Source organism: Lysobacter sp., assembly GCF_035655815.1.
In the GTDB taxonomy this organism is placed as follows: Bacteria; Pseudomonadota; Gammaproteobacteria; order Xanthomonadales; family Xanthomonadaceae; genus Lysobacter_J.
Genome location: NZ_DASRTS010000070.1, coordinates 1 through 55,233, shown reverse-complemented (window position 1 = coordinate 55,233; position 55,233 = coordinate 1). Strand labels below are relative to the sequence as shown.

Genomic DNA, 55,233 nt, shown 5'->3' with positions numbered 1-55,233 from the left:
TACGCCTTGAACTCACCGCCGAAACGCTCGGCGCCCACCTTCGTCAGCGCTGCCGTCAGCGTGGTCTTGCCGTGGTCGACGTGACCGATCGTGCCCACGTTCACGTGCGGCTTGGTGCGCTCAAACTTACCCTTGGCCATGACAGTCGACTCTCGCTTTAGGACGGAATTGCTGGGGTGGATCACTACAGGATGGTGCTCACGACTGGAATCGAACCAGCGACCTCCTCCTTACCAAGGAGGTGCTCTACCGACTGAGCTACGTGAGCGGATTGTTCAAGCAGTTGTCTGTCGCGGCATCAATGGAGCGGGAGACGGGAATCGAACCCGCACCATCAGCTTGGAAGGCTGAGGTTCTACCATTGAACTACTCCCGCGCCGGACTGACCTGCTTGGGTACTGCACCGGTGGTTGGTAATGCCGCCGGTTTGTTGCTGCTGCCACCAGTCTCGCGACCGGGTTGGAACTGGTGGAGGGAGGTGGATTCGAACCACCGAAGGCGTAAGCCAGCAGATTTACAGTCTGCCCCCGTTGGCCGCTTGGGTATCCCTCCAAAAGAGCCCGCAATTTTGAGACCGGCCGCGAAGGTTGTCAACGCGGTTTGAACATCTATTTTCGCACCCGGGCACGATCCATGCAGTCCGGGCCCCGGACGGGGGGCTCCCGGCTCAGACGTTGAAGCGGAAATGCAGGACGTCGCCTTCCTGGACGCGGTATTCCTTGCCTTCCAGACGCAGGCGGCCGGCATCGCGGGCGCCGGATTCGCCCCGGTACTTGATGAAGTCGTCGTACGAGATGGTTTCGGCGCGGATGAAGCCCTTCTCGAAATCGCTGTGGATGACACCGGCGGCCTGGGGCGCCGTCGAGCCGGACTTCACGGTCCAGGCGCGCACTTCCTTCACGCCCGCAGTGAAGTAGGTCTGCAGGCCCAGCAGCTTGTAGGCCGCGCGGATCACCCGGTTCAGGCCGGGCTCGTCCAGCCCCAGGTCGGCCAGGAACGCGTCGCGGTCGGCGTCGTCGAGCTGGCTCAGCTCTTCCTCGATGGCCGCGCACACCGGCACCACCTCGGCACCCTCCGTCACCGCACGCGCGCGCACCGCGTCCAGGTGCGGATTGTTCTCGAAGCCGTCCTCGAGCACGTTGGCCACGTACATCACCGGCTTGAGCGTCAGCAGGAACAGGTCGCGCAGCAACAGCCGGTCGTCGTCCGACAGGCCCAGCGCGCGCGCGGGCTTGCCCGCGTCCAGGCCCTGGCGCACGCGCCCCAGCACCTCCACGCGCGCCTTGGCTTCCTTGTCGCCGGTCTTGGCCGAACGCTCCGCGCGTTGCAGCGCCTTCTCGACGGACTCCAGGTCGGCCAGCGCGAGTTCGGTGTCGATGGTATCGATGTCCGCGATCGGGTCGATGCGGTTGCTGACGTGGATGACGTCGTCGTTCTCGAAGCAACGCACGACGTGGGTGATCGCATCGACTTCGCGGATGTGCGCGAGGAACTTGTTGCCCAAGCCTTCACCGCTGGCTGCGCCGGCGACGAGGCCGGCGATGTCGACGAACTCCACGGCGGTGGGGATCACCTTCTGCGGCTTGACGATGTCCGACAGCGCATTGAGGCGCGGGTCCGGCACCGGCACGACGCCGACGTTCGGCTCGATCGTGCAGAAGGGGAAATTGGCCGCAGCGATGCCGGCCTTGGTCAGGGCGTTGAAAAGGGTCGATTTGCCGACGTTCGGCAGACCGACGATGCCGCATTTGATGCCCATAGGAATACTCCCGGGATTCGAGATTCGGGATTCGCGATTCACAGGCGCCGCCTGGCGAATCGGGAATCCCCAATCCCTAACCCTTGCTGGTGTGAAGCCGCTTCATGGCTTCGTTGAAGTCGCCTTCGACCGCTAGCGGCAGTACGTCGTTGGCATCTTCGAGGGATCGCAGGATGGACGCTTCGTCGTCCTGGCCGGGACGCCCCAGCACCCACGATGTGACGCGGTCCTTGTGGCCCGGATGGCCGATGCCGACGCGCAGACGGTGGTATTTGCCGTGGCCGAGCAAACGCGTGATGTCGCGCAGCCCGTTCTGCCCACCATGCCCGCCATCGAACTTGAGGCGCGCGGTGCCGGGCGGCAGGTCGAGTTCGTCGTGAACGACGAGCATTTCTTCCGGCTCGATCTTCCAGTAGCGCAGCGCCGCCGCCACCGACTTGCCCGACAGGTTCATGAAGGTGGCCGGCTTGAGCAGCCATACCGGCCGGCCGGCGATCTCGACCTTGCAGGTCTCGCCGAACAGCTTGGATTCAAGGCCGAAGCGGACGCCCTGGCTCAGCGCGAGGGCGTCAACAAACCAGAACCCGGCGTTGTGCCGGGTCCGGAGATGCTCGGCACCGGGATTACCCAGTCCGACGATGAGGCGCAAACCAGCCATCGTGCATTCACGCAGCGACCCGCCCGCGGATGCGGGCGGGTCGGCAGGACGCGATTACTTCTCGTCCTTCTTGGCGGCCTTGGTGGCCGGCACGTCCGCGGCCGGAGCCTCGGAGGTTTCCTCGGCTTCGACACGACCGTGCTTGGCGATCACGACGGCGACGTCGTGCTCCTTGCCCAGCTTCAGTTCCGGCAGCTCGACGCCCTTGGGCAGCTTGATGTCGGACAGGTGGACGATGTCGCCAACCTTCAGGCTCGACAGGTCGATCTCGATGAACTCCGGCAGGTCCTTCGGCAGGCAGCTGACGGTGACTTCGTTGAGCTCGTGGGTGATGACCACGTCGGCGGACTTGCCGGCCGGCGAGGTTTCCTGGCCGATGAAGTGCAGCGGCACGGATGCCTTCAGCGCGGCGTTGAGGTCAACGCGCTGGAAGTCCAGGTGCATGATCAGCTGCTTGAACGGATGGCGCTGGATGTCGCGCAGCAGCACGGCTTCGACCTTGCCGTCGATGTCGAGGTTGAGGATCGACGAGTAGAACCACTCGTTCTGGCTGGCCAGCCAGGTCTTCTCGTGCTCGAGCTGGATCGGCTGCGGCGCGGACTTGCCGCCGTACACGATGGCCGGGATGCTGGCGGCGCGACGAAGGCGGCGGCTCGCACCCTTCCCTTCGACGTTGCGGCCAGTGGCCTTGAGGGTATGTTCGGACATTTCGTTTACTCACTTTCACTGCGTTGGATCGCCTCGCGGCGATGGTGTGACTCTTCCGCGACCAGAAGAGCCCCTGTTCCCGGGAATCGGGAATCGGGAATGGAGAATCGTCAAGAGCGCAAACTACGTGCTTCTACGAATCCCTATTCCCAATTCCCCACTCCCGGCGTTCGATCAATCCACGTACAGCGAACTGACCGATTCGCCGAAGGCGACGCGGCGGATCGTTTCGGCCAGCAGCTCGGCGACGCTGAGCTGGCGGATCTTGCCGCAGGCCTTCGCCGCGTCGGACAACTTGATGGTGTCGGTGACCACCAGCTCGTCCAGCTGCGATTTGGTGACATTGTCCAGCGCCGCACCCGACAGCACCGGATGCGTGCAGTACGCGACCACCTTGGTCGCGCCCTGCGCCTTCAGCGCGTTCGCCGCGGCGCACAGGGTGCCGGCGGTGTCCACGATGTCGTCGACCAGCACGCAGGTCTTGCCCGCGACGTCGCCGATGATGTTCATCACCGTGGCGACGTTGGCGCGCGGGCGGCGCTTGTCGATGATCGCCAGGTCCGCGTCGTCGAGGCGCTTGGCGATCGCGCGCGCGCGCACCACGCCGCCGACGTCCGGCGAGACCACCACCATGTTGTCCGTGCCGTGTGCGCGCCAGATGTCGGCGAGCAGCAGCGGCGAGGCGTACACGTTGTCGACCGGAATGTCGAAGAAACCCTGGATCTGGTCGGCGTGCAGGTCGACCGTCAGCACGCGGTCCGTACCCACGGCCCCGAACATCTTCGCCGCAACCTTCGCCGTGATCGGCACGCGCGAGGAACGCGGGCGGCGATCCTGGCGGGCGTAGCCGAAGTACGGCACCACCGCGGTCACGTTGGCGGCCGAGGCGCGCTTGAGCGCGTCCACCAGCACCAGCAGTTCCATGAAGTTCTCCGCCGTCGGCGCGTTCGTCGGCTGGATGACGAACACTTCCTGGCGGCGGACGTTCTCCTCGATCTCGACCTGCACTTCGCCGTCGGAGAAGGTGCCCACCAGCGCCTTGCCCAGGCGGATGCCGAGCTCCTTGCACACCGCTTCGGCCAGCGGGCGGTTGGCGTTGCCGCTGAAAATCAGCAGGTTGCGGTCGTTCTGCATGGTGGTCGCCGGGTTCGGGAGTCAGGGATTCGGGATTGGAAACTCGACGGCCAGCAGAGTCTCCAATCCCGAATTCCCAATCCCGGATGAAGTTGGCAGGGGCGGTAGGATTCGAACCTACGGATGCCGGGATCAAAACCCGGTGCCTTGGGCCACTTGGCGACGCCCCTGGATGACTCCCTCAGGGAGCCGCTACAGCGTTCTTCGTCCAGTCCGCCAGTGCGCGGTGCAGCGGGGAGGCCTGCGCCCCTTCCGCCACCCAGGCCCGAAGGCCCGGAGGCAATGTCGCCAGCGCCGCTTCGGCCTGTCCGCGCGTGGCGAACTCGACGAAACACCCGCTGCCGGAACCGGTCAGTCGCGGCGATCCGACCTGCGACAGCGCCGCGAACACCGCCTCGACGGCTGGTTCGCGGGCGCGCAGTACCGGCTCGAACGCATTCCCGAGCGGTGCACCTGAAACGAAGTCCGACATTGTCGCGGGAGGGGCATCCCGCGTCAATTCAGGCGCACGGAACAAAGCCGCGGTCGGCGCGTGGACGCCAGGGTCGGCCAGGAGGTACCAGGCTGGCGGAAGGTCCACCGGGCGGAGCTGTTCGCCGACGCCTTCCGCCCAGGCGTTCGAGCCGCGGACGAACACGGGCACGTCGGCCCCCAAGCGCAGCGCAATGGCGGCGAGCTCCTCAACCTCCAGCCCGGCACCCCAGAGGGCGTTCAGGGCCACCAGCACGGTCGCAGCGTCCGAGGACCCTCCGCCAAAGCCGCCGCCGGCGGGAATGCTCTTGTCAATGATGATATCGGCGCCGGCCAAGACGTTTGCCGAAGATCGGAGCATGTTCGCCGCACGAACCGTCAGGTCGTCCGCTTCGTCGACGCCAGGCACGGACGGCCCATGACGGTGGATGGCACCATCCTGTCGCACCCGCAGGCGTATGGAATCCCCCCACTCCAGCAGCCTGAACACGGTCTGCAACAGGTGGTAGCCGTCGTCGCGGCGTCCCGTGATCCGCAGGAACAGGTTCAGCTTGGCCGGGGCGGGCCAGATCGACCAGCCGGCACCGGCCAGGGTTTCCGAACTCACGGGGCTGGGGCCAGCGACCACTGGTCCACGATCAGACGGACCTTCGCCTGCCCGCGGGTGGCGACCAGACGAGCAGGCAGCAGCGGCTGGCCGGTTTCCTGCCACTGCGTGTAGTCGATGATCCAGCCCGCCTGCTCCAGGCGCGCCGGACGCCCGCCTTCCCCGTAGAGGACACGGGCCTCGCCGAACTCGGCGGGAGCCGCGCCGACGCCGCGCACCCAGTCCGCCATCGCACGCACCGGGATCTCCCAGCCGGTGGTCTCGTGGAGCATGGCTTCGACGTTGTCACTCTGCCGCGGACCGCCCTCCACGCCTTCCAGACGCGCGCCCTCGGCGTCGCCGCTCAGTCGCCAGCTCTGCCGCGTGACCGGCGCGCTCAGCGACACCGTGTAGCGCTCGCCGGCCTGCTGCCAGTCGATGCGGCCGCTGCCGCCCTGGCTGCCATTGGAGACGGCGATGCGTCCGGACAGCGACCACTGCGTGAGTTGCGCACGCTCGCGATCGGCCGCCTCCGCCTGCGCCCGGTCGACCGGGACCGCAGGCGGACGCGCAGGCTGCGACACGCAGCCGGCAAGCGCGAGGGCCAGCGCCATGGGCGCGAGGAACGTGCGGATGCGGCTCATGCGCCGGTCTTCTCCAGCGCGCGCTTGAGCGAGCGGTTTTCGGGGTCGATCTTGCGGGCCTGCTCGAAGTACTTGCGCGCCTCGTCCTTGCGGCCCAGTTCCCACAGCACTTCGGCCAGGTGCGCGGCGATCTCGGCGTCCTTCTGCAGGGTCAGGGCACGGCGCAGTTCGACCAGCGCCTCTTCCTTGCGGCCCAGGCGGTAGAGCACCCAGCCGTAGCTGTCGATGATCGCGGCGTTGTCGGGCTCGGCGGTGCGCGCGCGCTCGATCAGCTGCAGCGCCTCTCGATAACGCGTGGTGCGGTCGGCCAGCGTGTAGCCCAGTGCGTTGAGCGCGGCGACGTTGTCGGGCTCGGTGACGAGGATCTTGCGCAGGTCGGCCTCGGCACGCGGGATGTCGTCACGGCGCTCCCAGCTCAGCGCGCGGGCGTAGAGGACTTCCGGGTCGTCGGGGAAAGCCGCCAGGCCGCGCGCGTAGGCGTCCATCTCGCCGCTTGCGTCCTTGTCCTTCTGCCGCAGCGAAGCCTCCAGCAGGTAGGCATCACGACGCGCCTCATCGTCGACCGACGCGTCGGCCTGCAGGTCGCGAAGCGACTTGTACGCTTCGTCGCCTCGCTCGAGTTCGTGCAGCACGTTGGCACTGCGCAGGCGCGCGGGCCAGCGTTGCGGACCGCCCGGCACGCCGCGGTACCACTCGAGCGCTTCGTCGAAGCGGTCGAGGAATTCGGCCATCTGACCCAGCAGCAGGCGCCGCTGCGGATCGGGCTCGCTCGCCCTGGTGCGAAGTTCCTCGTACAGGCGGGTCAGTGCCGCCTTGTCCTCGGCCTGCGCCAGCAGCGCGGCACGCATTGCATAGGTCTGATCATCCTGCGGGCCCTTGGCGACCACGGCTTCGGCGGCGTGGTAGTCGCCCAGGCGGTGGTATTCGTCGGCGATGGCGCGGCGCAGGTCGGCATCGTCGCCAGCCTGGGTCGCCAACGACGACAGCAATTCGCGCGCCTCGTCGGTCTTGCCGGACTCGCGCAACTGGTTGGCGCGTAGCAGGCCGACGCGGGCCTCGCCGGGGAACCGCTCCACCACCTCCTCGACGATGCGCTCGACGAGTGCGGGCTGTTCCAGCCCTTGCGCCAACCCGCCGAAGGCCAGCCAGGCCGGCAGCTTGTTGGGGATCTGGTCGTCGGAAATCAGGCGTTCCAGCAGGCGCGCAGCCTGTTTCGGATCGCGCGCGCCACCGCTGAGCACGCCCAGCGCCTGCCGCCAGCCGGAGTCGCCGGGCGACTTCAGCAGCTGGGACAGGTGCTTGCGCGCGGCGCGCTCGTCGCCACGACGGATCGCGAGCACGGCCTCGGCCGCGGACAGGTTGAGCCCTTCCCCGCCCTGCTTGCGCCACAGGTCCAGCGCCTGCGCGGCGCGCTTGTCGTCCTTGGCCAGTAGCGCGATGCGGGTGGCGCGTTCGGCCAGGGCGACGTCGTCGGCGTCGCGGGCAGCCTGCAGGTAGGCCTGCGCCGCGTCGTCCAGGCGGCCGGACTGCAGGGCGAACTCGCCAACCAGCAGCGATTCGAGCGACGCGCCGGTCGGATCGGGCGCAACCGCCGGCTCCTTCTCCGCGGCGAACGCCGGTGAAGCGAGGAGCATGGCGACGAGGATGGAACGGATCGTGCGCGAGGCAACGGGCATCGATGAAGCCTGCAGACAGCCGGGACGGGACGGGGCCGGTAGAATGTCGGCCTCCGGGTAGCCAGCAGCTTATCGCAAGCACCTGAACGGAAGAGTCGGGCGTCAAATGAGTTTGTTCGTACTGGGCATCAACCACCAGACCGCGCCGGTCAGCCTGCGCGAGCGGGTCGCGTTTTCCGGCGACACGGTTCCGGCTGCGCTGGGTGCCCTGAAGACGCTGCCGCAGGTGCACGAGGTGGCACTGCTGTCCACCTGCAACCGGACCGAGCTGTACGCCGTGGCCAACGACGACGGGCAGGCGCTGGCGGACTGGCTGGCAACGCACCCGGACGATGTCGGCGACCTGCACGCCTACCTGTACCGCCACCGCGACGCCGACGCCGTGCGCCACCTGTTCCGCGTGGCGACAGGACTGGATTCGCTGGTGCTGGGCGAGCCGCAGATCCTGGGCCAGGTGAAGGACGCCTGGGCGACCGCGCGCAGCGCGGGCACGCTCGGCAACCAGCTCGACCGCCTCTTCCAGCATGCCTTCACCACCGCCAAGCGCGCCCGCACCGACACCCGCATCGGCGCCAATCCGGTGTCGGTGGCATCGGCAGCTGTGCGCCTGGCGCAGGAGTCGTTCGCGCGCCTGGACGATTCGACCGTGCTGATGATCGGCGCGGGCGAAACCATCGAACTGGCCGCACGCCACCTGGTGCAGGCCAAGGCCAAGCGGCTGCTCATCGCCAACCGCACCCTCGCGCATGCGCAAGACCTCGCCAGCCGCCACGGCGGCTTCGCGCTGCCGCTGAGCGAACTGGACAAGCACTTGGGCGAGGCCGACGTGGTGATCTCCGCCACAGCCAGCCGCGACCCGATCCTGCATCGGCCGCAGCTCGCCGCGGCGCTGGCCACGCGCAAGCATCGGCCGATGCTGCTGCTCGATATGGCCGTGCCGCGCGACATCGCGCCGGACGTGGCCGAGCTGAAGGACGTCTTCCTGTACACGGTGGACGATCTGGAGCGCGCCATCGAGGACAACCGCCGCAGCCGCCGCGAAGCGGCCATCGAGGCTGAGGCCATTGTCGAGCTGCAGGTCGCGCGTTTCACCGAAACGCTGGCCGCCAGCACGCGCACCGAGCCGCTCAAGCGTCTGCGCGCCCACGGGGAGGCCGCGCGCGCCGACGTGCTGGCGAAGGCACAGCAGCAACTGGCTGCCGGGCAGGACCCGCAGGAAGTCCTGAACTTCCTGGCGCACACGCTCACCAACCGCCTTTTGCACGCGCCGACCATCGCGCTGCGCGAGGCCGCACTGACCGGCAACGGCGACCTGGCTCGCGCCGCCGAAAAGCTGTTCCCCGTCAGCGAGGAACGAGTGGAGAGGAACGAGGAACGGGAGAATTAGCTCGCAGCGGGCTTTTTACTCGTTTCCCAATCCTCTCCACTCGCTCCTGGCCCCATGACCCCAACGCTGCGCCGCAAGCTCGAAGCCCTCGCCGAACGGCGCGAAGAACTCGAACGACTGCTCTCCGATGCCGGCGTCATCGCCGATGCCGACCGCTTTCGCCGGTTCTCGCGCGAGTTCGCGCAGCTCGAACCCGTCGCCACTGCGCTGAAGGCGGAAACACAGGCGCGCCAGGACCTGGCTGCCGCCGAGGCGATGCGTGCCGATCCGGAACTGGCCGAACTGGCCGAGGAGGAGATCGCCACCGCACAGCACCGCCTCGAACAGCTCGACGCGGAGCTGCTCGCGCATCTGATTCCGAAGGATCCGCGCGACGAAGGCGACCTGTACCTGGAAGTGCGCGCCGGTACCGGCGGCGACGAGGCGGCGATTTTCGCCGGCGACCTGTTCCGCATGTATGCGCGCTACGCCGAACGGCAGGGCTGGAAGGTCGAAATCGAATCCAGCAGCCCGGGCGAACACGGCGGCTTCAAGGAAGTCATCGCGCGCGTGGAAGGCCGCGGTGCGTATTCGCGGCTCAAGTTCGAATCCGGCACGCACCGCGTGCAGCGCGTGCCCGAGACCGAATCGCAGGGGCGCATCCACACCTCGGCCGCGACGGTGGCGATCATCCCGGTGGAAGCCGAGGGCGAGCCGATCGAGATCAATCCCGCCGACCTGAAGACCGACACCTTCCGCTCCAGCGGCGCGGGCGGCCAGCACGTCAACAAGACCGAGTCGGCGATCCGCATCACCCACGTGCCCAGCGGCATCGTGGTCGAAAGCCAGACCGAGCGCAGCCAGCACGCCAACCGCGACAAGGCGATGAAGCGGCTGGCGGCGATGCTGTCCGAAGCCCAGGCCGCGAAGGCCGCCGCGGCGCAGGCCGCCACGCGCAAGCTGCAGGTGGGTAGCGGCGACCGCAGCCAGCGCATCCGCACCTACAACTTCCCGCAGGGCCGCATCACCGATCATCGCGTTGAAGGCCTGACCCTGTACGACCTGCCCAACGTCATCGAAGGCGGGCTGGACGAACTGGTCGGCCGGCTGCAGCACGAGCACCAGGCCGACGAACTCGCACGGCTGACGCAGGAAGGCTGAGCGGCCAGACAGCGCGACTTGAACCGTCATCCCCGCGTCGGCGGGATCCAACGTTCCGGCGACGCTGCCTTGCCGAAACATGCCGACTCTGCCGCCTGGATTCCCCGCCTTCGCGGGAATGACAGCAAATCAGCGGGCTCACTAGAATCGACGTCACCCCCGAGCCCGGACGTTCCCGATGCCCCTTGCGATCCAGCGCGTCACCGCCGCCGAGCTCGACGCCGTTGTCCCGCTGTTCGATGCGTACCGGCAGTTCTATTCGCAGCCATCCGACCTGCCGCGCGCACGCGCGTTCCTGCAGGAGCGGCTGCAGCGCGGCGAGTCGGTGATCTTCCTTGCCATGCGCGACGGCGAAGCGGTGGGCTTCACCCAGCTCTATCCGATGTTCTCGTCCGTGCGCACCGCACGGATGTACATCCTCAACGACCTGTACGTGGCCGCGCATGCGCGCCGCGGCGGCGTGGCGCGCGCACTGCTGGACGCAGCCGAGGCGTTCGCGCGCGACGATGGTGCGGCCGGCATCGTGCTGGAGACCACGCGCGACAACGACACCGCACGCGCCGTGTATCGCGACGCCGGCTGGCACGAGGATCAGACGCAGTGGTACAGCCGTTCGTTTCCGCCGGCGGACGAGGCGCTGTTCTCCTACGGCACGCTGCAGGACGAAGCCGTGCAGCGCCGGTTGTTCGATCGCCGGCTCGACGGCTCGGCGGACGCACTGGTCGGTTTCCGCATGGACTGGCTGGAAGAACGCGACCCCGACGCGGTGGCGACCAGCGGCGTGGTGAAGCACCCGGTCGTCCATGAAACGGGGTCCGATGGCGATCGCGTCCCCGGCCAGTTGCTGCGCATCACGCAGGCGGAGCTGCAGCGCGCCGACGAGTACGAACAGGGCGACTACCGCCGCGTGCGGGTGACGCTCGCGTCCGGCCGCAGCGCGTGGCTGTACGTGGCGGCGCAGTGAGCGCACTGGGCGCACGCGATCAGGCCCGCATGGCGGTGCAGCGCGCGCCGCACGATGCGATCGCGTGGATCCTGCTGTCCGAGGCCGAACTGGATGCAGGCGATGCGCGCGCTGGTGAAGCCGCCGCACAGCGCGCGCTAGGTCTGCGACCCGGGCATCCCGAAGCGCTGGCACGCCTGGGACGCGCGCAGTGGATGCAGGGGCGCCGCGAAGACGCCGTCGCGAGCCTGCGGGCAGCCGCGGAGAATGCGCCCGGGCACGCCGGCATCGCGGTGTGGCTGGGACATGCGCTGGAAGACGTGGGCGAAGCGGAAGCGGCCGCCGACGCGTATTCGCGTGCCCACGCACTGGCTCCGGCGGAACCGCAGATCGCCGCCTACCTGCTCGCGTGGCGGCGCAAGCTGTGCGACTGGCGCGAACTTGATGTGCTGGCGACGCAGGTGCGCGCGGCCGTGCGCAACGCGACCGCATCGGTCGAGCCCTTCGCATTCCTGAGCGAGGACGCGACCGCGGCGGAACAGCTGCAATGCGCTCGCCTGCGTGCGTCGATGGTCGCGCGCGGAGTGCGTCCGCTCCCGCCCGCACCGGCCGCGTCCCGCGAGCGACTGCGTGTCGGCTTCCTGTCCAACGGCTTCGGGGCCCATCCGACCGGTCTGCTCACGGTTGCGATGTTCGAGCAATTGCGCCGGCTGGATCCTTTCGACATCCACCTCTTCGCGTTGAACCGCGACGATGGCAGTCCGATCCGCGGCCGACTCCGCGAAGCTGCGGACGTGCTGCACGACGTGGCCCAGCAGCCGCATGTGCACGTGGCGCAGCGTATTCGCGACGCCGGCATCGACGTGCTGTTCGACCTGCGCGGCTGGGGCGGTGGGGGCGCGCCGGAAGTGCTGGCGATGCGGCCGGCGCGCGTGCAGGTCAACTGGCTGGCGTACCCCGGCACGTCGGGCGCGCCGTGGATCGACAACGTGCTCGCCGACGGATTCGTGTTGCCCGCGTCGATGGAGCACGCCTTCAGCGAGAGCGTGGTGCGCCTGCCCCGCTGCTTCCAGCCGTCTGACGTGCAGCGCGAACTGCTGCCGCCGCCTTCGCGCGCGGAGTGCGGACTGCCCGAAGACGGCGTCGTGTTCTGCTGCTTCAACAACAGCTACAAGCTCAACCCGCGCAGCATGGCACGCGCGCTCGCGGTGTTGCGCCAGGTACCCGGCAGCGTGCTGTGGCTGCTCTCCGGCCCCGGACAAGCCGACGCGCGGCTGCGCGATGCCGCACGCGTACACGACGTGGACCCGTCGCGGCTGGTGTTCATGGCCAAGCAGCCGCATGCGTTGTACATGGCGCGCCTGCAGCATGCGGACCTGTTCCTCGACACCGAACCGTACAACGCGCACACCACAGCTTCCGATGCCCTGTGGGCAGGTTGCCCGGTACTCACGCGACCTGGCGATACCTTCGCCGCACGCGTCGCGGGCAGCATCAACCATCACCTGGGCATGGACGCGATGAACGTGGACAGCGATGAGGCGTTCATCGCCCGCGCCGTCGCGTTGGCAACGACGCCCGGCGCGCTGGCGCAACTGAAGCGCGAACTCGCGGAACACCGCCGCAGGGCCGGCCTGTTCGACATGGGCGGTTTCGCGCGGGATTTCAGCAGCGCCGTGGAGCACATGGCTCGCGGCGACGTGGCGCGCCTTGACCCTGCCGCCGGGTGAGTCCAACCATTTACGAATAACCCACTGCCGGCAAAGCCATGACCGCCACCGACGACTTCATTCCGCTCAACCTGTGCGTGCTGACCGTTTCGGACACGCGCACGCTCGCGCAGGACAGCTCCGGCGATTACCTCGTGCAGGCGCTTGGAGACGCAGGCCACCAGTTGGTCGAACGCGAGCTGCTGCGCGACGACATCTACCTGATGCGCGCGCTCGTTTCGCGCTGGATCGCCGACGAACGCGTCGACGGCATTCTGGTGACCGGCGGCACCGGCTTCACCGGCCGCGACTCCACGCCCGAGGCGCTGCTGCCGCTGCTGGACAAGCAGATGCCCGGCTTCGGCGAGTTGTTCCGCGCGATCAGCCTGGACGAGATCGGCACTTCGTCGCTGCAGTCGCGCGCATTCGCCGGGCTGGCCAACGGGACGTTCCTGTTCGCGCTGCCGGGTTCGACCTCGGCCTGTCGTACCGCGTGGGAGAAGATCATCCGTTCGCAGCTGGACTCGCGTACTCGCCCGTGCAACCTGGCGACGCTGCGTCCCCGCCTGCGCGAACGCTGACACGCCGCCGTCACCGGCGGTTCCCCATCGTCGTTGGACCATCGCGCCTGCACGCCAGGCGCTACCGGAGCGAGGCCATGCCGCTGGACACCACCCTGCAGTTGCTCGCCAAGGCACGAGGCCTCAGCGCCGCCGACCTGGCCACCGCTATACCGCGCGCCGGTGCCGCCACGGTCAGCGCCTGGCTGAAGGGCGAAAAGCTTCCCGCGCGTGAACAACTCGACGCCCTCGCCCGCGCCTTCGGCGTGCCGGCCGGCGCATTGCTGGCGGAACTGGCGAGCACGCTCGACCCCGCCCGCACCAAGGGCGAACACGACCTGCTCGCCGCCTATCGCGCGCTCGACACGCGCCAGCAGGGCGCGCTGCTCGAAGTGGCGCGCAGCATGGCCGGCACCCGCACGCGCCGCCGCAGGAGAGCGTGATGGCCAAGCTGAAGCGCAAGGACTACAAGTCGCGGCTGGAGCCATTGCAGGTAGAACTGGTGCAGATGGCGCGCTGGCTCAGCGACAGTGGAAGGCGGCTGGTGGTGCTGTTCGAAGGCCGCGACACCGCCGGCAAGGGCGGCGCCATCGAAGCGATCGCCGAGCATCTCAACCCGCGCCAGTGCCGCATCGTCGCGCTGCCCAGGCCGAGCGAGCGCGAAATGGGGCAATGGTATTTCCAGCGCTACATTCCGCATCTGCCGGCCGCCGGCGAAATCGCGCTGTTCGATCGCAGCTGGTACAACCGCGCGGGCGTCGAGAAGGTGATGGGCTTCGCCGATGACGTGCAGGTGGCGACGTTCCTGCGCCAGGCCCCGACCTTCGAGCAACTGCTGGTCGACGACGGCATCCTGCTGTTCAAGTACTGGCTGTGCTGCGACCAGTCCAAGCAGGAAGAGCGCTTCGCCGAACGGCTGGAGGATCCACTCAAGCGCTGGAAGCTGTCGTCGCTGGACGTCGAATCGCGCGAACGCTACGACGACTACACGCGGGCGCGTGAGGAGATGCTCCGCGCCACGCATACCGCGCATGCGCCGTGGACACTGGTGGATTTCAACGACCAGAAGCGCGGGCGACTCGCGCTGATCCGCGACCTGCTCGACCGCCTCCCGGACAAGCGCGTGCCGGAGCACTGCGTCGAGTTCCCGCCGCTCAAGCACAAGCTGAGGCAGGAGCGCTACACGGTGATCGACCCGATCGTGCCCGGGAAGGATTGACCGGTCGCACGCGCGCGTTGACGCGGTCTTCATGCATAAGTTGCCGAAAGCAAAGGCATTCGCGCGGCGTGACGCGTCATTCAGCCGCCGCGGATAACTTAAGGAGATGCTGCTCAGGTCGCTACTCCTCCGGGTCGTACTGTGCCTGCTCCTCGTCTTTGACGGGATCTCGGTGGCAATGGCATCGACGCAGATGGCCACGGCGCGCATGGAAGCTCCGCGTTCGCCTGCCGAACCCGAGCGCACCGCCTCTGTGCCGCCGTGCCATGAGAGCGCTGTATCGGCACCACAGGTCACGACGTCGCAATCCGGAGGCGATGCAGATCGTTCCGGTCGAGGCGGGACGACGGACTGTTGCGCATCCGGGTCCTGCCCGTGCACATGCGTGCAACACGCGTTTGCCGCGATACCTGCGGGATGGCGGGTGGAATCGTTCGCCTCACACATGCACCACCCCGGTGCGCCTGACCCGGGCCATGCGGATGCTTTCCTTCCGCAACTGATCCGACCTCCGATCGGATAGCGCGCGAACGTCGGCGCCAGCAGGCGCGTGACGTGCGCGAACGACGGGCTTCTGAGCCAGAACGCGGACGTGGCCCATCGCCGCGCCTTTCACCTCGTTGCCCGACCGCGGCCGATGCACCGTGGTCGTGCTCACACGCCGCCAGATATTCAGGGGTCATCCCGTGAGCATCCCGCTCGACACTTCCGTATCCATGGCGTGGAAGGCCGCGCCGGTCCGGCTGCTGCGATGGCTTCGGGGCGACGATCGGCCACTGTCGGACCTGCAGGTCTCCCATGCCATCGGCCTGGCCCGGATCGCGTTGATCGTGGGATTGGTGTTCCTGCACTACCACGCGTACCCCAATTCCACCGCCACGCCCTTCGATGGACTCGACCCCGCCCATCATCCGGTCGCGACCTTCGTCAACAGCTTCGTGCTGTTCTTCTTCTTCAGCGCGGTGCCACTGCTCAGCATGATCTCGGGCTGGCTGTTCTTCTCCTTCCCTGCGCAACAGGCATCACAGGCCTTGCCCAGGCGCATCCGCGGGCGGTTTCGCTCCCTCTACGTGCCGCTGGTGTTCTGGAATGCCGTCTTCATGGCGCTGCTGTGGACGCTGTACCGTCTTAGCCCCGGATCGGAGCTTCTGGGCGAACTCGATTTCCGCTTCGGGCAGGCCTCGATCCTCGATTACGCCAATGCGGTGTTCGGCATCACGCATCGGCCGGTCGGGTTCCAGTTCTGGTTCGTGCGAGACCTGTTCGTCTCGATCCTCGTCAGTCCGCTGCTCTGGTGGTCGCTGCGCCGGTCGCCGTACGTCGGCGTGGCGGTGCTGGGCGCCGCGTGGCTGGTCGGCAGCGGCCTGCTGATCTTCTTCCGCACGGACGTCGTGTTCTTCTTCTACCTGGGCGGTTTCCTGCGCATGCGCCAAGTCCGGCTGGAAATCGGGCCCGGGGCGACGCTGGTCCTGCTGGGGCTGTACCTGGCGCTGGTCACCCTGCGCGCGCTGGCACCACTGTGGATCGAGTGGGAGGGAAGCCGGCCCGAATGGCTGACGGGCGCGACGCGGGCGATGCGCCTGGTGGGCGTGCTGGCTTGCTGGGGACTGATACAGCACGTCGCCTCCACGCGTGCCGGCATGGCACTGGCGCGCCAAGGCGGTCTCGCGTTCTTCCTCTTCGCGCTGCACTTCCCGCTCATCGCGCAGATCAAGCTGCTGTTGTGGCGGTGGGTGCCCGCCGAAACCGACGTCTGGATGGTCGCGCACTACGCGTCGAGTGTCGTGCTCACCGTGGCGATCGGCATGCTGGCGGGGTCGCTGCTGGCGCGCCATGCACCCGGGGCCTTCGCCCTCATGAATGGCGGGCGGGCGCTGGAAGGATCGTCGTCACGTGCCGTGACAGCTTCGGCGGCGTCGACTGATCGTCCGCACCAAGGCACAGGGGCCGGGAGTCCGTGAGGGCTTCGGCAATGCGCGTGCCGATCAGGCGGTGATGAAGCCCTCGCCCACCTCGTCGTCACTGGCCGGCAGGCGTTCCAGGTCGTCCACGCGGGCCTGTGGCGGGCCTTGCCGCAGCCATGCAGCCAGTGCGTCCAGCGCCGCGTCGCTGCCGGCCGCCAGCACTTCGACGCGCCCGTCGGGCAGGTTCTTCGCGTAGCCGCGCAGGTCCAGTTCAAGGGCCTGTTCGCGCGTGGAAGCGCGGAAGAACACGCCCTGGACCTTGCCGCTGACGACGAACCGCGCGGCGCTCATGACTGCCCGGCCTTCGGCCCGCCGGCCTTGGCGATGGCGGCCTCGATGTCCTTGGCGGTAACCGGGCCGAGGAACTTGTCGGCCACCTTGCCATCCGGCGCGATGAGGTAGGTCATCGGCAGGCCGCGCGGCGTGGCGAAATCCGCCGGCGGGTTGTAGGTGTCGACCACCGCGATGGGATACACCACCGGATGCAGCTTGAGAAACACCTTCATGTCCTCAGGCTCGATTTCCTCGTAGGCCAGGCCGATGACCTCGATGTGTTCGCGCATGGCATCCAGCGCGGACAGTTCGGGCATCTCCTTCAGGCACGGCTTGCACCACGTCGCCCAGAAGTTGACCACCACCCACTTGCCGCGACGCGCGGCCAGATCGTATGGCTTGCCGTCGATGGTGGCGATCTTCAGTCCAGGCACTTCGACGTCGCGCTCGGTGCGCGGCTGCTCGGCCGGCTGCGGCAGCGTCAGGGCGCCGGTGTCGCCCGGCGTCTGCGGCGTGGCGATGTCGGTGTCCGGCTCCTTCTTCTTGCAGGCGCCCAGAAGCAGCATGGCGACGAGCGCGGCGGCCAGCAGGGACACGGGTAACGGATGGCGGGACATGGGTCAGCTCTCGTCGGCGTGGATGGTGGACGCGCGGCGCTTGAGCAGCTCGCGCAGGGGCAGTCGCAGCTCGTCCAGTGCGGCGATGGCGGAACGTCCGAGCGAATCGTCGCGGCACGGCAACACCGCTTCGACCACGGGAATGCGCAACTGGCACGCCTCGTAGAGTTCGGCCAGCGAGAGTTCGTCCAGATCCCGCGTGAGCAGCCATTCGCCGGTCTCCGCGCGACGCACCACGCGGATCTCGTGCAGCTGCGCGAGCATCTGCTGCACCAGCGCGTCGGTGAGCATCGGCTCCAGCGTTTCGATCTCGTCGCTGTGCAGGCCGCGCCCTTCCGCACGCGCTTCGTTGAAGCGTGCGAGCAGGCGCAACAGTCCGTAGATCTCGAAGCCCAGCGGCAGGCGCATGCCGACTGGCTGGTAGCGGAACGCCGACATCGACGATGCCAGCGATGCGCCAAGCAGCACCGCGACCCAGCTCATGTAGATCCACAGCAGGAAGATAGGCACGAAGGCGAGCGTGCCGTACAGCTTCGAATACGAGGTGAAGTTGCCCAGGTACAGCCCGATGCCCCACTTCACGACTTCGAATCCGATGGTGGCGAGCAATGCCCCGGCCAGCGCGTGGCGCCAGTGGATCGTGCGGTGCGGCACCACGCGGTAGATGGCGGCGAAGGCCAGCAGCTCGATGCCCATCGGCGCCAGGCGCAGCATCATGGCCTGCAGCACGTGGCCGGCTTCGGTCTCGAAGATCGACATGGCGAAGAACCGCGCCGACATCGCCAGGCTGGCGGCAGCCATCAGTGCGCCCAGCGTCAGCACCGTCCAGTACACCAGGAAGCGGCCGATGCGCGGGCGCGCGGATTTCACCCGCCAGATGCGGTTGAACGTGGTCTCCACGCCGTTGAGCGTGATCAGCAGCGACACCACCAGTGCGATCACGCCGGCGGTGGTGAGCTGGCCCACGTTAGCCGAGAACTGCTTGAGATAGGCCTCGACCGAACGCGCGGCGCTCGGCACGAAGTTCGAGAAGATGTAGTCACTGAGCCGGTCGCTCCATTCGCTGAAGACCGGGAAGGCCGACAGCACGCCGAACACGACCATCGACAGCGGCACCAGCGCGAACACCGTCGTGTACGACAGCGCACCGGCCGCCTGGAACAAGTTGTCCTCGAGGAAGCGCCGCGCCAGGAAGCGGAAGAACGTGCCTACCCGGGCGCGGTCGCGTGCGCGCTCGCTCCAGCGATACAAGGTGTCCAGTGGCTCCATCGCGCGGAGGGTAACCGATGCACGCCGGTCGCGGGGTCACGAAGCCGCTATCCTGTGCCGCCTGAAGGAGGACGCGATGCCCGAGATCCTGGTGCTCTACTACAGCCGCGGCGGTTCGGTGGCGCGGCTGGCGCGGCACATCGCGCGCGGGATCGGCGAGGTGGATGGCATGACGGCGCGGCTGCGCACGGTGCCGCCCGTGGCTGCCGTCACCCAGTCCGCGGCGCCGCCGGTGCCCGAGGACGGTGCGCCGTACGTGGAGCCGCGCGACCTGGTCGAATGCGCCGGGCTGGCATTGGGCAGCCCCACCCGCTTCGGCAACATGGCCGCGCCGGTGAAGCACTGGCTGGACGGCCTCGTGGCCGAGTGGGCCAGCGGCACGCTGGTCGGCAAGCCCGCGGCGGTGTTCACTTCCACCGCCACCATGCACGGCGGCCAGGAATCTACCCTGCTGACGATGATGGTTCCACTGCTGCATCACGGCTGCGTGCTGATGGGCATTCCCTACACCGAGCCGGCGCTGAGCAGCACGCGCAGCGGCGGCACGCCGTACGGCGCCAGCCACGTCGCCGGCAACGACGACGACCCGCAGCCCACCGACGAGGAAGCGCAGCTGGCGCGCGCACTCGGCCGCCGCCTGGCGCAGTTGGTTGCGAAGGTGTCGGCATGAGCGCGCGGCACGTGCTGGTGATCGCCCTGCTGGCGCTGATGGCGTTGTATGCGGCGTGGTTCGGGTCGCAGCCGTCACCGGTGGCGGAACTGCTGGTGTTCGCTGCGCCGCCGCTGGCGCTGGCCGCGGCCGCGCTGCGCGGCAAGCGCAGCGCCTCGTTCTGGGCCGGCGTACTGGCGCTGGCGTGGTTCAGCCACGGCGTCATGGTGGCCTACACGCGACCGGACGAACGCGGGTTCGCGCTGGCCGAGGTCGTGCTCTCCATCGTCATCGTGTTCGCCGCCAGCCTGCCGGGCCTGCGCGCACGCTTCGGCCGCAAGCCCGGCTGAGCGATCCGCGCTGCGGTTCCGTCCCGGGCGGGCCGTATAATTCCCGGGTTTTCACAACGCGCGACCACGATGGAACAGCTCTGCATCGTCACCACCGGCGGCACGATCGACAAGATCTACTTCGACGACAAGTCGGACTACCAGATCGGCGAGCCGCAGATCGGCAGCATGCTGCGCGAGCTGGGCGTGGGCTTCCAGTTCACGGTGATCCCGATCCTGCGCAAGGACTCGCTGCACATCAGCGCCGAGGACCGCGAGCTGATCCGCGCCACCATCGCCGCGCAGCCGGCGCAGCACGTGCTGGTGACGCACGGCACCGACACCATGGTCGAGACCGCCAAGGTGCTGGCCTCGCTCACCGACAAGACCATCGTGCTGACCGGCGCACTCAGCCCTGCACGCTTCCGCGGCTCCGATGCGGAGTTCAACGTCGGTTGCGCGGTCGGTGCGGTGCAGTCGCTGCCGCCGGGCGTGTACATCGCCATGAATGGCCGCATCTGGGACCCGATGAAGGTGCGCAAGAACGTCTCGGCCAACCGCTTCGAACCGATCTGACGTCTGCGCCAGAAAAAGAAAACCCCGGCCGGAGCCGGGGCGAAGACGCCGCGCGGAAGGGGGGAGAGGACGCGGCGCGTGGAGAGAATCAGAAGGTCACGCTCCAGCTGTTGATGTAGCCCGTGTCCGCGTTGGCGTTGTCGTTCACGCGCAGCCGCCATGTGCCGTTGAGCGGCTCGCTGGTCAGGTTGCGCGTGTAGGTCTGCACCAGGTTGTCGGCGCTGCCGCCACTGCGGTTGTGCAGGTTGTAGACCGTGCCGTCGGGCGCCACCAGGTCCACGCGCAGGTCGCCGCGGTAGGTGTGCACGATGTTCACCGCGATGGACGCATTGCTCGGCGCGTTGCCGCTGCGGCCGGACACCGTGATCGGGCTTTCCACCGTGGCGTTGTCGCTGATCGCGTAGTCCGTGGTGTTGGTGTACGTCTGTGGGCCGCTGCCCACCGTCACCGAGGCGGTGCGCGTATTCGTGGCGCCGTCATCGTCGGTGACCGTCAGCGTGACGGTGTACGTACCCGCTGCGGCGTAGGTGCGGCTCGGATTGATCGCGGTGGACGTGCCGCCGTCGCCGAAGGTCCAGCTGCGCGAGACGATCGTGCCGTCCGTATCGCTGGAACTGTCGGTGAAGCTGGCGGTGAGTCCGCTGGTGGTGACGCTGAAGTTCGCCATCGGCGGTGCATTGCCGCCACCCGACGAATCCAGGCCGTCGATGAACTGCGCGCCGGTTCCCGCCGCGTCGAGCCAGTTGCTCAGGCGCGTGCTGTTGCTGCCGCCGCCCGTCCACGACACCGACACGCGACCGTAGTAGTCCGCCTTGGCGACGTCGGTCGCCGAGCACGACGACGGACCGCCATGCAGTTGGCCGATCACGCGCTTCTCCGGGCTGAACAGCGGCGAGCCGGACGAACCGCCTTCGGTCACGCCGATGCCCGGGATCCAGCGCACGAAGATGTGGCTGCCATCGCCCGGCGACGTCGGATTGGTGTTGGCGCCGCCGTAGCTGGTGGTGCGCGTGGCGCTGGTGCCGTGGCTGATGCGCTTCTCCGCGACGCTGGGATGGTGGATGCCCGTGGCGCCGCTGAAGTCGCCGCTGCGACGATCCCAGCCGTTCCAGAACAGGTTGAACGCCGCCGGTGCCGCGTCGTCCAGTTCGACCAGGGTGAAGTCGGACGCGGCGTTCGCGGCACGGAAGAACGAACCGGTCAGGAACTGGTCGAGGGTACCGTCGCCGTCCTGCCCGCTCGCGGCGGTGCCGGGAATGCGGCAGGTGGAGTTCTGGAAGTTCCAGTACGTCACCAGCGAAGCCGCGTTGCCGCTGTTGATGCCGCAGTGGTTCGCGGTGAGGAAGAACATGCGGCGATCGCCCGCGGTGTTGTTGAGCAGGCTGCCGCTGCAGAACAGGCTGCCGCCGGTGGAGATGGCCGCGACCGAACGGATCTGCGGACGCCAGCCGTCGCCTTCGGGGCATGCCACGTCGACGTTGCAGCTGCCGGACACGCCCTGCGGCTGCAGCAGTTCCTCGCCGCGTGCGAGGCGGCTGAAACCGCGGTAGTCGTGGCCGACCTGGCTCAGGCGCAGGCGCAGCGCGCCGGCCTGTTCGCGCGGCAGCACCACTTCGATCACCGCCTGTTGCCCTTCGATCACCGGCGTCCACAACTGGCCGTGGGTTTCGTTGTCGGCGGCGGTGAATATGCGTACCTGGCGTGGATCGGAGGTGGCGGTCTGGCCTGCCGGATACACCAGCATGCGACCGCCCTGCGGCATCGCGAATTCGCTGAAGCCGAAATTGAGCGACAGCGCGCCGCGCGATTCGACACGCAGGCGCCAGACAACGTTCGCGGCGTCCAAGTCTTCCCAGGTGCCGGAGTTGAGCGGGGTGAGGTCCACCGCCAGCGGCTGGGCGAAGCGGGTGGGCAGGTCGAGGCGGTCGCGTTCGCGATCCTCGGCCTGTAGGCGCGGCACGTCGACCGCGGGCATGGTGCGCATTTCGACGGTGGACAGTCGCGATATCGCATGGTCGAACGCGGCCGGACGAACGCTGCCGGACGCGGCCAGGGCACTGCCGATCGACAGTCCCAGAAGGGCAATGCAGGCGCAGATGCGTTTCATTGAACATGCTCCCTGTTCGGTTGATGGATCGCGCGCGAGGCGCGACGTGGCACCCGGCAAGTGCGATTCCCATCGGCGTCCGTGTCGCATCCGGCGACACGCCGTCGAACTGTTGCCACCCCCTGCGGGCCGGTACCGGTTGCGGCCCCAAGGCCATCCCGGCACGCGGCCGGGATGGCGTCCACCGTTGCCGGCGCGCGGCCGGCCCGACGGTCAGAAGGTGATGCCCCAGCTGTTGATGTAGCCGGTGTCGCCGCCGGCGTTGTCGTTGACGCGCAATCGCCACGTGCCGTTGAGCGGCTCGCTGCTCAGATCACGCGTGTAGGTGCTGTTGAGGTTGTCGGCACTGCCGCCGCTGCGGTTGTGCAGGTTGTAGAGCGTGCCGTCCGGCGCCACCAGGTCCACGCGCAGATCGCCGCGATAGGTGTGCACGATGTTCACCGCCACCGAGGCATTGGTCGGTGCGTTGCCGGTGCGTCCAGACACCGCGATGGGGCTGTCGACGGTGGTGTTGTCGCCGATCGCATAGTCGGTGGCGTTGCTGTACGTCTGCGGATTGCCACCGCCGCCACCGCCGCCACGGAAGGCCGCGATGGTGGCCTTGGTGTTCACCAGCACGCGCTGGTTGTGGCTGCGGTCGGCCGTGCCCATCGCCACGCCGTTGTAGGTGACGTCCGGATTGGACCAGTAGTTCAGGCGCGGGCAGCTGGGCGTGCAGTTGTAGGCCATGATCGTGCGCCACGCGTTGTTCGGTGCGCGGTAGCCGTGGCCGTACACGTAGGGCGTGTTGGTCGGGTCGGTGGCCGGATCATGGCGTGCCGACTGCAGGTGGCCGATCTCGTGCGCGAAACTGTAGTAGCCAGTGATGCAGTCCCAGTACGCCGTCGCGAACGCGGTACTCGCCGTGGAGCCGATGCCCGACGCCAGTCCGCACGCGGACGAGTCGTTGCCGACCAGCACGGCCACATCGGCGGCATTGCTGTCGCGCAGGGCGTGGATGTTGTCCATGTAACCGTCGCTGGTGCCGCGGAAACGCGACAGGTCCGTGCTCATGCCGACGTCCGCGTAGCTCACCGTGGTGTAGCCGGCCAGCTCCAGGTTGATGCCGACATTGGAGTTGACGTAGCCCTGGTTCGATTCGGCCACGGCCAGTTGCACCAGCGCCTGCATGTCGCCGCCGTACGCCGACACCGCGTTATTGGTGGCCACCACCAGCACGCGGATGGTCGCGGTCGGGCCCGGATCGATCGCCAGCGCACTCACCTGGCCCGCTGCCGGTGCCATCTGGATCTGCGGCAGGTCGCCGAACGCGCTCGGGTGATCCGGCGGCATCGCCGCTTCGTTCACCTCGATCACCGCGTGGCTGCCGTCGGGCAGCGGGCGGATGCGATACAGCTGGCCGTCCACGCGCACGTTGCCGGTGACGCCCTCGCCGCGGCGCACCAGGATCACCGAGTTGTTGCCGTCGTGACGCACTTCGCGCGCGGTGGCGGCGCGTGCCTTCGCGGTCTCGCGCACGTGGCCGATCCACACCAGGCTGCCATCGGGCTGCGCCTTGGCCTGTTCGAGCACCGCGTTGACGCGCTGCAGGCCCAGGTCCAGTTCGATCTCGGATGTCCGCGCGCTCACGACGCCGGCATCGGCACGCATGGCGCGCAGTGATGTGGTGGCCGGTTGGGCGGCGAGGCGGCTGGCGGTAGTGGCCGATTGGGCCTGTACCTGCGCGGGGCCGAGGAACAGCGGCTGGGCAGCGAATACGGCGCCGGATGCGAGGAGTGCGCCGGCGGCGACAGCCAGCCGTGCGCGCAGGGAAATGGTGCGGTCCATGGATGTGTTCTCCTGCTTGGATGGGATGTCCTTTCCCGCGACGCGTTCGGTGGTGTTGATTCGAAGTGCCAGCGTTGACACTTCGCCAACCCTTACCCCAACCCCTCTCCCGTGGAGAGAGGCTGCGACCGCGACGCGGCAGGTCCCGCTCCCGGCCTTGCCGGGAGCGGGTGTCGCACATGCGTGTAACGTCAGACGAAGTGGATCAGAACGTCACCGACCAGCTGTTGATGTAGCCCACGTCGCCGCCGGCGTTGTCATTGACGCGCAGTCGCCACGTGCCGTTGAGCGGCTCGCTGGACAGGTTGAACGTCATCGTCTTGTTGACGTTGTCGGCGCTGCCGCCGGAGCGGTTGTGGATGTTGTAGAGACTGCCGTCGGGCGCGACCAGGTCCACCTTCAGGTCGCCCTGGTAGGTGTGGACGATGGCGACCGTCACCGACGCGTTGGTCGGTGCGTTGCCGCTGCGGCCGGACACCGTGATCGGGCTGTCCACCGTGGCGTTGTCGCTGATCGTGTAGTCGGTGGCGTTGGTGTAGGTCTGCGTGCCGCCACCGCCGCCGGCGGTGTAGCTGCCGGTGAGGCTCAGGCCCGAGAACGCCGAGTAGCCGCGAACCAGCACGTGGTACGTGCCGGCCTGCGCCGTGGCGATGTTGCAGGTCTCGGCGTTGGTGCTGCCTTCGGACTTGCAGTCGTAGCTGGCCGTGGTCGGCGCGCTGCCGAACTTCACGAACAGGTCCGCGTCGCCGCTGCCGCCGGACGTGACGAACTTCAGCCCGGTCGCACCCGCCGGCACGGCCAGCGTGTAGCGCAGTTCGGTGCCGGTGCTGCCCGACAGACCCGTAACGGGCACGCCATTGGTCAACGTGCCGGTCGGCGGCGTGGTGCCATTGGCCGCATCGACTACTGCCTTGGCGTTGAGGATGCCCGGGCCGATGGTCTGCGACGGCGTCGACGGGAACGGGGTGACGTTGGCCTTGATCAACGCCTCCACCTGGGCCGGCGTCTTCGGCGTGGTCGACACCGACTGCAGCAGCGCGACCACGCCGGCCACGTGCGGCGTGGCCATGGAGGTGCCGTTGTACGACGCGTACGTCTCGCTGCCCGGCGTGGTGCTGCCGCTATTGAGCGTGGACAGGATGCTCGAACCCGGCGCGGCGATATCGATCAGCGAGCCGTAGTTGGAGAAGCTGGAACGCGCACCGGTGCTGGTGGTGGAAGCCACCGCGATGACGTTGGCGCAGTTGGCCGGCGAGGCGTTGGAGACGTTGGTGTTGTCGTTGCCGGCGGCGATGACCAGCGTGGTGCCGCGCGAGACGGCGCTGTTGATCGCATTCTGCGTGGTGGTGCCGCAGGCGCCGCTGCCGCCGAGGCTGAGGTTGATCACTTCGGCCGGATTGGCATTGGCCGGCACGCCACTGACGGTGCCGCCGGAAGCCCAGATGATGGCGTCGGCGATGTCGGAGTCGTAACCGCCGCAGGTGCCCAGCACGCGCACCGGCACGATCTTGGCGCCGTACGCCACGCCCGCCACGCCCTTGGCGTTGTTGGTCACGGCGGCAATCGTGCCGGCCACGTGCGTGCCGTGCCAGCTCGACGGCTGCGCCGCATGCGGCACGCCGCACTGGTTCGCGCTGACCCAGTCGCCCGGATCGCTCGGATCGCTGTCGCGGCCGTTGCCGTCGTTGGACACGGTGGTGTCGATGATGAAGTCGTAACCCGGCAGCACGTTGGCGTTGAGGTCGCTGTGGCTGGTGATGCCGGTGTCGAGCACGGCGACCACCGTGCCGCTGCCGTTGGTCACGTCCCAGGCCTGGTTGGCCTTGATGCCGTAGGTGCCCGAGTAACCCCACTGTTCGCTGTAGCGCGTGTCGTTGGGGGTGAGCAGCGGCTTGTTGATCTTGTCGACCTCGACGTACTCGACGCTGGGGTCGGCGGCGATCTGCCGCATCAGGCTTTCGGCCTCGACGCGATCGAGCCGGCGGTCGGCACGCACCACGTCCGCACCGGTGGCGGTGCGGCGCAGATGGGTGAGGCCCAGCGCCTTGCCCTTGCCGGCCACCGTCGAGGCGGCGGTGCTCAGCGAACTGCGCAGGGTGGCGGCATCCGCGCGCGCGGCGCTGCCGTCCTTGTACTTGACGATGAAGCGGTCGTTGCCGGTTCCGGCATCCAGGCCGGACAGGTTGACGCGGGCCTGCTGCGCCATCGCCGGCCCGGCGAAGGCGGACGACAGGGCGATGGCGGTGGCTGCGGAGAGCGCATGCAGGCGCATGCGGCGCTGACGACGTTCGGACATCTGTGGAACCCCCGAAGGTGGTACTGCGTGATGGACGACCCCGCCTGCCGGTGCCTTGGCACCATGCGGCGGAGCGCTGTGTACGGCCGCCACGTCGAGGTGGACGACCGGCCTGCTACAGACGACGACACCGGTGCCGCAGAGACTGCGACAGCCCGGCCATCACGCATGCCTGGATCGGGGACGGTCGTCCCGTGCCCGGGACCCGCGGATGCGCGGTGCCGGGTCTTGCGTCCCCAACCGGCCCGGCACCGGATCGGGGTCGGGCAGGCCGCGGACGGCCTGCTCAAAGTTGCTCAACGCGCACGGTACGGTCGCCCCTACCGCCGGGCGAATGAACAGGATCAGCAAAAAACGGGCTTGGGACTGGCGTCACGAACCTTCACGCGCGGCGCCCCGTTCATGTGGCGGCGTCTTCACGCCGCGCGCGGCGAATGCGCGAAAACGCGAACGCCCCGGGCAAGGCCGGGGCGTTCGGAAGGGGCGTCTTGTTCGGCCGGGTATCCGGCGGTGCCTCAGAACATGCCGGTTTCCAGCCGGGCCGCCTCGGACATCATCGTCCGGTTCCACGGCGGGTCGAACACCAGCTCGACGTCCGCCTCGGCGACGGTGGGGATCATCTCCAGCTTGTCGCGCACGTCCGCCACCAGGATGTCGCCCATGCCGCAGGCCGGCGCGGTGAGCGTCATGCGCACCTCGACCTTGCGCCCCGGCTGCTCCGGATGCGGCACGATGCGCGCCTCGTACACCAGGCCCAGGTCGACCACGTTGATCGGGATTTCCGGATCGAAGCAGGTGCGCAACTGGCGCCACACCATCTGCTCGACGGCCTCGTCGTCGGCGCCCTCGGGCAACTCGAGCGGTTCGGGCGCTTCCTTGCCGATGGCGTCGGCATCGCGGCCGGCGACGCGGAAGAGGTTTCCTTCGACGAACACGGTGTAGCTGCCACCGAGGCCCTGCGTGATGTAGCCGACGCTGCCTGCGGGCAGGGTCACCTGCTCGCCCTGCGGGACCATGACGACGTCGCAATCGCGTTCGAAGCGGACGGGTTCGCTGCTGCGGGAATACATGCCGGGTAGATTGGGGTGCCGGACCGCGGCACAAGGTCTGCCATTCTACCGGCAGTGGCGCGCGCGGACCCGGCCGCTATGCTGTGCGGCCCGCCGTTGTCCGAGCCGTCGATGACACCACCCGCCCCGCCTGCCCGCCGCGCCCCGAAGCTGTCGTGGCTGTTGCTGCTGCTCGGCGCCTGCGGATTCGCGGCCGCGTGGGTGCTGGGAAGCCTCTACACCGGCCGCCAACTGGGCTGGATGGCGGTGGTGGGCGCGCTGGACGTCGCCTGGATGCTGCGCCTGGGCCACTGGCGCCCGGGCCGGGGACGGATGGTGGCGGGCGTTCTCGCCACCGCCGCCGTCGTGGTCGTCTCCAACTGGTGGATCACCGCCACGCAGCTGGGCGCGATGATGGGCCTGGATCCGCTGGATTCAGCCACGCGCCTGGGTTGGCACCACGCCTGGATCATGGTACAGCTGGCCAACAGCGCGATGGACGCGGTGTGGATCGTGGTCGGATTGCTCGTTGCCGCTTGGCTGTCGCGCTGAACGCTCAGCGCTCGTCCAGGAATTCATCCAGGCAGGCGCCGAACGCGGTCATCGCGTCGTTGATCTGCGCGACCGACAGGCCGCAATAACCCAGCAGCAGCCCCGCGCGGTCCGGCGGCGAAAGGTAGTAGGGCGAGATCGGATACAGCCCCAGTCCATGGCTGCGGGCGCGCGCGATGAACGCCTCGCCCTGCGCCGCATCGCAATCCTGCAGCCACACGACCAGGTGCATGCCGGCCTGCGAGTCCTCGACCTGCAGACGGCCCCTGCTGCAACGCTGCAGTCCTTCCAGCAACGCGGCGCGGCGTTCCTTCAGCGTTTTCCAGGTGCGGCGCAGGTGCCGTTCGAAACCACCCTCGGCGATGAAACGCGCCAGCGCGGCCTGCTGGATGCCGCACGAACCGAAGTCGTCCTGCCACTTCGCGTTGACGAAATCCCCGCGCAGCCCCGCCGGCACCACCAGGTAGCCCAGCCGCAACGAGGGGAACATCGCCTTGGAGAACGTACCCACGTAGATGACGCGGTCGCCGTCGTCGAGCGAGCGCAACGCGGCCAGCGGACGCGCGTCGTAGCGGAATTCGCCGTCGTAGTCGTCCTCGAGGATCCAGCTGCCGTGCTGCCGCGCGTACTCCAGCAGTTGCAGGCGGCGCGAAAGCGACAGCACCGCCCCGCTGGGGAACTGGTGCGAAGGCGTCACGCAGATCAGCTTGGGCCCGCGCGCAGGCAGTGCATCGACCTGCAACCCGTGACGGTCGACGTCCACCGTGCGCACCTGCGCGCCGTGGATCTGCAGCGCCTCGCGCATCGCGTTGTAGTGCGGCTCCTCCAGCACGACCTCGTCGCCCGGGTCCAGCAGCACGCGCGCGGTCAGCGCGACGGCCTGCTGCGTGCCGTCGACGATCACCACGTCCTGCGGTTCCGCCTGCACCCCGCGGCGGCGCGCCAGGTAGTCGCACACGGCTTCGCGCAATGCCGGCAGGCCCTGCGAGGCGGGATAGTTGGGCGAGGTGTAGGCCGCGGCATGCGCCAGCTCGCGCGCCCACGCGCTGGTGAGCGCCGGGTTGGTGAGCGGCACGCCGTACTGGAACGCCCAGCGCACCCCGGGAATGCCACGGCCGGGAATGCGCAGGTGGTCATGCACCACGCGCGCCCGGCGCGCGAACTGCGACTGCGCGGGCAACGGCGCCTCCACCGCGTGCAGGGGCCGCGGCGCCTGCACGGGCGGGGTGACGTAGCTGCCCGAGCCGACCCGGCCGTCGACGAATCCTTCGGCACGCAGTTGTTCGTACGCGGCCAGCACGGTATTGCGAGAGACGCCCAGTTCCCGCGCCAGTTGGCGCGTGGCCGGCAGCCGGGCGCCCTGGCTGACGCGGCCGGCGAACACCGCGGTCTTCAGGGCACGCGTCAGCTGTGCGTGCAGGGGCCCTCGCCCGTCCAGCTGCAGGTGCATCGCGGCCGCTCCGTGTGGATTGGCCCCATTCAAACGCCCCGAATTGGCCCTTGCCAGTGCCAATTGTCCGCGGCTCCATAGGGCCATTCGTCCGCCGCCGGAGCGCGCCCGATGAAAGCGACCGTCCGTTCCATCCCCCTCGCCACCGGGGTTCGCCTGGCCCCATGGGCCTGGGTCCTTGTCACCGCCGTGGCCATCGGTACCGCCGACCTGCTGTTCGCAATGGCGTGGTGGGCCCCGCTGGGCAGTTCACCCGCGCGCATCCTGCAGTCGATCGCCGCCTGGGTGATGGGCCGCGAGGCTGCGTTTGCCGGCGGCGCGACGACCGCGCTGTTCGGCGCCCTGCTCTACCTGTACCTGATGAGCGCAATCGCCGCGATCTACCACGTGGCCGCGCGCGACCACGCGGTGCTCCGCACGCGTCCACTCATCGCCGGCGCGCTCTACGGCGCGCTGTGGTTCGTGCTGGTGCACCTGCTGGTGGTGCCGATGTTCTCGCTGGCACCGCCGAAGCGCTTCCCGCTCGACTGGAACCTGGCGTGCCTGCTGGCGCACATGGTGCTGATCGGCATTCCGTGCGCACTGGCGGCGCGGCGGTGGCACGGCGTGGGGCGCGACGGCTAGGTCGCGAGCAAGCTCGCTCCTACGGGGAGCTACGCATCCGTCTCGCATACAGCCAAAGCGCGCGAACGACATCGAAGCACCATCGTAGGAGCCAGCTTGCTGGCGACCTTCATTTGCAACGCCTCGCGCAAGCTCGCTCCTGCGACCAGCACGTTTGTGTCATTTCTAATTCGCGCCGCTGCAGGAGCCTGCTATCTGGCGACCTCCACCCGCAACCCGTTGCGAGCAAGGTTGCTCCTGCGAGCCTCACGCATGGTCCTTCCGCTCACTTCAAAGGCGCCACCGTCTGCTGGTAGGTGCCCACCAGTTCGCCCTTGGCGATGACGTGACCAGCGGCGGCCGCAAGCAACTGGTCGCGGTCGGCGCCCGGCGGCAGGTCGAGCATGCGATCCAGCGCCAGCACCTGGAAGTGATAGTGATGCGGCGGGTCACCGACCGGCGGACGCGGCCCGTAGTAGCCCACCGAACCCCGGCTGGTCTTGCCCTGCATCAACCCCTCGGGCTCGGTCAGGCGCATCTGCTCCTGCAGCGCCTCGGGCAGTGAGGTGACGTTGGCGGGGATGTTCCAGGCCACCCAGTGCACGAACGGCGTGATCGGTTTCGAGTCCGGATCCTCCATCACGATCGCGTACGACTTCGCGCCTTCCACCGCGGTCCACGACAGCGCCGGCGACAGGCCATCCTTGTATTCGCTGTGCTTCGGCGGAATCGGCGCGTTCTGCGGAATCGTCGCCGAGGTCACCTGCAAGGTTCCGCGCGCGGCGGTCTCCTTGCGCTGCAACGCGAGCGGCACGCCGATGCCCTTCGCCGCCTGCGCCTTCATCGGCCCGGGCGGCGGATTGGCGACCTTCACCGCGCCCGCGCGCTGCGCAGCGACGCGATAGATCACGCCGTTGACGTCGTCACCGACCAGCAGCGCGCCATCCTTCGCCACTGCCATGCCGACCGGGCGGCCGAAGTGGTGCTGGCCGCCATCGACGAGGAAGCCGGTGAGGAACGGTTCGATCTTCTGCGGCTTGCCGCCGTTGAAATCCACGCGCACGACTTCATAGCCCGAGGCCGGGATGCGGTTCCACGAACCGCGCATCGCGATGAACGCATCGTTGGCATACTCCGCCGGGAACGCGCCGCCCGGATGGAACACCATCTGCATCGGCGCGGCGTGCGCGGTGTAGCCCAGTGTCATCGGCGTGCTGATCTTCCCCCAGTCCTCGCGCGTCATGCCGCCCGGAGGTGGCGCGGCCTGCGGGTTGGTGTCGCCCTTGCCGTACACGTGCGGCCAGCCGTAGAGCTTGCCCTTCTCAAGCTTGTTGAACTCCTCCTGCTGCACCTCGTCGCCGAGCATGTCGATGCCGTGGTCGGCGCCCCAGAATTCGCCGGTCTGCGGATGCCAGCCGAAGCCGATGGTGTTGCGCAGGCCGCTGGCGAAGATGGTGCGTGTCTTGCCGTCGGGCGACATGCGCAGCATCGTCGCGTGCTCCGGGTTGGTCTCGTTGCAGGCGTTGCAGGTCGAACCGATGCTCACGTAGAGCATGCCGTCCGGCCCGAATGCCATGGTGCGGTTGGGATGCTGCCCGCCGTCGGGAAGATCGCCCACCAGCATCGTCGCCTCGCCGAGCCTGCCATCGGGCTGGATGTCGGCCACGAAGATCTCCTTCACGGTCGCCATGTACAGCTTGCCGTCGCGAATGGCGAGGCCGTGCACGCTGGGACGATGCGCGACCGTGACGGGTTCGCCATCGGCCTTGCCGTCGCCGTCCGCATCGCGCAGCAGCAGCACGTCGCCCTGGTCGCGCCGGCTCACGTACACGTCGCCATTCGGCGCCACGGCCAGGATTCGCGCGTTCTTCAGGCCGGTGGCGAACGGCGCCACGGTGAAGCCATCGGGCACTTTCAGCTGGGCCATGCGCTCGGGCGTGGCCTCCACCTGCCCAGGTCGCAGGATGTTCGCGGGCGCCTGCCTCTGCTCCGTCTTTTCCGCCTGAGCGGCGGCAATGCCGGGGACGACAGCGTGCGCGATGAGGATCAGACAACCTGCATGTCTCGGATTCATGGGGGACGCTCCTGCGATGCCAGTGAACGGGCCGCGCGCCCTCGAAGCATCAGGCCTCGACGCGCCGCGACGCCCCGAACCTAGCCAAGCCATCGTCGCGGCCACGTGCAACCGCCGCCTTGCACCGTCGCGGCAACGGGGCGACGACGGCGCCATCACGGGCAGCGAACTTTTTTGGCTCCGCACGTGGTTATCGAGCACTGTGCGCGAACCACGATTGGCCCTCTCGTCTGCGCACGAAGTGGTCCTGCAAACCACGACCGCGCATGGATAGCGTGGAGCCATTCCCATTGCCGGGCGCCTCCATGTCGTTGCAGTGCACTCCATGGCCGATCTCCCGCCTCTCCGCCAGCGACCGCTTCGATCGTGAAGGCTGGTGGCTGTTGTCCGGCTCGGCAACGCCGCTGTCTCTGCCGGTGGGCTGGGTTTCGCTGTGGTGGCCCATGAGCGGCACGTTGTCGATGCAGTCGATCGATTCGCAGTGGACGCTGCATGCAGGTCAGGCGCAGCTCTGGCGCGGCAGTGTCGTGCAGGCGCGCCCCTCGCACGACGCACAGTGGCGATGCATCGCGGGGCGCCTGAGCGACTGGAATGCACGGTTTGCGCGCATCGATGCCGAAGACGAACCCCTGCCCTGGCACGGCGATCCCGGCGCCGCGCTACGGGATGCGCTGCGCTCCATCGACTCCATCGCAGTGGTCGACGCCGTCACCACGTCCACGCTGGTCGAGGCGCTGGTGGAACGCCAGCGCGAGATCGCGGCATTCCTTCCACGCTGCCGCGGACGCACGCCACCGCATCGCCGCCAGGCGCTGTTGCGCCTGCTGCACGTGCACCACCTGATGCGCTGCCATATCGAAAGTGGCGACGACGCGCAGATCGACATCGGCTGGCTGGCCGAGCGCGCGCACTACTCGTCCGGCCACCTCATCCGCCTGCATCGCGACGTGTTCGGCGAAACACCGGGCGGTTACGTGGCGCGACTGCGCGACGCACGCGCGTGGCAGCTGGTGCGCGAGACCGACCTGCCAGTGGCCGCCATTACGCACAAGCTCGGATTCGAAAGCCAGAGCGCGTTCTGCCGTGCGTTCAAGCACGCCTTCGGCATGACCGCCACCGAAGCACGCCGGCAGGAGGATGCACGATGCGCCGCAGCTTGAACGCACTGGGATGGAGCCTGCTCGGCGGGCTGCTCGCCGGCACGCTGGACATCCTCTACGCCATCGGCTTCTGGTCCGCGTACGACGTACCGGCCCGGCGCATCCTGCAGAGCGTCGCCGCGGGCCTGCTGGGACGCGACGCATTCGCCGGAGGCGCGCGAACCGCAGCGCTAGGGCTGCTGCTCCACTACGTCATCGCCGCATGCATGGCGCTGACCTATGGCTGGGCAGCGCGCGACGCACGTCCCCTGCGCGATCGCCCGTGGCGCTTCGGCGCGCTGTACGGGCTGGCGCTGTACGTCCTCATGAACTTCGTGGTCGTGCCGCTTTCGGTGTCGCCGCGCGGCGCCTCGCTGCCAATGGCGTGGATGGCCTGGAGCGTGCTCGCACATATCGTCCTGGTCGGCTGGCCGTGCGCCTGGTTCGCGCGCCGCGGCTGGGACGGTCACTGGTCGAGCAGGCGACACGGCCTGATACCCGCCGCTTCCTGATTCCCCGCGCGTTGCGTGACGGGACTTTCCGGCGGGCCCACGCGCGCAGGCCCGCTCCAGGAGATCACATGAACGCAATCCAGCCTGCCCTCGCGCTGTTTCTGGCCTTCGCGCTGTCGCCCGTCCACGCCGGCCAGTGCAAGAAGATCCACGCCGACCTGGACGAGATGCAATCCACACAGGGCTGCAATCCGGGCCTGGCCTCGTGCTTCCTCGGCACGGTGAACGGCAACCACGGCCTGCGCGGCACCACGCACTTCGCCGCAGACAGCGCGGTGTCCACGAGCCCGAGCACCTCACCCAACTTCCTCATCTACAGCGGCCCGTTCGAGTACCGCACCGCGCGCGGCACCATCATCGCGCGCGAAACCGGCGTCACCACGCGCGGCCCCGAGGGCGTGGTCACCGCCTACCAGCAGATCGTGACGGCCACGGGCGAGTTCGCCGGCGCTACCGGCCACTTCTTCGTCAGCGGCCACAAGTCCGGCGGCACCATCAGCACTTTCGTCAACGGCGAGATCTGCCATCCGTGATGGCGATGAAGGGAGCGGCCACGTGCCGCCCCCTTCGTCACGAGCGATCAACGTCCGGCCAGATCTGCCTGCGCAGGAATACGGAAGCGCGAGATCGTCCAGCGCGTGACGTCCTCTTCCCACTCGTCGCCCTGCGCCGCCGTGATGGGCAGCGCCAGATTGATCACCAGCATCCAGTCGCCCTGCACCGCACTGGCGGCGGGGAACAGCAGGCCACGCGGCGCGCCGTCCGCATCGATGCCTTCGAATCGGCCGGCCCGCGCACGCACGCGGCCCTTCTCGTCCAGCGCCACGATGCTGTCGACCTGGTTGGACGCAGCCCACAGCCGCCCCTGGTGGAACAGCAGTCCGTCCGCCCCGTACACGCCTTCGGCCAGCACCGAAACCGGCCCACTCGGCATCGTCATCCGCAACACGCGACCATCGCCGGCATTGTTGATGTACAGCACCCGCTCATCGGCGCTGAACGCCATGCCGTTGGCGCCAAACGGCAACGCACCCGTGGTGCCCAGCAGCGGATCGCGCGAGAACAACTCGACCTTGCATGGCGCGCACTGCGTCGCGCGCTCGATGCGGTAGATGGCGCCCTGAAACGAATCGGACACGTACAGATTGCCCGTTCGGTCGAACACCATCCCGTTGATGGCGGGCAGACCCGACGCGCCATAGGTGATGCGGTCGTGACTGCCATCGGGATTCTCGATTCGACGCTCCGTCGGCGCAGCCGGCGATAGCGTCGCGAAAACAGCCACATCCTCGACCGGCGTGTTCGCGTCGAACCCGGCGGGCATCCGCTGCAACCTGGACGCGCCGAAGTTGAGCACATAGACCTGTCCATCCCGGAACGCCACGCCGGTCAGCGGCGTCGCGCCAAAGCTGCGCTGCGCGATGAGCTCGCCTTTCGCCGAGTACCGCAGCAGCGCGTTGTTGCGCGCGGACTCCGGCATACGCGCATCGAACGTACCGACGAAGAACTCGCCGCTCTCCGGATCGACCGCGATCCCCTCGGGATGGCGCACGCCCTGAGGAAGCACCGTGAACCGCTCGACCTCGATCAGCATCGGGCCATCGCCCATTTCCGTGGCGGCCACGACCAACGGAACCCACATCAGCAGGAAGCCAGCCCCCCGCCACCACGACGAACGCTTCATCTGTGTCTCCCGATTGTGGACCGCATAACCGCCGCGCCATATCACCTGTCATCGCCGCGCGAAGTGCGCAGGATTGGCAGGTGCCAAGTCGGAGATGGCCGTGACGATCGTCGGCCGGCGAACTCGCGCGGTCTTGCATGCCTGTGCGCTTGCGGGAGGGGGGATGCACCCGCCGGATGCCTTGGAGGCATCGAAACAGGATGCTCACTTCTGGGCGCATGGCTCGCCAGGGCGGGTCGATCGGACGTTGATATGGGTGCTAATGTCCGTTTCCGGTCGAAGCGGTTCGTAACGTATAGCCAGAATGTGTAATCAGAGATGGTGCGGGACGGATTGATATGGACAGCCTGCTCGACACCCTCTCCGACGACGAGCTGAGATTCATCGCGGAACGAGATTACGGAGTTGACTGCGATGCGCACCTTGCCGAACTACTCAAGCTCATTCGCGAGCAGAGTGGCGTTCTCTCTGATGAGCAGTTCTGGCACCCCTACGAGGTCATCGAGCTTTGCGCGCACGCATTGGAGCCGGGACACGAGCGGGAGTTCGCGGCATGCACCTTGGTGGTAATCAACGCGGTGGCCACGGGATACGACACGTCCACGCGCCTAGACTGGAAATTCAACGATCGAGCAGACGACTACGATCGACTGCCATCGGAACTCCGGGAGCTCATCCTCGCCGCTTATGCGGCGACCGGCCTGGAATTTGGCGATCCGTTCTAACGCTGATGTCCGTCTCCGATCCATAGTGAGGGCAAGCAGTGTTCGCCCTGACAGGATCATGCAAGGATTCGCCGAACGCCTCCATCCTGGAGCCGAGGCGCGACCATTGGAGGACGTGTGGCAGAAGTTGAAATACGCAGGGCACGACTTGGCGATGAAGATGCCTTGTCGCTGGTAGGGCAGGCGACTTTTCTCGAAACGTTTTCCGGCGTCCTCGATGGCGCCGCCATCACGCAGCATTGCCGCGAGGCGCATTCGCCCGCGCGTTACCGCGACTGGCTGAAGGATGCACGGTCGGCCATCTGGCTGGCGGGCGCCGTTCCCGGGGATGCGCCGGTCGGCTATCTCGTCGTCGCGGAACCTGATCTTTCCGTCGCGGACAGGGCCAACGACCTGGAGCTCAAGCGGATTTATCTCCTGGGGCGCTATCACGGGGGCGGCCTGGGCAAGAAGCTGTTGGGACAGGCCATCGCGCATGCGAGGGGCGCGGGAGCGTCGCGCCTCCTGCTCGGTGTCTACGCTGGAAACGACGCGGCGATCGCCTTCTACCGGAAACAAGGTTTCAGCCACGTGGCAGATCGCCAGTTCGTGGTCGGCGGAACGGCCTATGCTGACCATGTCATGAGCCTGCAACTCACCTGACGAGTCCCGACTTCGTATTGTGTGCAGCGTGGCCGGTACCCAAGCGCACCTGGCCTTTGCGCTCGACGTGAAGAACGAGTGCCATCAGCACGTCGCCTTCGCCGAACCGGATAGCCATTCGTTACGAAATCCGACTGCTACCCCCGGCTATTAGCGTCTTTGCTCTCGGCGGCCCGCTTCCCGCCTCTCCGTGGCTCCACCTACACTCCCGCCGGGGACATCCAGGGGAGGTATCGCGATGGACACAGGGGACACGACCGTCGAAAAGGCGAACCGCCCGCGCCGGTGGTGGTGGGTGGTCGCGGGTGCGGCGCTGGGCGTGGTACTTCGAATCGCCTTTGGTGCGCTTCCATCGAGCATGGGAGGCCCGATGTCGCTCGGCTTCATGGTGGGTACGCCGCTCGTGGTCGGGGCGCTCACCGTGCTGGGTGCGGTGCCTGAGCGCAGGACCGGGCCGTTCCTGATCTTCGCACCCTGGGCCGGCATCGGGCTGATGCTGCTGGGCTGCGCGATCACTCTGCTGGAAGGATCGATCTGCCTGGCCCTGATGGCGCCACTGTTCCTCGCGCTGGGCAGTCTCGGCGGCGTGCTGATGGGCGTCGCCCTGCACTTCGTCCCGGGCTCATCGTCCCGGATGGGTGCCGTGGCAGTGCTGCCGTTGCTGATGCTGGCCGGCGAAGGCCGCGCACCGCTGCCGGACCGGGAGGTGGAACTGCGCCGCGAGGTGGTGGTCGACGCATCCGCCGAAACCATCTGGAACCAGATCCTGGCCGCGCGTGCGATCCGCCCGGAGGAGCTTCCGGTCAGCCTCACGCACATGATCGGCGTGCCCAAACCGCTGGAAGGCATCAACGTCCGGACGAACGACGGCGAGGTCCGATTCTCGCGGTGGGAGCGCGGCGTCAACTTCCGCGCGTACGTCACCTCGCGCAAGGAGCATGAGTCCATCACTTGGCGCTACGTATTCGACGAGCACTCGTTTCCCGAAGGCTCCATGGACGATCACGTCGCGATCGGCGGCCGCTACTTCGACCTGCGCGACACCAGCTTCCACCTGACGCCGGCTGCCGACGGCAGGACGCGGCTGGAAATCGTCGCGCACTACCGCGTGTCGACCAGCATCAATGCCTATGCGGGCCCGGTGGCGCAGATCCTGGGCAACGACTTCCTCGATACGGTCCTCGGGCTTTACCAGCGTCGCAGCGAGAATGCGGAGTTCGCGGGATGACCGGGGCGTCGCGCCCTCAATCGCGTCGAAATGCGCCCGCCCGGAGCCAGCCTTTCGCAGCGCCAGCGCGCTCGTCATAGACCCGTCCAGCCCAGATTGTCCGGCGAGCCATCCGGTCCGATACGATGCGGCGTGATGCACCAGGCGTCCGACGTGATGGTTATCCGAAGGACCGACTGACCACGCGCCATCCAGATGTTGATGCGGCAGTTCCACGGCATGGCATGCATGTGCTGCCATGTATCCAGTGATGTGACCAAAGGAAGGAAGCATGACGACCCAAGAAGGATTCACTGCAAATGCCCGGCTGGTGCGCGATGTGCGCATCCTGAAGTCGTACGCAGGCGTCACGACACTGGCGCTCGCGGCGCTGGCCTTGTCCGCGGCGAAGTCGCCCGACCCGTCGGCGGAACTCACCGTGGAGCGGATCAACATCGTCGATCCCACGGGCGTGAAGCGCATGGTGCTCTCCAACGCGGAGCGGTTCCCGTTGCCGATCGTGGAAGGCAAGGAACTTCCCCGTGCAGTCGCACCGGCGGGACTGGTGCTCTACGACTCGAAGGGAAACGAGGTAGGCGGAATCGCCGCCACGGATGCGAGCTTCGGCAAGACGAACGTGCTCGCGTTCGATTACCCGAATTACGACGCGATCGGCCTGTTCACCCGGGTGAGCCCGGACGGCAGCAAGGCGCTCGCCGGTTTGGCGATCAATGCGCGCCCGCCCGCAAATCTGGATCCCGAGGCCGCGGCCAAGGCCGCGCACACGCGCATCGCGATCCAGAACCAGAACGAGGACGCGCAGATCCTGTTGGCGGATACCCAGGGACGCGACCGGATTCGCCTGATGGTCGACCGCAAGGGCGAGGCACGGATCGAAGTGCTGGACGCGCAGGGCAAGGTCACGTTCCGCGCGCCGGAAGGCGGCTGATCGCGCCGGCGGACCAACATGCGAAGGCCGGCAGGAGACGACCTGCCGGCCTTCGTTTCGTCCGCAGGGGCCGTGTCGTTTTGCTGCAAGGCCGTATCGCGCGTCCACCGCTTCGACGCGAAGCAGGCCACGCTCCGAACGCCTACTCGCCCAGATGCTTCTCGTCGGCGCTGATCGCCGACACGCGTGCATCCTCGCGCTGATAACGCACCAGATGCGCCAACGCAGCATGCGCGTCACCGACCACCAGCGGTGCCGGCACGGACAGCATGAGGTTCAACGGCAGGCCGAACTCCTCGATGCTCCAGCCGTGCACATCGAGCACGCCGTCCGGCCCTATCGCCTGCGGGTGCCGCTCGCGGATGCGCTCGGCGAAGCTGCCGTGCTCCGGGATGTAGCCGAACACCGGCTTGCCCTTGGCTACCGCGTAGCCGACCTCGAAACAGGTGCCGCTGTCCGGTTCCGGGCCGCGAAAGAAGTCCAGGTTGGCGAGCACCGCATCGGCGCGTTCGATCAGGCCGATGTTGGCGCGATAGATCCACGCGGCCTGTGCCGCGGGATCGGTGATGTGCGCCGGCACGTCCTGGTCCAGCGGGAACAGCCCCTCGACCCCGAACTGCGCGCACAGCGCCTTGAGTTCCAGCCCCCGCGCATGCGCATCGGGACGGAACACGTCCGGGCCGGCCAGGTAGAGCGAGCGGATCATGCAGAACGTCCAGTGCAGGGGACGCCATTGTCGGCGGGCTGCACGCGTTGCACTAGCCGATCGCGGCCTGCAACTCCTTCCGCGATACGCACCGGCTATCCGGCTTCAGACACGCTCAACGGGCCGAGACAGTCGTGTCCGGCGATCCGGCCGCCTCGCTGCCGCTCGCACTCGCGACAGCCGGTGCAGGCGCCTTCAGCAGGCGAGTCAGATCGGCAGCGATGTCGTCCAGATCCTCCTCGGAGTAGCCCCTGCGAACAGTGTCGACACGCCCGTCCTTTCCGATCATCAGCATGTGCGGAATCGCCTGCACGCCGTACGCCTCACCGATGCGGCCGCTGGTGTCGCTGGTCAGCGTCAGCGTCAGATCCTTGAGACGGCGCTTGACCGCGCGATACGTGTCTCGGTCTTCCTTCCAGTTGATCGCGATGACCTCGATCCGGTCCTTGCCGGCCAGGTTCTGGATGTTCTCGAGGATCGGCAGTTCCTTGAGGCAGTACGGACACCACGTCGCCCAGAAAGTCAGGATCACGACCTTGCCGCGAAGGCGTTCGAGCGAGATCGGCTGACCCGACTCGTCCTTGCCGAACACATCCGGCGGCATATCGCCCTCACCGATCTTCGGTGCTCCGGCATGGGCCGCGGTCGCGATAACACATGCCAGCATCACGCTGGCGATCCATCGCTTGATCATGCTTGTTCCCCTGGGTCGCTGGGCGACCATCCCCGGCTGCTAATTAGCACGCGATGCGGGTGGCGTCCATGGAGTCCGGTGGCTTTACGCTAACGAACGCACTCCTTTGCGGTCGAACCTGCGCAGTCATCCACAATCGGGATGCATAAACGCGCTTCGTACGCTCCAACCCCGATGTAGCCGCCGGTTTTGCGGGGACTCTTCGCTGCGCTAGCTTGGTCGCACCTCAATGCCCGCCGCCATCCAGCGCCTTGAGTTCGCTCACCAGTGCGCTCGCCATCCCGGCACCGTCGCCGTACAGCATGCGCGTGTTGTCCTGGTAGAACAGCGCATTCTCGATGCCGGCAAAACCCGTGCCCTTGCCACGCTTGATGACGATGGTGTTCTTCGAATTGGCGACGTCCAGGATCGGCATGCCGTAGATCGGCGAGGCTGGATCGGTCTTGGCCACCGGGTTCACCACGTCGTTGGCACCGATCACCAGCGACACGTCGGTGTTGGGGAACTCCGGGTTGATGTCGTCCATGTCGGCGATCAGGTCGTACGGCACGCCCGCCTCGGCCAGCAGCACGTTCATGTGGCCGGGCATGCGGCCGGCAACGGGATGGATGGCGAACTTCACCTTCACGCCGCGATCCATCAGCTTCTGCGCCAGTTCCCAGATCTTGTGCTGCGCCTGTGCGACGGCCATGCCGTAGCCGGGCACGATCACCACGCGTTCGGCGTAGGCCATCATCGCGGCGACGTCGCCGGCTTCGATGGGCTTCTGCGAACCAGTGATCGTGTCCTGTGCCTGCCCGCCTCCGCCGAAGTTGGAGAACAGCACGTTGCGGATCGGCCTGTTCATTGCCTTGGCCATCAGCTGCGTGAGCAGCGTGCCCGCCGCACCGACCATGGTGCCGGCGATGATCAGCGCCTCGTTGCCCAGTACGTAGCCTTCGAACGCCACGGCCAGACCGGTCAGCGCGTTGTACAGCGAGATCACCACCGGCATGTCCGCGCCGCCGATCGGCAGCGTCATCAGCACGCCCAGCGCAAGCGCCAGCACGAAGAACGCGATGATCGCCGGCACCGACAGCGACTGGATGGCGACACCGCCGGCCACCAGCATCGCCACGAACACGGCGAGGTTGAACAATTGCTGGCCCGGGAACACCACACGCTTGTCCAGGCGGCCGTCCAGCTTGGCCCACGCGATGACCGAACCCGACAGCGACACCGCGCCGATGGCCGCGCCGATCACGGCCAGCACCAGCGCGGTGCGCGAAGGCGCCGCGCCCAGCGACGAGAAGCGCAGCAGCTCCACCGCGCCAATGGCCGCCGCCGAACCGCCGCCCATGCCGTTGTACAGCGCCACCATCTGCGGCATGTCGGTGATCGCCACCTTCTTGCCGGAAATCCACGCCGCAGCCGTGCCGATCACCAGTGCGATCACGATCAGGGCCAGGTTGTGCAGCCCCGGCAGCAGGAAGGTCGCCACCGTCGCGATCACCATGCCCAGGCCCGCCCAGCGGATGCCGCTGCGCGCGGTCACCGGCGAGGCCATGCGCTGCAGGCCCAGCAGGAACAGTGTGGCGGCGACGAAGTAGCTGGCGGACGCGATCCAGACCAGCGCGCTCATGCCTTGCCTCCGCCCTGGCCGGTGTCGCCGGGCTTGCGGCTGGACTTGAACATCTCGAGCATGCGTTCGGTTACCACGTAACCGCCGGCGGCGTTGCCTGCGCCCAGCAGGACGGCGATGAAGCCGATGACCTTTTCGAGGGTGGTGTCGGCGTGGCCCAGTACCACCATTGCGCCGATCAGCACGATGCCGTGGATGAAGTTGGACCCCGACATCAGCGGCGTGTGCAGGATCACTGGCACGCGCGAGATGATCACGTGGCCGGCGATGGCCGCCAGCATGAAGATGTACAGCGCCACGAACCCGTCGCCCATCATCCATCCCCGTCGAATTGTCGTCCGCATCATAACCGCCGATGAACGCGGCGCCAGATGTGTCAACCGCGCCACGCGCGAGGCGTTCCCCCTCTCGCAAGGCCCGCCCGGGCCGCGACCAGAGGAGGCACCGCGATGAGCTACGCACCCGGCAAGCGTCTGTTGATGGCGGGATTCGGGTTGCTCGCACTTGGCGCCATATCGGCGGCCAGCGCGGCCGATCACGGGGATCTCGTCGACCGGCGGATGGACCGCAAGGGCGACCGCATCGAGGCCCGACTGGATCGGCAGGGCGATCGCATTGATCACCGCCTCGACCTTCGCGCCGACCATCAGGCCGCGCTGGGCCACTGGCGCACCGCGGCCCGGCTGGATCGCAAGGGCGACCGCATCGACGAACGCCTGGACCGCCGCGGTGACGTGGCGGACGCACGCTGGGACCGGCGCGGCGACCGCTACGACCGCCGCTGGGACCGTTGGCACGGACATTAAGCGCGACCCCGTATGCTTCGACGCGTGAACCGCGAAACCGAAGACGACGTGCTGGCCGCCTCGCCGGCCGACGCACACGCCCGCTCCGCGTCCGGACCGGAGGCGCAGGCGCGAGTGCCCGCGTCGCTGGAGGAGTTCCTGGCGGGCATCGGCACGCGTGCGTTCCGTTTCGCCGAACTGGGATTGCGTAACCGCGACGACGCGCTGGATGCGGTGCAGGACGCGATGATGAAGATGCTGGCCTACCGCGACCGGCCCGCGGAGGAATGGACGCCGCTGTTCTGGAGCGTGCTGCGCAGCCGCATCATCGACGTGCAGCGCCGGCGCACCTTCCGCCTGCGCTGGCTGATGCCGGCGCCGGACAAGGACGATGTCGCGCTGGACTGGGCCGACGACGCGCCGGATCCGTCGCGGGCGCACGAGGGCCGAGAAGCCTACGGCAAGCTCGCCGATGCACTGGCGACCCTGCCGCGGCGACAGCGCGAGGCATTCACGCTGCGCGTGCTGGAAGAACTCGACGTCGCCACGACCGCGCGGGCGATGGGCTGCAGCGAAGGCGCGGTGAAGACCCATCTGTCGCGTGCGCGCGAAGCGCTGCAGCGGCAACTGGAGGATTGGCGATGAACCCCGGCAACGACCCCATGAACGACTCCCGCGACGACGCACGCTTCGACCAGGCCATGCGCGCACTGCATGCGCAGTCGCTGTCGAATATTTCCAGCAGCACGCGCGCGCGACTACGCGTGGCGCGACATGCCGCCGCGGCGCCGGCCGGTGCACGCGAGACGCGTCGCGGCTTCGGCTGGGTGCTGGCCAGCGGCTGCGCCGCGGTGTTCGCGCTGGTGATCGGCCTGCAACTGCGTCCTCCGCAGACCCCGGTGGCGCCCGCCGCGGCACCGGCCATCGCCGCCACGCCCGCGGGTTACGACGTCGACAGCGCCGTGGCCGTACTCGACGAGAATCCCGACCTCTACCTGTGGCTGGCGTCCAACGACGACGCCATGCCGTCCCTGGAGCAGTGACATGCGCCGCACCCCGATGTTCCTTCGTCCCACGCTGACCCTGGCCCTGCTGGCATCGGCAATCCCGGCATTGGCCGCCGATCCCCCCCCGGCCAATGCGTTGCCGGCATGGGAGCAACTGACCCCGGCCCAGCGCGAAACGCTGATTGCTCCCGTGCGCGAACGCTGGAACACGCAGCCCGACGAACGCGCGCGCATGCTCGACCGCGCGCAGCGCTGGCAGCAGATGACGCCCGAGCAGCGCAAGCGCGCGCGCCATGGCATGCAGCGCTGGGAGCACATGAGCCCCGAGCAGCGCGAACAGATGCGTGCGCTGTACGCGAAGATGAGCACGCTCGACCAGGAACAGCGCAAGGCCCTCAAGGCGCAGTGGCGCGAGATGACGCCGGACCAGCGCCGTGCCTGGGTGAAGGCCAACCCCGCGCCCGCCGACCTGCCGCCGCCTCCCCCGCGCGACTGATCGGCCGCCGGCGCTGGCCTTCGCCACCGCCCTTGCCCCATCCGCTAGGATGCGGTGACACCAGTCCGGGAGCGGAGCATGGCAGGCATCACGATCGGCGTGGCAGGCGAAACAGCGAGCGGCGAGCGCCGCGTCGCGCTGACGCCGGAAACCTGCAGGAAGCTCGTCGCACGCGGCGCGCACGTGCGCGTGCAGCGCGGCGCAGGACGGCAGTCGGCCTTCACCGACGAGTCCTATGCCGAGGCTGGCGCCGAGCTCGTCGACGATGCCGATGCCGCGTTGCGCGAAGCCGACGTGGTGCTGTGCGTGCAGCCGCCTCCGGCCGACGTGCTGCGCAGCCTTCGCCAGGGCACTACGGTGGTCGGACTGCTGGCACCGCAGTCGGACGCAGCGCGCGGCGAAGCGATTGCCGCACGCGGCCTGCTCGCGTTTCCGCTGGAACGCCTGCCGCGCACCACGCGCGCACAATCCATGGACGTGTTGAGCTCGCAGGCAGGCATGGCGGGCTACAAGGCGGTGCTGATTGCCGCACAGCTCGCGCCGCGTTTCTTCCCGATGCTGACCACCGCCGCGGGTACGATCCGTCCGTCGAAGGTGCTGGTGGTCGGGGCCGGCGTGGCTGGCCTGCAGGCCATCGCCACGGCACGTCGCCTCGGCGCGCAGGTGGAAGGCTTCGACGTGCGAACCGAAACGCGCGAGCAGATCGAATCGCTGGGCGGCAAATTCCTGGACCTTGGCGTCAGCGCCGCGGGCGAAGGCGGCTATGCGCGTGCGCTCACCGACGACGAGCGTGCCGAACAGCAGCGACGTCTCGCCGAGCATCTGAAGAACGTCGACGTGATCGTCTGCACCGCCGCGGTGCCCGGCCGTCCCGCGCCGAAGATCATCACCGCGGGCATGGTCTCAGGCATGCGTCCGGGCAGCGTGATCGTGGACCTGGCCGCGGAAACCGGCGGCAACTGCGAACTCACCCGTCCGGGCGAAACGCTGGACAGCAACGGCGTTACCGTCGCCGGCCCGCTCAACCTCGCCAGCAGCGGCGCGGTGCATGCCAGCGAGATGTATGCGCGCAACGTGTTCAACTTCGTCAGCCTGTTCGTGACCGACGAAGCGTCGCGCGAAGGCCGCCTCGCCTTCGACTGGAACGACGAACTGCTGGCGCGCACGGTGTGGCCGGAGCGCGCGGAGGCCGCGGCGGCTTGAGGCGCGCGGGGTCGCTCCTCGCTGTCCCGCATGCCGCCTGTGCTCGTCATCCCCGCGAAAGCAGGGATCCAGCGCCGTTTCACTTCCTGGATCGCGTTCGACGAGCCATGCCCTGCGCAACGTTCGCACTGGTCGCCAGCAAGCTGGCTCCTACGACAGCGTAGCCGGCAGCAGGAGCGCGCGAGCGCGGGGGCGCCCCCATGCTGTCCCCGCATGCCGCTTTGCTCGTCATCCCCGCGAAAGCGGGGATCCAGTGCCTTTTCACGCTTTCCCGCCGCGCTTGAACAGCCGCGCCTGCTTACCGACTTCATAGGAGCGATCCTGCTCGCGACAGCCCCCCCAGAACAAAAAAAGGCCGGTCATCGACCGGCCTTTTCGCTTGACGCACTGTCGACTAGCGCGCGCTCAACGCACAGTACCCGCACGATCCAGATGACGGCGCACCTGCCGCATCGCCTCGTCGAAGGCGGTGCGCTCGGCACCGATGGTCAGGCGACCGGCGCCGGCCAATGCGGCCAGCTCCTCGGCAGAGGCGACCAGCACGCGCAGGCCGCGACGGTTCACCAGCAGGTAGCGCGAGGTCAGCGGGCTGACCCAGGCGACCTTGGCCGCGGCGGCCTGGCCCTCTGCGTCGGTGAGGCGCACCCAGTCGCCGACTTCCAGCGTGCGCATGCGCTCGGCCAGCAGCGGGTCGTGGCGGACGGTGTCGGTGCCCCCGGCCAGCCACAGGCGGCGTTCGGTATCGGCCGCATCGTCCTCGGGCAGCGCCAGCGGCGGCGCGGGACGCACGCGGCGCGCGGTATCGGGATCGGCCAGCGCCCGCACCAGGCCTGCCATGCCGTGCTGGGCGGCGCTGTCGTCCAGGCCGGAGCTGGCCAGACATTCGATGATCGCCGGCTGCAGCGCGAGCAACTGGTCCGCCAGCTCATGGCCGCGGTTCTGCTGGGCCAACTGGTCGGCCATCACCAGCGCATCGCCCAGGGCGATGGCCTCGGCATGGCGGCGCGGGTCGGCGTTGTCGCGCAGCAGCGTCTGCACCACGTGGTGGCGCCATGGCATGGCCAGGAACTCGGCCACAGCCTGGGTCAGGGGCGCGGTGTCGATGCGCTCGTGCAGCGCGGCTTCGGCCTGCGAGCGCGCGGCGCCGAGGCGCTCGCGACCGTAGGTGGCCTTGGCGGCACGCTGTTCCTGCAGTTCGAAACGCCGGCGCTGCTGGGCCAGCAGGGCGTCGAGCTCGGCGTGCGCGAGTTCGAACACGGCCAGGTCTTCGTTGTACTCGGCCACGATGCGCTGCGAGATCTCTGTGGCGCGGTCGAGCAGCTCGCGATCCTGCGGCGTCTCGCCGTCGTTGCCTTCACAGGCTTCGGTGATCGCGTCGAGCAGGCGGCGCGCCGGATGTTCGCGCTTCACGAACACGGCGTTGTCGGTCAGCGCCACCTTCACGTACGGCAGCACCAGGCGCGCGTACAGGCGGCGCGCGCGGTCCTGCAGGGCGTTGTGGCGGAACAGCGAGTCGAACAGCAGCGCGACCAGGTCGATCGCGTCTTCTTCCTCGGGACTGAAGCAGGCCTGGTCCGGGTTGAGGCCGAGCCGACGTGCACCGTCCTGCAGGTGGTCGCGGATGGTTTCGCCCAAGCGTCCGGAGACCGCCAGCGCACGGGCGAAGGCATCCGGCGGCTCGGCCTGCAGCAGCGAAGCGACGCTGAGGATCTCGTCCACGCGCAGTTCGCGGCGCTGCATCACCGCGCGGTCCGGCAACGCGCCACCGGGCGCCGCACCATCGGCACGCGGCATGGTTTCGCGCCAGGCGTGCAGCTGGCTGCGCAGCTCGGCCAGTTCGGCCGACATCGCCGCGAGTTCCTGCTGCGACATCGGGCTGGACAGCGTGCGGCCGAAGTTGCCGGCGCCGGCGGCGGACATCGGGCCAGGCGACGGCGCAGGCGCTCCGCCGAAGCCCTCGCCCATGCCGCCTTGACCCATGCCGCCCTGGCCATGGCCGCGCGGCACCAGGTCTTCCTCGAAGCCGCGCCTGGGCTCCGTCGGCGCCACGCGCGGCGCAGGGGTCCCGGCGCCGTAGCCGGCGCTCGCGAGCAACGTGTTGATCCTGGCGTACAGCTCGCCAAGCACGCGCACCAGTTCCTGCTCGTAATGGCGGAACAGACGACCGCGCAGCGTGTCGGGCACCTGAGCGTCGAGCAAGGTCTGCGAGAACGCCGCCACCAGGCGCTCCGGGCCGATCGGATTGGCGCCCATCGGCACCCGCATGGCTTCGCCCAGGGCCTGCAGGCGGCCCTGCAGCATGTCGAGTGGCCGCGCGAAGCGCGCCACCAGCGATTCGTTAAGACGGCCGCTGGCCAGTTCGTATTCGAGTTGCTGTTCGTCCACCAGGCGCAGCTGGACGTCGCCACCGCTGCGGATGCGCAGCGCGCGGAAGTCGTCGAACGCCTGCGCCACCTGCTGGCGGAAGCGCATGACGTGCGTGGCCTGGTGCTGGCGGAGCACCCACAGCGCCGCCTGTTCTTCGTAATGGTTGTTCTTGCCGTCGCCCTTGAGCAGGGCCACCTTCAGCGCGTCTTCCACGGGCCCGTAAAGCGAGCCCGGCAGGCCGCCGAGGGCCTCCAGGGACTGGCGCTTGATTTCCTCAAGCACGCGCAACGGATCGGTACGCGTGGCTTGAGCAACGCCGTGCGGGTAGCCGGACACTGCGATTTCCCCAATTACGTGGTGTGCGACGTGGACCGAACGTGCCGTTGCCCGGCAGTTCCGCTGCTCATAGTGGCAAGATACGACACCGTCTTGCAGGCCCATTTTGAACAATTGTGACTGATGTCGCTAATCACTTCTGACCCCCGGCAAATCGACCAGGCCCTTGCCGCCCTGGACGCCCGCCGGTCGGTCCCGCCCAAGCAGCTCGGTGAGCCTGCGCCGGACCACCCCACCCTGCTCCGCCTGCTGGAATCGGCCGTGCGCGTGCCGGACCACGGCAAGCGCGTGCCATTCCGCTTCCTGAGTTTCCGTGGCGAGGCCCGCCACGCTTTCGGTGAGCAGCTGGCGGCCCGCAGCCGCCAGCGCGACCCGGCGGCCAGCGAAGCGGTGATCGAAAAGGACCGGCTGCGATTCTCGCATGCCCCACTGGTCGTGGCCGTCATCGGCCAGTTGGGCCCGGACGAGAAGATCCCCGAGTCCGAGCGCTTCTCCACCGCCTCCTGCGTCTGCTTCGCCCTCCTCCAGGCCGCCCAGGCGCTGGGCTACGGGGCGATCTGGCTGACCGGCTGGTTGGCCTACGACGCCGAAGTCGCCAGCTGGCTGGGCCTGGCCGAACATGAACGGGTGGTCGGCTTCATCCATATCGGCACACCGAAACTGGAGGCTCCGGAGCGCGAGCGCCCCGATCCGCGCGACCTGCTGACCGAGTGGACGCCGGCATGAACGCCCCGGCCCATACCGGCGGCACCCTGTTCCTGGTGGACGCCAGCCTTTACGTGTTCCGGGCCTGGCACTCCATGCCCAACGAGTTCCACGACCACGAAGGCTGGCCGACCAACGCCGTCCACGGCTTCGCCCGGTTCCTGCTGGAGCTGATGGACCGCGCCCGGCCGCAGAACATCGCCATCGCCTTCGACGAGGCGCTGGATTCGTGCTTCCGCAATTCGTTTTATCCGGCCTACAAGGCCAACCGCGAGCCTGCGCCGGAAGAACTGCGCCGCCAGTTCGGCCACTGCCGTGCCCTATGCACCGCGCTCGGCCTGGCCGTGCTGTCGCATAGCGAATACGAGGCCGACGACCTGATCGGCAGCGCATTGACCTCGGCGCGCGCGCACGGCTTCCGCTCGGTGATCGTGTCGGCCGACAAGGACCTGTCGCAGTTGCTGGGCGACTTCGACGAGCAGTGGGACTTCGCCCGCGGCCAGCGCTGGGGCGCGGCCGGGGTGCCGGAGCGCCACGGCGTGCACGCGCACCAGATCGCCGATTACCTGGCCCTGACCGGCGACGCCATCGACAACATCCCCGGCGTGCCGGGCATCGGCGCCAAGACGGCGGCCGCGCTGCTGGGTCACTTCGGCACGCTCGATGCGTTGCTGCAGCGCGTGGACGAGGTGCCCTTCCTGCGGTTGCGCGGCGCCGCCGCAGCCGCGGCGCGCCTGCGCGAACACCGCGAGCAGGCCCTGCTGTGCCGCCGCCTCACCACCATCGCGCTGGACGCGCCGCTAGGCGAAACCTCACTGCACTTCGCACGCGGGCGTGCGGACGCGGCGATCCTGGGTTCGCTGTGCGAATCGCTGCGCTTCGGCCCGATGACGCGCCGTCGCCTGTACGACGCGGCCGGGCTCGACTTCGCCGCGTCACAGCTTCCGTCGTAGCATCGCCGGATCGCTGCCGCCGTGCCGCCGCAGCCCAGAAGCCGATACCGGAGACCCGATGAACGACCACGCCGACGCGCCCGAACTCCTCTACGACGGCCAGTGGCTGCGCATGCTCAAGCGCGGCACCTGGGAGTACGTGGAGCGTACCAACGGCGACGGCATGGCAGTCATCGTCATCGCGGTGACGCCCGACGACAACGTGCTGTTCGTCGAGCAGTACCGCGTGCCGCTGGGCGCGTCGACCATCGAAATGCCCGCCGGTTTGGTCGGCGACGACCACGACACCGATACGCTGGAAGCCGCAGCGCGTCGCGAGCTCATCGAGGAAACCGGCTGGGCCGCCGATCGCGTGGACGTGCTGCTGGTGGGCCCCACGTCGGCCGGCATGAGCAGCGAGCGCATCGCCTTCGTCCGGGCCCGCGGCCTGACCCGCGTCGGCACCGGCGGCGGCGTCGGCAGCGAGAACATCACCGTGCACGAAGTCCCGCGTGCCCAGGCGCCGGCCTGGCTGATGCAGAAGCAGCGCGAAGGCTACGAGCTCGACCTCAAGCTCTGGGCGGGGCTGTGGATGATCGAGCACAACCCGGACGGGTCGCGGGTGGAGTGAGCTGGACTTCGATCGCGTGATGGCGCCTCGGGCAAGCTCGCCTGCGGCGTCCCGATCTGTTGCGCCCATCCGCCAACGTAGGAGCGAGCTTGCTCGCGACTCGCCGGCTTTACGACGTAAGAGCGAACTTGCTCGCGACTCGCCGGCCCGACGACGTAGGAGCGAGCTTGCTCGCGACTATTCCGCGGGGAGCAAGGTCGCCAGCAAGCTGGCTCCTACGGCGCTGACGCTCAGCGCGCGAATGCGTCCGTCGCGCGCACCAGCGCGTCCACGTTCTCCGCTTCGAACGCGGAGTGGCCCGAAGCCGGCGTGATCACCAGGTCCGCCTTCGGCCAGGCCTTCTTCAGGTCCCACGCGTTGGCGACGGGACACACCACGTCGTAGCGGCCGTGCACGATCACGCCGGGGATGTCGGCGATGCGATGCGCGTCGCGCAACAGCTGGTCGTCGGCATCGAAGAAGCCGCTGTGCACGAAGTAGTGGTTCTCGATGCGCGCGAACGCCAGCGCGAACTGCGGGTCTTCGTGGCTGGCGGCGAAGTCCGGATCGATGTGCAGGAAGCTGGTCGCGCCTTCCCACACGCTCCACGCCCGTGCGGCGGCCAGGCGCGTAGCCTCGTCGGACGAGGTAAGGCGACGGTGGTAGGCGCTGATCAGGTCATGGCGCTCGACCGGCGGAATCGCGGCCAGGTAGTGTTCCCACGCATCCGGAAACAGGCGCGAGGCGCCGTCCTGGTAGAACCACTCCAGCTCCCATCGGCGCAGCATGAAGATGCCGCGCAGCACCAGTTCGGTCACGCGCTGCGGATGCGATTGCGCGTAGGCCAGCGCGAGCGTCGAACCCCACGAACCGCCGAACACCTGCCAGCGCTGGATGCCCAGCATCTCGCGCAGCTTCTCGATGTCGGCCACCAGGTCCCACGTGGTGTTGTCCACCAGGTCCGCGTGCGGCGTGGATCGCCCGCTGCCGCGCTGGTCGAACAGGATGATCCGATAGCGCGACGGATCGTGGAAACGCCGCATCTTCGGACTGCAACCCGCACCCGGCCCGCCATGCAGCAGCACCACCGGCTTGCCGTCCGGATTGCCGCACTGCTCGAAGTACAGCGTGTGGCGGTCGTCGACCTTCAACGTGCCACTGTCGTACGGCTGGATCTCGGGATAGAGCGTGCGCATCGCGGGGCCTCGCGTGGGGGACGTGGATTGTAGCGCGCGGTCTGCGGTGCTCTGGCTGACGGCATCGCCGGATATGCAGCCGCATGAGCGATTCGCGGTGTGCAATCGATGGCACTACGTCGAAGGGGCGTTCGCCTGGCCCCCCTCGCCTTCGCCGATCGTCATCCCGGCGAAAGCCGGGATCCAGGCGGGCCGCGAAAGTGGGTCCACGCTGTTTCAGGGGCAGCGACGGGAGTGACCGGATCGCACAGCAAAGCGAATGGATTCCAGCTTTCGCTGAATGACGGACGCAGGAGGGCTGATGCGCTACGTCTTCTTCAGGCTCGCCCGAAACGCGCGGATCACACACGCCCCAGCGTCACCCGATCGCGCTGTTCCCAGTCGCGCTCGGTGACCACGGCTTCGAAGCCGGCGCGCTCGAACAATTCGCGCACGGAGCCGCCCTGGTCCCAGCCATGCTCGACCAGCAGCCACCCGCCGGGCTTCAGGTGTGCAGGCGCGCCGGCGACGATGCGGCGCAGGTCGTCCAGGCCGTCGGCGCCCGAGGCCAGCGCCGTGCGGGGTTCGAAACGCAGGTCGCCCTGAGCCAGATGCGCGTCGTCGTCGGCGATGTACGGCGGATTGCTGGCGATGACGTCGAAGCGCTCGCCTGCCAATGGCCCCAGCCAGTCGCCGGCGCGGAACTCGACGCGCTCCAGCCCCAGCGCGCGGGCGTTGATCCGCGCGACGGCCAGCGCCTGCTCGCTCGCGTCCGTGGCGACCACTCGCGCCTGCGGGCGCTCGTGCGCGATGGCCAGCGCGATCGCGCCCGTGCCGGTGCCCAAGTCGGCGACACGGACCTCCCCGCTCACGGGCAGCCGCTCCAGCGCCAGTTCGACCAGCCGCTCGGTTTCGGGTCGGGGAATCAGCGTGGCCGACGTGACCTGCAGGTCGAAGCGCCAGAAGCCGCGTTGCCCGAGGAGATAGGCCACCGGTTCGCCAGCGACGCGGCGCGCGACCAGCTCTTCGAAGGTCGCGACCCGGTCCGGGGGGACAAGGTCATCACGGTGGACATAAAGCCAGGTGAGGCCGACACCCAGGACGTGGGCCAGCAGGCGTTCGGCTTCGGCACGGCCCTCATCGAGCGGCAGGCGCTGCGCTGCATCCGCGACAAGGTTGGCGACGGTCGAGGACACGGGGAATGAATGCGACATGCCGCATTGTCGCCCGGGACGCCCGTCCGCCGAGGTGCGGGCGCCTTGATGGACCGGCGGCGGACCGCATGTCCTTGCGAGGGCACTAATGGCCCTCGTGGTTCGATAGCCAAATCCTATTGGATCAATTCCATCAATCAACTTGATGGATAGGATCGGCTTCCCTAACCTACTCGCACTGGTTTTCCACCCTCCCATCCACCCAGCAAAGGAACCATCCTGATGTCGCTGATCAACACCCAAGTGCTGCCGTTCAAGGCCACCGCCTACAAGAACGGCGAGTTCATCGAAGTCACCGACGCCAACCTGAAGGGCAAGTGGTCCGTCGTGTTCTTCTACCCGGCCGACTTCACCTTCGTCTGCCCGACCGAGCTGGGCGACCTGGCCGACAACTACGCCGAGTTCCAGAAGCTGGGCGTGGAGATCTACGGCGTGTCGACCGACACCCACTTCACCCACAAGGCCTGGCACGACACCTCGGACACGATCAAGAAGATCCAGTACCCGCTGATCGGCGACCCGACCGGCACGATCACCCGCAACTTCGGCGTGATGATCGAGGAAGCCGGCCTGGCCGACCGCGGCACCTTCGTGATCGATCCGGACGGCAAGATCCAGATCGTCGAGATCAACGCCGGCGGTATCGGTCGCGACGCGGGCGAACTGCTGCGCAAGGTCAAGGCCGCCCAGTACGTCGCCGCGCATCCGGGCGAAGTCTGCCCGGCCAAGTGGAAGGAAGGCGAGCAGACCCTGAAGCCGTCGCTGGACCTGGTCGGCAAGATCTGACGTTGCACCCCTTGTCCCGCATCGCGGGATGAGGCCGAGGGGGCGAGGCCGCCCGTGGACCCGCCCCCTCCCCTTGCCCCCCGGCAAGACGCTCGGTCAGTTCTGACCAGTTCCCTTTTGAATGTCGCGACGTTCGGGCTTCGCTCTCTCTCCCTCCCAAAGCCCGGGCGCTCGCGGCGTTCACCCTCAAGAAACGCATTGGAGTCATCGCATGTTGGACGCCGATCTCAAGACCCAGTTGAAGGCCTATCTGGAAAAGGTCACGCAGCCGATCGAGCTCGTCGCCTCGCTGGATGACGGCGACAAGTCGCGCGAGCTGGAAGGCCTGCTGCAGGACGTCGCCTCGCTTTCCGACAAGATCACCTACTCGCGCCGCGACGACGACGCGCGCCGTCCGTCCTTCGCGATCGTTCGCGCCGGCACCGACGTGAGCGTGCGCTTCGCCGGCATCCCGATGGGCCACGAGTTCACCTCGCTGGTGCTGGCCCTGCTGCAGGTCGGCGGGCATCCGTCGAAGGCTGCGCCGGAACTGCTGGAGCAGGTGCGCGACCTGGAAGGCGAGTACTACTTCGAAACGTACATGTCGCTCTCGTGCCAGAGCTGCCCGGACACGGTGCAGGCGCTGAACCTGATGAGCGCCATCAACCCCAACATCCACCACGTCGCCATCGACGGCGCGCTCTACCAGGACGAGGTCAACGAGCGCCAGATCATGTCGGTGCCGACGGTGTACCTCAACGGCCAGATGTTCGACACCGGCCGCATGACCATCGAACAGGTGCTGGCCAAGCTGGACACCGGTGCGTCGCAGCGCGATGCCGAGAAGATCAACGCGAAGGACGCCTTCGACGTGCTCGTGGTCGGCGGCGGTCCCGCCGGCGCGGCGGCCGCCGTCTACGCGGCGCGCAAGGGCATCCGCACCGGCATCGCGGCCGAGCGTTTCGGCGGCCAGGTGCTGGACACCATGGCCATCGAGAACTACATTTCCGTGGTCGAGACCGAAGGTCCGAAGTTCGCCGCGGCGCTGGAGCAGCACGTCAAGGCCTATGACGTGGACATCATGAATCTGCATCGCGCCGCGAACATCCGCCGCGAAGGCAAGCAGATCCTGGTGGACGTGGCCGGCGGCGGCCAGCTGAAGGCCAAGTCCGTCATCCTGGCCACCGGCGCGCGCTGGCGCGAACTGAACGTGCCCGGCGAACAGGAATACCGCAACCGCGGCGTGGCCTACTGCCCGCACTGCGACGGCCCCCTGTTCAAGGGCAAGGACGTGGCGGTGGTCGGCGGAGGCAACTCCGGCGTGGAAGCGGCCATCGACCTGGCCGGCCTGGTGCGCCACGTCACGCTGATCGAGTTCGGCGCGACCCTGCGCGCTGACGAGGTGCTGCAACGCAAGCTGCGCAGCCTGCCCAACGTCAAGATCATCACCCAGGCCCAGACCACGGAAGTGCTGGGCGACGGCAAGAAGGTGGTGGGCCTGAACTACCTGGATCGCGAGACCCAGCAGTC

General features: G+C 68.1%; 55 protein-coding genes, 4 tRNA genes and 3 pseudogenes. 31 read left to right on the top strand and 31 right to left on the bottom strand.

The window, feature by feature from the left end:
• The 12 genes from VFE83_RS18260 to VFE83_RS18205 all read right to left on the bottom strand — a co-directional run.
• A partial coding sequence (locus VFE83_RS18260) for a GTP-binding protein (protein WP_239536270.1) occupies positions 1–140 on the bottom strand: 140 nt, incomplete at its 3' end.
• A gap of 52 nt (positions 141–192) precedes the next feature.
• Positions 193–268: transfer RNA gene (locus tag VFE83_RS18255), tRNA-Thr, on the bottom strand.
• 34 nt (positions 269–302) lie between these two features.
• Positions 303–376, bottom strand: a tRNA-Gly gene (locus VFE83_RS18250).
• 90 nt (positions 377–466) lie between these two features.
• Positions 467–552, bottom strand: a tRNA-Tyr gene (locus VFE83_RS18245).
• Between the two features lie 115 nt (positions 553–667).
• A complete protein-coding gene (ychF, locus tag VFE83_RS18240) occupies positions 668–1,759 on the bottom strand; it encodes a redox-regulated ATPase YchF (RefSeq protein ID WP_324908797.1) in 1,092 nt (363 codons plus the stop codon).
• A gap of 76 nt (positions 1,760–1,835) precedes the next feature.
• Positions 1,836–2,417: an aminoacyl-tRNA hydrolase gene (pth, locus tag VFE83_RS18235; protein WP_324908795.1), complete on the bottom strand. Its 582-nt coding sequence runs from the start codon at positions 2,415–2,417 to the stop codon at positions 1,836–1,838.
• 54 nt (positions 2,418–2,471) lie between these two features.
• Complete coding sequence (locus VFE83_RS18230) at positions 2,472–3,125, bottom strand: 50S ribosomal protein L25/general stress protein Ctc (protein ID WP_324908793.1); 654 nt, start codon at positions 3,123–3,125, stop codon at positions 2,472–2,474.
• Positions 3,126–3,299: 174 nt separating this feature from the next.
• Positions 3,300–4,259: a ribose-phosphate diphosphokinase gene (locus VFE83_RS18225; RefSeq protein WP_324908791.1), complete on the bottom strand. Its 960-nt coding sequence runs from the start codon at positions 4,257–4,259 to the stop codon at positions 3,300–3,302.
• Positions 4,260–4,352: 93 nt separating this feature from the next.
• Positions 4,353–4,429, bottom strand: a tRNA-Gln gene (locus VFE83_RS18220).
• An 11-nt stretch (positions 4,430–4,440) separates the two neighbouring features.
• On the bottom strand, positions 4,441–5,337 hold the full coding sequence (gene ispE / locus VFE83_RS18215) for a 4-(cytidine 5'-diphospho)-2-C-methyl-D-erythritol kinase (protein ID WP_324908789.1): 897 nt from the start codon (positions 5,335–5,337) through the stop codon (positions 4,441–4,443).
• Complete coding sequence (lolB, locus tag VFE83_RS18210; RefSeq protein WP_324908787.1) at positions 5,334–5,960, bottom strand: lipoprotein insertase outer membrane protein LolB; 627 nt, start codon at positions 5,958–5,960, stop codon at positions 5,334–5,336. Before lolB ends, ispE begins: the two co-directional genes overlap by 4 nt.
• Positions 5,957–7,636 carry a tetratricopeptide repeat protein gene (locus VFE83_RS18205; protein ID WP_324908785.1) on the bottom strand — a complete coding sequence of 560 codons (1,680 nt, stop codon included), beginning with the start codon at positions 7,634–7,636 and terminating at the stop codon, positions 5,957–5,959. The genes lolB and VFE83_RS18205 overlap by 4 nt, the downstream gene beginning before the upstream one ends.
• Positions 7,637–7,742: 106 nt before the next feature.
• On the opposite strand from VFE83_RS18205, the gene hemA reads away from it, so the two are divergent.
• The 9 genes from hemA (at position 7,743) to VFE83_RS18165 (ending at position 16,555) form a co-directional block, all read left to right on the top strand.
• Positions 7,743–9,023, top strand: a complete 1,281-nt coding sequence (gene hemA, locus VFE83_RS18200; protein ID WP_324908783.1) for a glutamyl-tRNA reductase — start codon at positions 7,743–7,745, stop codon at positions 9,021–9,023.
• Positions 9,024–9,077: 54 nt separating this feature from the next.
• Positions 9,078–10,163 (top strand): peptide chain release factor 1, encoded by a 1,086-nt coding sequence (gene prfA / locus VFE83_RS18195; protein WP_324908781.1) that lies wholly within the window; start codon positions 9,078–9,080, stop codon positions 10,161–10,163.
• Between the two features lie 178 nt (positions 10,164–10,341).
• Complete coding sequence (locus tag VFE83_RS18190; RefSeq protein WP_324908779.1) at positions 10,342–11,127, top strand: GNAT family N-acetyltransferase; 786 nt, start codon at positions 10,342–10,344, stop codon at positions 11,125–11,127.
• Positions 11,124–12,836 (top strand): tetratricopeptide repeat protein, encoded by a 1,713-nt coding sequence (locus VFE83_RS18185; RefSeq protein WP_414674784.1) that lies wholly within the window; start codon positions 11,124–11,126, stop codon positions 12,834–12,836. Before VFE83_RS18190 ends, VFE83_RS18185 begins: the two co-directional genes overlap by 4 nt.
• Positions 12,837–12,874: 38 nt before the next feature.
• Positions 12,875–13,396 (top strand): molybdenum cofactor biosynthesis protein B, encoded by a 522-nt coding sequence (moaB, locus tag VFE83_RS18180; RefSeq protein WP_324908777.1) that lies wholly within the window; start codon positions 12,875–12,877, stop codon positions 13,394–13,396.
• Positions 13,397–13,473: 77 nt separating this feature from the next.
• Positions 13,474–13,818: a helix-turn-helix domain-containing protein gene (locus VFE83_RS18175; protein WP_324908775.1), complete on the top strand. Its 345-nt coding sequence runs from the start codon at positions 13,474–13,476 to the stop codon at positions 13,816–13,818.
• Complete coding sequence (gene ppk2, locus VFE83_RS18170; protein WP_324908773.1) at positions 13,818–14,594, top strand: polyphosphate kinase 2; 777 nt, start codon at positions 13,818–13,820, stop codon at positions 14,592–14,594. The genes VFE83_RS18175 and ppk2 overlap by 1 nt, the downstream gene beginning before the upstream one ends.
• A 106-nt stretch (positions 14,595–14,700) precedes the next feature.
• Positions 14,701–15,117 (top strand): CopL family metal-binding regulatory protein, encoded by a 417-nt coding sequence (locus VFE83_RS19565; protein ID WP_414674783.1) that lies wholly within the window; start codon positions 14,701–14,703, stop codon positions 15,115–15,117.
• Between the two features lie 163 nt (positions 15,118–15,280).
• Positions 15,281–16,555 (top strand): acyltransferase, encoded by a 1,275-nt coding sequence (locus tag VFE83_RS18165; protein WP_324908770.1) that lies wholly within the window; start codon positions 15,281–15,283, stop codon positions 16,553–16,555.
• A gap of 24 nt (positions 16,556–16,579) precedes the next feature.
• Here VFE83_RS18165 and VFE83_RS18160 read toward each other — a convergent pair whose 3' ends face one another.
• From VFE83_RS18160 to VFE83_RS18150, 3 genes are read right to left on the bottom strand one after another with little or no spacing between them, the layout of a single operon-like run.
• Positions 16,580–16,849, bottom strand: coding sequence for an acylphosphatase (locus VFE83_RS18160; RefSeq protein WP_324908768.1), 270 nt, complete (start codon positions 16,847–16,849; stop codon positions 16,580–16,582).
• Positions 16,846–17,448: a TlpA disulfide reductase family protein gene (locus VFE83_RS18155; RefSeq protein ID WP_324908766.1), complete on the bottom strand. Its 603-nt coding sequence runs from the start codon at positions 17,446–17,448 to the stop codon at positions 16,846–16,848. Before VFE83_RS18155 ends, VFE83_RS18160 begins: the two co-directional genes overlap by 4 nt.
• A 3-nt stretch (positions 17,449–17,451) precedes the next feature.
• The gene (locus VFE83_RS18150; RefSeq protein WP_324908764.1) at positions 17,452–18,717 is read right to left on the bottom strand and encodes a YihY family inner membrane protein; all 1,266 of its coding nucleotides are present in this window, start codon (positions 18,715–18,717) and stop codon (positions 17,452–17,454) included.
• Between the two features lie 76 nt (positions 18,718–18,793).
• Here VFE83_RS18150 and wrbA point away from each other — a divergent pair, with 76 nt between their 5' ends.
• The 3 genes from wrbA (at position 18,794) to VFE83_RS18135 (ending at position 20,271) form a co-directional block, all read left to right on the top strand.
• A complete protein-coding gene (wrbA, locus tag VFE83_RS18145; protein ID WP_324908762.1) occupies positions 18,794–19,387 on the top strand; it encodes an NAD(P)H:quinone oxidoreductase in 594 nt (197 codons plus the stop codon).
• The gene (locus VFE83_RS18140) at positions 19,384–19,716 is read left to right on the top strand and encodes a DUF2069 domain-containing protein (RefSeq protein WP_324908760.1); all 333 of its coding nucleotides are present in this window, start codon (positions 19,384–19,386) and stop codon (positions 19,714–19,716) included. Before wrbA ends, VFE83_RS18140 begins: the two co-directional genes overlap by 4 nt.
• A gap of 69 nt (positions 19,717–19,785) precedes the next feature.
• Positions 19,786–20,271 carry an asparaginase domain-containing protein gene (locus VFE83_RS18135; protein WP_324908758.1) on the top strand — a complete coding sequence of 162 codons (486 nt, stop codon included), beginning with the start codon at positions 19,786–19,788 and terminating at the stop codon, positions 20,269–20,271.
• An 88-nt stretch (positions 20,272–20,359) separates the two neighbouring features.
• Here VFE83_RS18135 and VFE83_RS18130 read toward each other — a convergent pair whose 3' ends face one another.
• The 6 genes and pseudogenes from VFE83_RS18130 to sufT all read right to left on the bottom strand — a co-directional run bounded on the left by VFE83_RS18130 (position 20,360) and on the right by sufT (position 27,571).
• The gene (locus VFE83_RS18130; protein ID WP_324908756.1) at positions 20,360–22,378 is read right to left on the bottom strand and encodes a proprotein convertase P-domain-containing protein; all 2,019 of its coding nucleotides are present in this window, start codon (positions 22,376–22,378) and stop codon (positions 20,360–20,362) included.
• A gap of 213 nt (positions 22,379–22,591) precedes the next feature.
• A complete protein-coding gene (locus VFE83_RS19560; protein WP_414674785.1) occupies positions 22,592–22,819 on the bottom strand; it encodes a proprotein convertase P-domain-containing protein in 228 nt (75 codons plus the stop codon).
• A gap of 138 nt (positions 22,820–22,957) precedes the next feature.
• Positions 22,958–24,205: pseudogene (locus tag VFE83_RS18125) on the bottom strand (zinc-dependent metalloprotease); the annotation flags it as partial.
• A gap of 205 nt (positions 24,206–24,410) precedes the next feature.
• Positions 24,411–24,638: pseudogene (locus VFE83_RS18120) on the bottom strand (proprotein convertase P-domain-containing protein); the annotation flags it as partial.
• 135 nt (positions 24,639–24,773) lie between these two features.
• Positions 24,774–26,501 (bottom strand): annotated as a pseudogene (locus VFE83_RS18115) (S8 family peptidase); the annotation flags it as partial.
• 515 nt (positions 26,502–27,016) lie between these two features.
• Positions 27,017–27,571, bottom strand: coding sequence for a putative Fe-S cluster assembly protein SufT (gene sufT / locus VFE83_RS18110; protein WP_324908752.1), 555 nt, complete (start codon positions 27,569–27,571; stop codon positions 27,017–27,019).
• Between the two features lie 111 nt (positions 27,572–27,682).
• Here sufT and VFE83_RS18105 point away from each other — a divergent pair, with 111 nt between their 5' ends.
• The gene (locus tag VFE83_RS18105; RefSeq protein WP_324908750.1) at positions 27,683–28,102 is read left to right on the top strand and encodes a hypothetical protein; all 420 of its coding nucleotides are present in this window, start codon (positions 27,683–27,685) and stop codon (positions 28,100–28,102) included.
• Between the two features lie 4 nt (positions 28,103–28,106).
• Here VFE83_RS18105 and VFE83_RS18100 read toward each other — a convergent pair whose 3' ends face one another.
• On the bottom strand, positions 28,107–29,552 hold the full coding sequence (locus VFE83_RS18100) for a PLP-dependent aminotransferase family protein (protein ID WP_324908748.1): 1,446 nt from the start codon (positions 29,550–29,552) through the stop codon (positions 28,107–28,109).
• A 111-nt stretch (positions 29,553–29,663) separates the two neighbouring features.
• Between VFE83_RS18100 and VFE83_RS18095 the strand changes: the two genes are divergently transcribed.
• Positions 29,664–30,176 carry a hypothetical protein gene (locus VFE83_RS18095; RefSeq protein WP_324908746.1) on the top strand — a complete coding sequence of 171 codons (513 nt, stop codon included), beginning with the start codon at positions 29,664–29,666 and terminating at the stop codon, positions 30,174–30,176.
• A gap of 265 nt (positions 30,177–30,441) precedes the next feature.
• Here the strand turns inward: VFE83_RS18095 and VFE83_RS18090 are convergent, their stop codons facing one another.
• Positions 30,442–32,229 carry a YbhB/YbcL family Raf kinase inhibitor-like protein gene (locus tag VFE83_RS18090; protein ID WP_324908744.1) on the bottom strand — a complete coding sequence of 596 codons (1,788 nt, stop codon included), beginning with the start codon at positions 32,227–32,229 and terminating at the stop codon, positions 30,442–30,444.
• A 305-nt stretch (positions 32,230–32,534) separates the two neighbouring features.
• On the opposite strand from VFE83_RS18090, the gene VFE83_RS18085 reads away from it, so the two are divergent.
• The 3 genes from VFE83_RS18085 (at position 32,535) to VFE83_RS18075 (ending at position 34,413) form a co-directional block, all read left to right on the top strand.
• The gene (locus tag VFE83_RS18085; RefSeq protein WP_324908742.1) at positions 32,535–33,389 is read left to right on the top strand and encodes an AraC family transcriptional regulator; all 855 of its coding nucleotides are present in this window, start codon (positions 32,535–32,537) and stop codon (positions 33,387–33,389) included.
• On the top strand, positions 33,374–33,880 hold the full coding sequence (locus VFE83_RS18080) for a hypothetical protein (protein ID WP_324908740.1): 507 nt from the start codon (positions 33,374–33,376) through the stop codon (positions 33,878–33,880). The genes VFE83_RS18085 and VFE83_RS18080 overlap by 16 nt, the downstream gene beginning before the upstream one ends.
• A 68-nt stretch (positions 33,881–33,948) precedes the next feature.
• Positions 33,949–34,413, top strand: coding sequence for a hypothetical protein (locus tag VFE83_RS18075; protein WP_324908738.1), 465 nt, complete (start codon positions 33,949–33,951; stop codon positions 34,411–34,413).
• Positions 34,414–34,460: 47 nt separating this feature from the next.
• Here VFE83_RS18075 and VFE83_RS18070 read toward each other — a convergent pair whose 3' ends face one another.
• Positions 34,461–35,564: a hypothetical protein gene (locus tag VFE83_RS18070; protein ID WP_324908736.1), complete on the bottom strand. Its 1,104-nt coding sequence runs from the start codon at positions 35,562–35,564 to the stop codon at positions 34,461–34,463.
• Positions 35,565–35,902: 338 nt separating this feature from the next.
• On the opposite strand from VFE83_RS18070, the gene VFE83_RS18065 reads away from it, so the two are divergent.
• The 4 genes from VFE83_RS18065 to VFE83_RS18050 all read left to right on the top strand — a co-directional run bounded on the left by VFE83_RS18065 (position 35,903) and on the right by VFE83_RS18050 (position 39,087).
• The gene (locus VFE83_RS18065) at positions 35,903–36,289 is read left to right on the top strand and encodes a hypothetical protein (RefSeq protein WP_324908734.1); all 387 of its coding nucleotides are present in this window, start codon (positions 35,903–35,905) and stop codon (positions 36,287–36,289) included.
• 117 nt (positions 36,290–36,406) lie between these two features.
• Positions 36,407–36,931, top strand: coding sequence for a GNAT family N-acetyltransferase (locus VFE83_RS18060; RefSeq protein ID WP_324908732.1), 525 nt, complete (start codon positions 36,407–36,409; stop codon positions 36,929–36,931).
• A 238-nt stretch (positions 36,932–37,169) separates the two neighbouring features.
• A complete protein-coding gene (locus tag VFE83_RS18055) occupies positions 37,170–38,159 on the top strand; it encodes a hypothetical protein (RefSeq protein ID WP_324908730.1) in 990 nt (329 codons plus the stop codon).
• A gap of 271 nt (positions 38,160–38,430) precedes the next feature.
• Positions 38,431–39,087, top strand: coding sequence for a hypothetical protein (locus VFE83_RS18050; RefSeq protein ID WP_324908728.1), 657 nt, complete (start codon positions 38,431–38,433; stop codon positions 39,085–39,087).
• A 142-nt stretch (positions 39,088–39,229) separates the two neighbouring features.
• Here VFE83_RS18050 and VFE83_RS18045 read toward each other — a convergent pair whose 3' ends face one another.
• The 4 genes from VFE83_RS18045 to VFE83_RS18030 form a co-directional block, all read right to left on the bottom strand.
• Positions 39,230–39,793: a nucleoside 2-deoxyribosyltransferase gene (locus VFE83_RS18045; protein WP_324908726.1), complete on the bottom strand. Its 564-nt coding sequence runs from the start codon at positions 39,791–39,793 to the stop codon at positions 39,230–39,232.
• A gap of 115 nt (positions 39,794–39,908) precedes the next feature.
• Positions 39,909–40,487: a TlpA disulfide reductase family protein gene (locus VFE83_RS18040; protein WP_324908724.1), complete on the bottom strand. Its 579-nt coding sequence runs from the start codon at positions 40,485–40,487 to the stop codon at positions 39,909–39,911.
• Positions 40,488–40,713: 226 nt separating this feature from the next.
• A complete protein-coding gene (locus tag VFE83_RS18035) occupies positions 40,714–42,108 on the bottom strand; it encodes an NAD(P)(+) transhydrogenase (Re/Si-specific) subunit beta (RefSeq protein ID WP_324908722.1) in 1,395 nt (464 codons plus the stop codon).
• On the bottom strand, positions 42,105–42,422 hold the full coding sequence (locus tag VFE83_RS18030) for an NAD(P) transhydrogenase subunit alpha (protein WP_324908720.1): 318 nt from the start codon (positions 42,420–42,422) through the stop codon (positions 42,105–42,107). Before VFE83_RS18030 ends, VFE83_RS18035 begins: the two co-directional genes overlap by 4 nt.
• Before the next feature lie 135 nt (positions 42,423–42,557).
• On the opposite strand from VFE83_RS18030, the gene VFE83_RS18025 reads away from it, so the two are divergent.
• The 5 genes from VFE83_RS18025 (at position 42,558) to VFE83_RS18005 (ending at position 45,599) form a co-directional block, all read left to right on the top strand.
• Positions 42,558–42,914: a hypothetical protein gene (locus tag VFE83_RS18025; protein WP_324908718.1), complete on the top strand. Its 357-nt coding sequence runs from the start codon at positions 42,558–42,560 to the stop codon at positions 42,912–42,914.
• A gap of 48 nt (positions 42,915–42,962) precedes the next feature.
• Complete coding sequence (locus tag VFE83_RS18020; RefSeq protein WP_324908799.1) at positions 42,963–43,538, top strand: RNA polymerase sigma factor; 576 nt, start codon at positions 42,963–42,965, stop codon at positions 43,536–43,538.
• A 17-nt stretch (positions 43,539–43,555) separates the two neighbouring features.
• The gene (locus VFE83_RS18015; protein ID WP_324908716.1) at positions 43,556–43,936 is read left to right on the top strand and encodes a hypothetical protein; all 381 of its coding nucleotides are present in this window, start codon (positions 43,556–43,558) and stop codon (positions 43,934–43,936) included.
• 1 nt (position 43,937) lies between these two features.
• A complete protein-coding gene (locus VFE83_RS18010) occupies positions 43,938–44,396 on the top strand; it encodes a DUF3106 domain-containing protein (RefSeq protein ID WP_324908714.1) in 459 nt (152 codons plus the stop codon).
• Between the two features lie 78 nt (positions 44,397–44,474).
• On the top strand, positions 44,475–45,599 hold the full coding sequence (locus tag VFE83_RS18005; RefSeq protein ID WP_324908712.1) for an NAD(P) transhydrogenase subunit alpha: 1,125 nt from the start codon (positions 44,475–44,477) through the stop codon (positions 45,597–45,599).
• Positions 45,600–46,004: 405 nt separating this feature from the next.
• Here the strand turns inward: VFE83_RS18005 and VFE83_RS18000 are convergent, their stop codons facing one another.
• Entirely contained in the window at positions 46,005–48,302 is a 2,298-nt protein-coding gene (locus VFE83_RS18000) for a DUF1631 family protein (RefSeq protein ID WP_324908710.1), read from the bottom strand.
• Between the two features lie 123 nt (positions 48,303–48,425).
• Here VFE83_RS18000 and VFE83_RS17995 point away from each other — a divergent pair, with 123 nt between their 5' ends.
• From VFE83_RS17995 to VFE83_RS17985, 3 genes are read left to right on the top strand one after another with little or no spacing between them, the layout of a single operon-like run.
• Positions 48,426–49,028 (top strand): nitroreductase, encoded by a 603-nt coding sequence (locus tag VFE83_RS17995; RefSeq protein ID WP_324908708.1) that lies wholly within the window; start codon positions 48,426–48,428, stop codon positions 49,026–49,028.
• A complete protein-coding gene (locus tag VFE83_RS17990; protein WP_324908707.1) occupies positions 49,025–49,960 on the top strand; it encodes a 5'-3' exonuclease in 936 nt (311 codons plus the stop codon). The genes VFE83_RS17995 and VFE83_RS17990 overlap by 4 nt, the downstream gene beginning before the upstream one ends.
• A gap of 58 nt (positions 49,961–50,018) precedes the next feature.
• Positions 50,019–50,570: an NUDIX hydrolase gene (locus VFE83_RS17985; RefSeq protein ID WP_324908705.1), complete on the top strand. Its 552-nt coding sequence runs from the start codon at positions 50,019–50,021 to the stop codon at positions 50,568–50,570.
• A gap of 230 nt (positions 50,571–50,800) precedes the next feature.
• Here the strand turns inward: VFE83_RS17985 and pip are convergent, their stop codons facing one another.
• Positions 50,801–51,745 carry a prolyl aminopeptidase gene (pip, locus tag VFE83_RS17980; protein ID WP_324908703.1) on the bottom strand — a complete coding sequence of 315 codons (945 nt, stop codon included), beginning with the start codon at positions 51,743–51,745 and terminating at the stop codon, positions 50,801–50,803.
• A gap of 341 nt (positions 51,746–52,086) precedes the next feature.
• On the bottom strand, positions 52,087–52,938 hold the full coding sequence (prmC, locus tag VFE83_RS17975) for a peptide chain release factor N(5)-glutamine methyltransferase (RefSeq protein ID WP_324908701.1): 852 nt from the start codon (positions 52,936–52,938) through the stop codon (positions 52,087–52,089).
• 222 nt (positions 52,939–53,160) lie between these two features.
• Between prmC and ahpC the strand changes: the two genes are divergently transcribed.
• Positions 53,161–53,724, top strand: coding sequence for an alkyl hydroperoxide reductase subunit C (gene ahpC / locus VFE83_RS17970; RefSeq protein WP_324908699.1), 564 nt, complete (start codon positions 53,161–53,163; stop codon positions 53,722–53,724).
• Between the two features lie 211 nt (positions 53,725–53,935).
• On the top strand, positions 53,936–55,233 hold a 1,298-nt coding region (gene ahpF / locus VFE83_RS17965; RefSeq protein WP_324908697.1), incomplete at its 3' end, for an alkyl hydroperoxide reductase subunit F.

Bases quoted from the DNA above. Each gene is read 5' to 3' on its own strand.
- prmC (WP_324908701.1), bottom strand. From the start codon at position 52,938: ATGTCGCATTCATTCCCCGTGTCCTCGACCGTCGCCAACCTTGTCGCG.
- ahpC (WP_324908699.1), top strand. From the start codon at position 53,161: ATGTCGCTGATCAACACCCAAGTGCTGCCGTTCAAGGCCACCGCCTAC.
- VFE83_RS18085 (WP_324908742.1), top strand. From the start codon at position 32,535: ATGTCGTTGCAGTGCACTCCATGGCCGATCTCCCGCCTCTCCGCCAGC.
- sufT (WP_324908752.1), bottom strand. From the start codon at position 27,571: ATGTATTCCCGCAGCAGCGAACCCGTCCGCTTCGAACGCGATTGCGAC.
- VFE83_RS18045 (WP_324908726.1), bottom strand. From the start codon at position 39,793: ATGATCCGCTCGCTCTACCTGGCCGGCCCGGACGTGTTCCGTCCCGAT.
- VFE83_RS18065 (WP_324908734.1), top strand. From the start codon at position 35,903: ATGGACAGCCTGCTCGACACCCTCTCCGACGACGAGCTGAGATTCATC.
- VFE83_RS18075 (WP_324908738.1), top strand. From the start codon at position 33,949: ATGAACGCAATCCAGCCTGCCCTCGCGCTGTTTCTGGCCTTCGCGCTG.
- VFE83_RS18175 (WP_324908775.1), top strand. From the start codon at position 13,474: ATGCCGCTGGACACCACCCTGCAGTTGCTCGCCAAGGCACGAGGCCTC.
- VFE83_RS18035 (WP_324908722.1), bottom strand. From the start codon at position 42,108: ATGAGCGCGCTGGTCTGGATCGCGTCCGCCAGCTACTTCGTCGCCGCC.
- prfA (WP_324908781.1), top strand. From the start codon at position 9,078: ATGACCCCAACGCTGCGCCGCAAGCTCGAAGCCCTCGCCGAACGGCGC.
- lolB (WP_324908787.1), bottom strand. From the start codon at position 5,960: ATGAGCCGCATCCGCACGTTCCTCGCGCCCATGGCGCTGGCCCTCGCG.
- VFE83_RS18105 (WP_324908750.1), top strand. From the start codon at position 27,683: ATGACACCACCCGCCCCGCCTGCCCGCCGCGCCCCGAAGCTGTCGTGG.
- VFE83_RS18150 (WP_324908764.1), bottom strand. From the start codon at position 18,717: ATGGAGCCACTGGACACCTTGTATCGCTGGAGCGAGCGCGCACGCGAC.
- VFE83_RS18140 (WP_324908760.1), top strand. From the start codon at position 19,384: ATGAGCGCGCGGCACGTGCTGGTGATCGCCCTGCTGGCGCTGATGGCG.
- VFE83_RS18090 (WP_324908744.1), bottom strand. From the start codon at position 32,229: ATGAATCCGAGACATGCAGGTTGTCTGATCCTCATCGCGCACGCTGTC.
- VFE83_RS18040 (WP_324908724.1), bottom strand. From the start codon at position 40,487: ATGATCAAGCGATGGATCGCCAGCGTGATGCTGGCATGTGTTATCGCG.
- VFE83_RS18160 (WP_324908768.1), bottom strand. From the start codon at position 16,849: ATGAGCGCCGCGCGGTTCGTCGTCAGCGGCAAGGTCCAGGGCGTGTTC.
- VFE83_RS17995 (WP_324908708.1), top strand. From the start codon at position 48,426: ATGTCGCTAATCACTTCTGACCCCCGGCAAATCGACCAGGCCCTTGCC.
- VFE83_RS18080 (WP_324908740.1), top strand. From the start codon at position 33,374: ATGCGCCGCAGCTTGAACGCACTGGGATGGAGCCTGCTCGGCGGGCTG.
- VFE83_RS18025 (WP_324908718.1), top strand. From the start codon at position 42,558: ATGAGCTACGCACCCGGCAAGCGTCTGTTGATGGCGGGATTCGGGTTG.
- VFE83_RS18005 (WP_324908712.1), top strand. From the start codon at position 44,475: ATGGCAGGCATCACGATCGGCGTGGCAGGCGAAACAGCGAGCGGCGAG.
- VFE83_RS18190 (WP_324908779.1), top strand. From the start codon at position 10,342: ATGCCCCTTGCGATCCAGCGCGTCACCGCCGCCGAGCTCGACGCCGTT.
- pip (WP_324908703.1), bottom strand. From the start codon at position 51,745: ATGCGCACGCTCTATCCCGAGATCCAGCCGTACGACAGTGGCACGTTG.
- VFE83_RS18135 (WP_324908758.1), top strand. From the start codon at position 19,786: ATGGAACAGCTCTGCATCGTCACCACCGGCGGCACGATCGACAAGATC.
- wrbA (WP_324908762.1), top strand. From the start codon at position 18,794: ATGCCCGAGATCCTGGTGCTCTACTACAGCCGCGGCGGTTCGGTGGCG.
- VFE83_RS19565 (WP_414674783.1), top strand. From the start codon at position 14,701: ATGCTGCTCAGGTCGCTACTCCTCCGGGTCGTACTGTGCCTGCTCCTC.
- VFE83_RS18230 (WP_324908793.1), bottom strand. From the start codon at position 3,125: ATGTCCGAACATACCCTCAAGGCCACTGGCCGCAACGTCGAAGGGAAG.
- pth (WP_324908795.1), bottom strand. From the start codon at position 2,417: ATGGCTGGTTTGCGCCTCATCGTCGGACTGGGTAATCCCGGTGCCGAG.
- VFE83_RS18100 (WP_324908748.1), bottom strand. From the start codon at position 29,552: ATGCACCTGCAGCTGGACGGGCGAGGGCCCCTGCACGCACAGCTGACG.
- VFE83_RS18055 (WP_324908730.1), top strand. From the start codon at position 37,170: ATGGACACAGGGGACACGACCGTCGAAAAGGCGAACCGCCCGCGCCGG.
- VFE83_RS17985 (WP_324908705.1), top strand. From the start codon at position 50,019: ATGAACGACCACGCCGACGCGCCCGAACTCCTCTACGACGGCCAGTGG.
- VFE83_RS18225 (WP_324908791.1), bottom strand. From the start codon at position 4,259: ATGCAGAACGACCGCAACCTGCTGATTTTCAGCGGCAACGCCAACCGC.
- VFE83_RS18070 (WP_324908736.1), bottom strand. From the start codon at position 35,564: ATGAAGCGTTCGTCGTGGTGGCGGGGGGCTGGCTTCCTGCTGATGTGG.
- VFE83_RS18050 (WP_324908728.1), top strand. From the start codon at position 38,431: ATGACGACCCAAGAAGGATTCACTGCAAATGCCCGGCTGGTGCGCGAT.
- VFE83_RS17990 (WP_324908707.1), top strand. From the start codon at position 49,025: ATGAACGCCCCGGCCCATACCGGCGGCACCCTGTTCCTGGTGGACGCC.
- VFE83_RS18205 (WP_324908785.1), bottom strand. From the start codon at position 7,636: ATGCCCGTTGCCTCGCGCACGATCCGTTCCATCCTCGTCGCCATGCTC.
- hemA (WP_324908783.1), top strand. From the start codon at position 7,743: ATGAGTTTGTTCGTACTGGGCATCAACCACCAGACCGCGCCGGTCAGC.
- VFE83_RS18095 (WP_324908746.1), top strand. From the start codon at position 29,664: ATGAAAGCGACCGTCCGTTCCATCCCCCTCGCCACCGGGGTTCGCCTG.
- VFE83_RS18130 (WP_324908756.1), bottom strand. From the start codon at position 22,378: ATGAAACGCATCTGCGCCTGCATTGCCCTTCTGGGACTGTCGATCGGC.
- moaB (WP_324908777.1), top strand. From the start codon at position 12,875: ATGACCGCCACCGACGACTTCATTCCGCTCAACCTGTGCGTGCTGACC.
- ychF (WP_324908797.1), bottom strand. From the start codon at position 1,759: ATGGGCATCAAATGCGGCATCGTCGGTCTGCCGAACGTCGGCAAATCG.
- VFE83_RS18030 (WP_324908720.1), bottom strand. From the start codon at position 42,422: ATGGGCGACGGGTTCGTGGCGCTGTACATCTTCATGCTGGCGGCCATC.
- VFE83_RS18155 (WP_324908766.1), bottom strand. From the start codon at position 17,448: ATGTCCCGCCATCCGTTACCCGTGTCCCTGCTGGCCGCCGCGCTCGTC.
- ppk2 (WP_324908773.1), top strand. From the start codon at position 13,818: ATGGCCAAGCTGAAGCGCAAGGACTACAAGTCGCGGCTGGAGCCATTG.
- VFE83_RS18010 (WP_324908714.1), top strand. From the start codon at position 43,938: ATGCGCCGCACCCCGATGTTCCTTCGTCCCACGCTGACCCTGGCCCTG.
- VFE83_RS18015 (WP_324908716.1), top strand. From the start codon at position 43,556: ATGAACGACTCCCGCGACGACGCACGCTTCGACCAGGCCATGCGCGCA.